Origin of the sequence: Butyricicoccus sp. Marseille-Q5471 (assembly GCF_951230135.1) — a bacterium.
Classification (GTDB): Bacteria; Bacillota; Clostridia; order Oscillospirales; family Butyricicoccaceae; genus Agathobaculum.
Map to the genome: position 1 here is coordinate 1 of NZ_CATNVC010000015.1, position 47025 is coordinate 47025.

General features: G+C 49.4%; 43 protein-coding genes. 7 read left to right on the forward strand and 36 right to left on the reverse strand.

All coding sequences use genetic code 11. The features are described 5' to 3' along the window. The first annotated feature begins 706 nt into the window (after nt 1–706). The 3 genes from QOX26_RS12355 (at nt 707) to QOX26_RS12365 (ending at nt 3131) form a co-directional block, all read left to right on the forward strand. Entirely contained in the window at nt 707–925 is a 219-nt protein-coding gene (locus QOX26_RS12355) for a hypothetical protein (protein ID WP_283675284.1), read from the forward strand. A gap of 25 nt (nt 926–950) precedes the next feature. Further along, entirely contained in the window at nt 951–2399 is a 1449-nt protein-coding gene (locus QOX26_RS12360) for a hypothetical protein (protein WP_283675285.1), read from the forward strand. Nucleotides 2400–2642: 243 nt separating this feature from the next. Further along, nucleotides 2643–3131, forward strand: coding sequence for a hypothetical protein (locus QOX26_RS12365; protein ID WP_283675286.1), 489 nt, complete (start codon nt 2643–2645; stop codon nt 3129–3131). Nucleotides 3132–3198: 67 nt separating this feature from the next. On the opposite strand, the gene QOX26_RS12370 is transcribed toward QOX26_RS12365, so the two are convergent. The 28 genes from QOX26_RS12370 to QOX26_RS12505 form a co-directional block, all read right to left on the reverse strand. Beyond that, nucleotides 3199–4119, reverse strand: coding sequence for an RluA family pseudouridine synthase (locus QOX26_RS12370; RefSeq protein WP_283675287.1), 921 nt, complete (start codon nt 4117–4119; stop codon nt 3199–3201). Beyond that, on the reverse strand, nt 4112–4591 hold the full coding sequence (lspA, locus tag QOX26_RS12375) for a signal peptidase II (RefSeq protein ID WP_283675288.1): 480 nt from the start codon (nt 4589–4591) through the stop codon (nt 4112–4114). Before lspA ends, QOX26_RS12370 begins: the two co-directional genes overlap by 8 nt. Nucleotides 4592–4660: 69 nt before the next feature. Continuing rightward, nucleotides 4661–7450 carry an isoleucine--tRNA ligase gene (ileS, locus tag QOX26_RS12380; RefSeq protein WP_283675289.1) on the reverse strand — a complete coding sequence of 930 codons (2790 nt, stop codon included), beginning with the start codon at nt 7448–7450 and terminating at the stop codon, nt 4661–4663. Nucleotides 7451–7483: 33 nt separating this feature from the next. Continuing rightward, a complete protein-coding gene (locus QOX26_RS12385) occupies nt 7484–8122 on the reverse strand; it encodes a DivIVA domain-containing protein (RefSeq protein ID WP_283675290.1) in 639 nt (212 codons plus the stop codon). A gap of 110 nt (nt 8123–8232) precedes the next feature. Next, nucleotides 8233–8499, reverse strand: coding sequence for a YggT family protein (locus tag QOX26_RS12390; protein WP_283675291.1), 267 nt, complete (start codon nt 8497–8499; stop codon nt 8233–8235). 12 nt (nt 8500–8511) lie between these two features. Further along, a complete protein-coding gene (locus QOX26_RS12395; protein ID WP_283675292.1) occupies nt 8512–8964 on the reverse strand; it encodes a cell division protein SepF in 453 nt (150 codons plus the stop codon). A gap of 26 nt (nt 8965–8990) precedes the next feature. After that, nucleotides 8991–9710, reverse strand: a complete 720-nt coding sequence (locus QOX26_RS12400) for a YggS family pyridoxal phosphate-dependent enzyme (protein WP_283675293.1) — start codon at nt 9708–9710, stop codon at nt 8991–8993. Further along, entirely contained in the window at nt 9707–10978 is a 1272-nt protein-coding gene (locus tag QOX26_RS12405; protein WP_283675294.1) for an HlyD family efflux transporter periplasmic adaptor subunit, read from the reverse strand. The genes QOX26_RS12400 and QOX26_RS12405 overlap by 4 nt, the downstream gene beginning before the upstream one ends. A 19-nt stretch (nt 10979–10997) precedes the next feature. Further along, nucleotides 10998–11252, reverse strand: coding sequence for an RNA chaperone Hfq (gene hfq / locus QOX26_RS12410; protein ID WP_283675325.1), 255 nt, complete (start codon nt 11250–11252; stop codon nt 10998–11000). A gap of 16 nt (nt 11253–11268) precedes the next feature. Beyond that, nucleotides 11269–12225 carry a tRNA (adenosine(37)-N6)-dimethylallyltransferase MiaA gene (gene miaA / locus QOX26_RS12415; protein ID WP_283675295.1) on the reverse strand — a complete coding sequence of 319 codons (957 nt, stop codon included), beginning with the start codon at nt 12223–12225 and terminating at the stop codon, nt 11269–11271. Nucleotides 12226–12234: 9 nt separating this feature from the next. After that, nucleotides 12235–14181, reverse strand: coding sequence for a DNA mismatch repair endonuclease MutL (gene mutL / locus QOX26_RS12420; RefSeq protein ID WP_283675296.1), 1947 nt, complete (start codon nt 14179–14181; stop codon nt 12235–12237). A gap of 21 nt (nt 14182–14202) precedes the next feature. Continuing rightward, the gene (gene mutS / locus QOX26_RS12425; RefSeq protein ID WP_283675297.1) at nt 14203–16791 is read right to left on the reverse strand and encodes a DNA mismatch repair protein MutS; all 2589 of its coding nucleotides are present in this window, start codon (nt 16789–16791) and stop codon (nt 14203–14205) included. A 14-nt stretch (nt 16792–16805) separates the two neighbouring features. Continuing rightward, entirely contained in the window at nt 16806–18212 is a 1407-nt protein-coding gene (miaB, locus tag QOX26_RS12430; RefSeq protein ID WP_283675298.1) for a tRNA (N6-isopentenyl adenosine(37)-C2)-methylthiotransferase MiaB, read from the reverse strand. A gap of 12 nt (nt 18213–18224) precedes the next feature. After that, a complete protein-coding gene (locus tag QOX26_RS12435) occupies nt 18225–18893 on the reverse strand; it encodes a TIGR03936 family radical SAM-associated protein (protein ID WP_283675299.1) in 669 nt (222 codons plus the stop codon). Beyond that, nucleotides 18886–20709, reverse strand: coding sequence for a TIGR03960 family B12-binding radical SAM protein (locus tag QOX26_RS12440; protein WP_283675300.1), 1824 nt, complete (start codon nt 20707–20709; stop codon nt 18886–18888). Before QOX26_RS12440 ends, QOX26_RS12435 begins: the two co-directional genes overlap by 8 nt. Before the next feature lie 101 nt (nt 20710–20810). Next, a complete protein-coding gene (locus tag QOX26_RS12445) occupies nt 20811–23213 on the reverse strand; it encodes a heavy metal translocating P-type ATPase (RefSeq protein WP_283675301.1) in 2403 nt (800 codons plus the stop codon). Nucleotides 23214–23220: 7 nt separating this feature from the next. After that, nucleotides 23221–23586 (reverse strand): ArsR/SmtB family transcription factor, encoded by a 366-nt coding sequence (locus tag QOX26_RS12450; protein WP_442870235.1) that lies wholly within the window; start codon nt 23584–23586, stop codon nt 23221–23223. Nucleotides 23587–23716: 130 nt separating this feature from the next. Next, nucleotides 23717–24625, reverse strand: coding sequence for an SPFH domain-containing protein (locus tag QOX26_RS12455; protein ID WP_283675303.1), 909 nt, complete (start codon nt 24623–24625; stop codon nt 23717–23719). Nucleotides 24626–24650: 25 nt separating this feature from the next. Then, on the reverse strand, nt 24651–25091 hold the full coding sequence (locus QOX26_RS12460; RefSeq protein WP_283675304.1) for an NfeD family protein: 441 nt from the start codon (nt 25089–25091) through the stop codon (nt 24651–24653). Nucleotides 25092–25247: 156 nt separating this feature from the next. Then, entirely contained in the window at nt 25248–26873 is a 1626-nt protein-coding gene (gene groL / locus QOX26_RS12465; RefSeq protein WP_283675305.1) for a chaperonin GroEL, read from the reverse strand. A 19-nt stretch (nt 26874–26892) separates the two neighbouring features. Beyond that, nucleotides 26893–27177: a co-chaperone GroES gene (locus tag QOX26_RS12470; RefSeq protein WP_283675306.1), complete on the reverse strand. Its 285-nt coding sequence runs from the start codon at nt 27175–27177 to the stop codon at nt 26893–26895. Nucleotides 27178–27351: 174 nt separating this feature from the next. Then, nucleotides 27352–28494, reverse strand: coding sequence for a THUMP domain-containing class I SAM-dependent RNA methyltransferase (locus QOX26_RS12475; RefSeq protein ID WP_283675307.1), 1143 nt, complete (start codon nt 28492–28494; stop codon nt 27352–27354). Nucleotides 28495–28596: 102 nt separating this feature from the next. After that, a complete protein-coding gene (locus tag QOX26_RS12480) occupies nt 28597–30159 on the reverse strand; it encodes an oligosaccharide flippase family protein (RefSeq protein ID WP_283675308.1) in 1563 nt (520 codons plus the stop codon). 93 nt (nt 30160–30252) lie between these two features. Further along, nucleotides 30253–31137, reverse strand: coding sequence for a hypothetical protein (locus QOX26_RS12485; protein ID WP_283675309.1), 885 nt, complete (start codon nt 31135–31137; stop codon nt 30253–30255). Nucleotides 31138–31205: 68 nt separating this feature from the next. Next, nucleotides 31206–32408, reverse strand: coding sequence for a class I SAM-dependent methyltransferase (locus QOX26_RS12490; RefSeq protein WP_283675310.1), 1203 nt, complete (start codon nt 32406–32408; stop codon nt 31206–31208). 143 nt (nt 32409–32551) lie between these two features. Then, nucleotides 32552–33115 carry an ABC transporter ATP-binding protein gene (locus QOX26_RS12495; protein ID WP_283675311.1) on the reverse strand — a complete coding sequence of 188 codons (564 nt, stop codon included), beginning with the start codon at nt 33113–33115 and terminating at the stop codon, nt 32552–32554. Then, nucleotides 33108–33875, reverse strand: coding sequence for an ABC transporter permease (locus tag QOX26_RS12500; protein ID WP_283675312.1), 768 nt, complete (start codon nt 33873–33875; stop codon nt 33108–33110). The genes QOX26_RS12495 and QOX26_RS12500 overlap by 8 nt, the downstream gene beginning before the upstream one ends. Beyond that, nucleotides 33850–34896, reverse strand: a complete 1047-nt coding sequence (locus QOX26_RS12505; RefSeq protein ID WP_283675313.1) for an ABC transporter substrate-binding protein — start codon at nt 34894–34896, stop codon at nt 33850–33852. Before QOX26_RS12505 ends, QOX26_RS12500 begins: the two co-directional genes overlap by 26 nt. A 276-nt stretch (nt 34897–35172) precedes the next feature. Between QOX26_RS12505 and QOX26_RS12510 the strand changes: the two genes are divergently transcribed. Beyond that, nucleotides 35173–35343, forward strand: coding sequence for a DUF1540 domain-containing protein (locus tag QOX26_RS12510; RefSeq protein ID WP_283675314.1), 171 nt, complete (start codon nt 35173–35175; stop codon nt 35341–35343). 40 nt (nt 35344–35383) lie between these two features. Here QOX26_RS12510 and QOX26_RS12515 read toward each other — a convergent pair whose 3' ends face one another. The 4 genes from QOX26_RS12515 to pepF form a co-directional block, all read right to left on the reverse strand. Then, on the reverse strand, nt 35384–36277 hold the full coding sequence (locus tag QOX26_RS12515) for a diacylglycerol/lipid kinase family protein (protein WP_283675315.1): 894 nt from the start codon (nt 36275–36277) through the stop codon (nt 35384–35386). A gap of 26 nt (nt 36278–36303) precedes the next feature. Next, nucleotides 36304–38211 carry a molecular chaperone HtpG gene (gene htpG, locus QOX26_RS12520; RefSeq protein ID WP_283675316.1) on the reverse strand — a complete coding sequence of 636 codons (1908 nt, stop codon included), beginning with the start codon at nt 38209–38211 and terminating at the stop codon, nt 36304–36306. Nucleotides 38212–38397: 186 nt separating this feature from the next. Further along, nucleotides 38398–39561 carry an AI-2E family transporter gene (locus QOX26_RS12525; protein WP_283675317.1) on the reverse strand — a complete coding sequence of 388 codons (1164 nt, stop codon included), beginning with the start codon at nt 39559–39561 and terminating at the stop codon, nt 38398–38400. A gap of 96 nt (nt 39562–39657) precedes the next feature. Further along, nucleotides 39658–41460, reverse strand: coding sequence for an oligoendopeptidase F (gene pepF, locus QOX26_RS12530; RefSeq protein WP_283675318.1), 1803 nt, complete (start codon nt 41458–41460; stop codon nt 39658–39660). Between the two features lie 259 nt (nt 41461–41719). Between pepF and QOX26_RS12535 the strand changes: the two genes are divergently transcribed. After that, on the forward strand, nt 41720–41998 hold the full coding sequence (locus tag QOX26_RS12535) for a zinc-ribbon domain containing protein (RefSeq protein WP_283675319.1): 279 nt from the start codon (nt 41720–41722) through the stop codon (nt 41996–41998). A gap of 328 nt (nt 41999–42326) precedes the next feature. On the opposite strand, the gene QOX26_RS12540 is transcribed toward QOX26_RS12535, so the two are convergent. From QOX26_RS12540 to QOX26_RS12550, 3 genes are all read right to left on the reverse strand, one after another. Beyond that, nucleotides 42327–42545 carry a hypothetical protein gene (locus QOX26_RS12540; RefSeq protein ID WP_283675320.1) on the reverse strand — a complete coding sequence of 73 codons (219 nt, stop codon included), beginning with the start codon at nt 42543–42545 and terminating at the stop codon, nt 42327–42329. Nucleotides 42546–42859: 314 nt separating this feature from the next. Continuing rightward, nucleotides 42860–44125: a cation:proton antiporter gene (locus QOX26_RS12545; protein ID WP_283675321.1), complete on the reverse strand. Its 1266-nt coding sequence runs from the start codon at nt 44123–44125 to the stop codon at nt 42860–42862. A gap of 2 nt (nt 44126–44127) precedes the next feature. After that, nucleotides 44128–44748, reverse strand: a complete 621-nt coding sequence (locus QOX26_RS12550; protein WP_283675322.1) for a TetR/AcrR family transcriptional regulator — start codon at nt 44746–44748, stop codon at nt 44128–44130. Between the two features lie 173 nt (nt 44749–44921). Here QOX26_RS12550 and QOX26_RS14405 point away from each other — a divergent pair, with 173 nt between their 5' ends. Both QOX26_RS14405 and QOX26_RS12555 read left to right on the forward strand, forming a co-directional pair. Next, on the forward strand, nt 44922–45236 hold the full coding sequence (locus tag QOX26_RS14405) for a DUF1540 domain-containing protein (RefSeq protein ID WP_442870234.1): 315 nt from the start codon (nt 44922–44924) through the stop codon (nt 45234–45236). A gap of 123 nt (nt 45237–45359) precedes the next feature. Beyond that, the gene (locus QOX26_RS12555; RefSeq protein WP_283675323.1) at nt 45360–45575 is read left to right on the forward strand and encodes a hypothetical protein; all 216 of its coding nucleotides are present in this window, start codon (nt 45360–45362) and stop codon (nt 45573–45575) included. A 492-nt stretch (nt 45576–46067) separates the two neighbouring features. Here the strand turns inward: QOX26_RS12555 and QOX26_RS12560 are convergent. Then, nucleotides 46068–47025 (reverse strand): hypothetical protein (locus tag QOX26_RS12560; RefSeq protein ID WP_283675324.1); only part of this gene is annotated, 958 nt, incomplete at its 5' end.

The following is a 47025-nucleotide window of genomic DNA, read 5'->3' on the forward strand; positions in this document are numbered from 1 at the left end:
CGGCTGGCTTCATTTTACCAACTCCTCGGAGGTTGTGCAGTCTTGGCGAAAAACTGTGCACTTTATGTGTCGAAAAACTGTGCAGTTCTATTGGCTGAAAAGTGTGTACTTTATCTTACCATTTACATCTGGGCGCATTCATGGATTTGTTAGACTATGGTGAAGAAAAGTTTAACTCAAAGCGTCGAGCATTAATCAATGATTACTGGGAGTTGCGTAATGGCACAGCAGTGCGAGAAGTGCAAGTGTCGTAATTGCATAAAGTTGTGCTGTAAAAAGTATGCAATTGCGTATGGTTGCTATCGCTGTGTGAATTGTTTGATAGCTGATTCTCTGATTCTTGAAAAGCTTGAAAAACTAGAGCAGCGTGTTGATCAACCTAAGCGAAATCGGAAGCGTAATTAGACAAAACTATGAGGGGGATGGATAAATGCTGTTTGGACTAGATAAATAGGGATTATACTAATTATACAAAATAAATCAGCGTTTTGTGTTTGACTCGCGATTGCATAGAAAAAGACTAGGGTTGACCTAGTCTTTTTTATTTTGCGATTTTTCTTCTTTTACTATTGTGACACCGTAAAGCCAATTCATGTTTACATTGTAGAATTGCGAAAGTTTACCAAGAGTTTCCACATCTGGTTCAGTTCTTCCTATTTCGTATCCTGCAAAGGGCAAGTATGCGAAGGCTTGTCTGGCGGGTAGTATGGCGATGTGTTCGCTGATGTGTGCGGCGGGTGCTGCCGAGACTGAGGGTGCAACGACGGTGTCGGGTATTATCACTACTGAGGTCGCAAGTCTTAAGGCAGAGGTCCTGGTTGTTATCGCTGCTAGTCTTGTGTTCTTCGGTGCGAAGCTGCTCTGGAGCAAGTTCAAGGGTATGGCAAGATATGGGGCGGGGCATCCCCGCCCTGCTCCCTTTTAAGGGGGTTGTTTTATGAACAAGTACAATGAAGCCAGCAAAACGCATTCTGTGTGTTCTGTTGGCTTTTCTCATGGTCTTTACGGCTTGCTTCATGCCGATGGCAAAGGCGGCTGTTGTCGAGACTATTATAGCAAAGTATGGCGTGGAAATCTTGGCTACTATTCTTATCGGTAGTGGTATAGGTTTTGCATCTAGTGATAATGCACGGTCGGCAGCGGCAGGGTGCTATGAATGGATATCAACGAATGCGCCGGCTGCCTTTCAAGAATTAACGAAGTGGGCGGGTGTTATCACTGGCAATCCTGCAACGTTGTTGTCGACTAGTGTCGGTGTTAAGTTTTCGGAATCTTTTTGGGGTTCGATAGAAGGGGCGTTTTCTTCAATTGTTGATTCTGCCGGAAATATTGTAATGGGTAACGGTCAGGTTCTTAATAAGGCTGATGCAATTACGGCTGTTTTTTGCCCTGGTGCATTTACAACGTCTAGGGGTGATGTTTATACATTTTCGCGGTCGGATGTGCTGATTAATCAATATGGGTATATGTACATGACCATTTCTGCGTACAAGAATGGTGATTTTTTGCAAACATATAATAGTGTTACGCAGACTGCTATTGATAATCAATATAATCCGGTTGATTATGCTACGTGTAGTTTCTATCCATTTTATCGCCATGACGCTAATAATGCATGGCTGTTGTTTGGTTATAGCATATATGCGGACAAGGCTGATGGATTTTTGGGTATTTCTGGTTCTACATCGACTAATAACATGGCAATACCTTTGCAAGCTGAAGATTGGCCTTTGATGCTTGGGGATGCTGTTGCAATACCGCATACAGGTGATTTGCTCTATCCGTCTGACCATTCACTTGTTAAAATGCCTGATATCCCTGATGTGCAGCTAGATGCAGATGGTAAGGAAACTATTGTTTATCCTGATATGGCGTTAGATCAGGCAGCGCACCTTGCAGATATCCCGAAGGCCGATGTAGCAACAGGTGAATTAGTGGACGTTCCTACGGATTCTTTGGTCGATGTTACGACAGGCGAATTAGTCCAAACAGGGGAAGGGGAAGGCACTGGTGAGGGTACTGACACTGGACTTTGGGACTGGCTGAAAAGCTTGCTTAAAAGCATTCTGGATGCTATTAAATCAATTCTGGCGGCGATTGTTGGTTTCTTTGGTACTCCTGCTGATTTTCGCTTGGACTTTGACGGTTTTAAGAATATGCGGCTTCCTACGCGCTTCCCATTCTGTATACCGTTTGATTTCGTCAATGCAATACGTGTTTTCACAAGGAACGCGCAGGATTTTCAATTCCGCATTGATTTGGAAACGTCGTACTTTCAGATTCATCACGTGGTAGATTTAACGCCCTTCATCCTGCCGATTGCGTTCTTCCGGTATACGGCGTGTATCTGGTTTGGCCTTGTTTTAATTAATAAAACGCGAGATTTGATTAAGTGGTAAGGGGGCGGTGTAATGTTTCGAAGTTTGCAAAGTTTTGTCAGCTTTTTATTGACGCGATTGTTGCCGTTGGCAATATAATTTCATACTTGTTCCCGGCTTCGCCTTTTACATTTGCGGCTAATTCGCATTTAATGAACTTATTTCAAGGATTAATTACTTTATCCCGGTTTATGAGTTTGTCGCTATGGCCGAGCTCTGGCTTGTGGCTATTGGCCTGTATTATGTCATATCTATTCCGGCGCGATGGGCGAAGCAGATAGAGTAACACAAATGGTCATGGCAGCCAGCGCGGAGCTTAAGGTGAATTGTGTTACAAATCGAGGTATTAAATTGATTTACTTGTACAGCGGTACACCGGGTAGCGGCAAGAGCTATCATGCTGTTCTTGATATCCGCAATAAGTTACGCCGCAAGAATCGTAATCGTGTGATTGCTAATTTCCCGATATCGCGCCATTATGATAATTTCGAGTATTGGGATAATAGTGATATCTGTATAGCACATTTGTTTGCTTATGCACGTGAGCATCAATTGGTTGAAAACTTTAATAGCCGTTTTATTGGTAGTGCATTGAGCGAGCCGAACAAAACGGCGTGTTTTGTATCTTTACCGTGGCGGCAGGTGGTGTGTCGGCGGTGGAGTGGCCGCCAGGTCGCGGCGAAGGCAAGGCCTGTCAGGGCACGAAATAGCCGACATAGGAAATTATACAAAATAAAGATTTTGTATAATTGAGGGAGTATTTTCAATTAACCCCACTTGCGTAAATAGCATTTCGTTCAAGTGGTATGTGATTACTTCTTTACTGCATGCGTTCCAATTTCGCTAAAATATCTATAAAGTACTGCGGCAACGGCGCTGAAAACTCTAACAGTTCGCCGGTCGATGGATGAACCAGTGTCAACCGAGCAGCATGTAGGCACTGGCCGCCCATATCGCTAAATCGATCCTTTTTCAACCCATAAAGCGGATCTCCAATAATGGGATGCCCAACAGATGCCATATGCACGCGAATCTGATGCGTCCGGCCTGTTTCCAAGCGAAATGCCATGTGCGTATACCCATGATAGCGCTTCAGGACGGTATAGTGAGTAATCGCTTCACGACCTCCCTGTACGATGGCCATCCGTTTCCGATCTGTTTTATGCCGTGCAATGGGTTTATCAATGATACCGCTATCATCTCGCGGAGCTCCGATAACAACGGCCTCGTATCCGCGGTATGCTGTGTGCCTCGCAATCTGTGCCGCCAGACTCTGATGTGCCTTATCATTTTTCGCAACAACTAACAAGCCACTGGTATCCTTATCAATGCGGTGAACAATTCCAGGGCGATGTTCTCCGTTAATGCCGGAAAGACGCTCTCCGCAATGGTACATTAAAGCGTTTACCAATGTACCGCTCCAATTTCCAACCGCCGGATGTACAACCATGCCGCGCGGTTTGTTTACTACAATGATATCATCATCCTCAAAGATAATGTCTATCGTGATATTCTCTGGAATCAAATCGACTTCACGCAGTTCAGGCATTCGAACGCACAATATCTCTCCACCGGTCAGCTTGTAGTTCTTTTTGAGTGGTTGACCAGCAAGTGTTACCGCACCTTCAACTAGTAGATTTTGTGCTGCTGATCGCGTAATCGTATCTAACCGTTCACTCAGGTAGCTATCAATGCGTTTCCCTGCATCAGACGAGTTGGTCTCAAGGTAATGCTCATTCATTCTTTTCAGCGCCCTCCGTTAAAGCATCTGTCTCCTTGTGCTGAAACATAATATAAATAAAAAACAAAACTGCACCTGTGCAAATAAAGATATCCGCAACATTGAATACCGGAAAATGAATCAGACGAAAATCAAAAAGGTCTACAACAAACCCGCGAGCAATACGGTCAATCACATTACCCACTGCACCGGCTGTAATCAAATATAGCGACCACTTACCTGTTTTCGTTTGAATAACACCTTTTTTTAAAGCAATTGCAGCAGCACTGACAACCAACACAGCCAATATAACAAATAGCCAGCGCCGATTCATCAATAAGCTAAACGCCGCGCCACGGTTTTCAACATAGGTTAAATGAAAGATGTTTTCCACAATCGGGATTGTGGTCAAGGGCTGCAGCACAGTAAAAGCCCAATACTTTACAAGCTGATCAAACGCAATCAAGGCCAAAATAAGAAGAAAAATCGGCATTAAATCGTCCTGCTTTCTTATATGAAAAAAGGGGAACAGACCGGGTCTGCCCCCCTTCCCTCTTAAAATTTATTCTACAACGGCGGCACAGCGAGCACAGAGTCCCCGATGCTTGGCATCAAGGCCCACAGACTTAGCCTGTTTCCAACAGCGTAGGCACTTTTCGCCAGAAGCACGCTCAACATGAATTGTATGCGCGAACCCTTCCGTCGGGTAGCCTTCGCCCTGTCCCTTAATGACCTCAAACTCTGATACGATGCACAAATCTGCCAAGTTCTCATTGCAAGAAGCAAGGAAATCAGAAAGCTCTGTCTCGTCATACAGCTTAACCGCGGCTTCCAACGGCTTGCCAATAATCTTTTCAGTGCGCGCGGACTCGAGCGCCTTGTTGACTTGATCGCGTAACTGAATCAAACGGCTCCACTTTGCGGCCTGCTCTTCAGTAAACGCCCAATCAACACGAGCAGACGGCATATCGTTGTATGCAACATTACGCACATCATCCTGAGCAATATGCGGCATTGCCTGCCAAATCTCATCTGCCGTAAAGCAAAGAATCGGCGAAAGCATGCGAACCAGTGCACTCAGAATCTGATACATAGCCGTTTGTGCCGAGCGACGGCTGAATCCAGCAGTCTCGTCGCAATACAGCCGATCCTTGATGACGTCCAGATAAAAATTGGACATATCAACGACACAGAAGTTATGAATTGCATGGAATACCGTGTGGAATTCGTATCCATCATATCCAGCACGTACTTTGTACACCAAATCATTAAGCTTATTGAGTGCCCACTGATCCAGTTCCGGCATATTTGCATACAACACCTGATCGTTAGCGGGGTCAAAATCAAACAGATTGCCCAGAATATATCGAGCTGTATTACGAATCTTCAAATAATTCTGCGACAAATGCTTGAGCATTTCCTTGGAAATGCGCATATCCTGCCGATAATCGGCAGATGCAACCCACAGACGCATCACATCCGCGCCATACTGATTGAGGATATCCTCAGGTGCAATACCGTTTCCAAGCGATTTGGACATCTTCTGGCGCTCTTCATCAACAATCATACCATGGGTGATGACCGTCTTGTATGGCGCCTTACCCTGTGTTGCGATAGAAGTCAGCATCGAGGACTGGAACCAACCACGATACTGATCATTACCTTCGAGATAAATGTCAACCGGTGTGGACTGGCCTTCCCTATTTTCGATTACTGCACGCCAAGAGGAACCGGAATCAAACCAAACATCCATTGTGTCGGTTTCCTTCTCCAACTCGCCGCAGCCGCATTCGCACTTAATATCAGCTGGCAGAATTTCAGCTGCGGACAACTCGAACCAAGCGTTAGAGCCCTTCTCGCGGAAAAGATCGGCTACGATTTGAATTGTCTGCTCGGTTACTAACGGCTTGCCGCAATCCTTGCAGATGAAAATCGGAATCGGTACACCCCAAACACGCTGGCGCGAAATGCACCAATCGGAACGCTCACGAATCATTGAGGTCATGCGTTCCTCGCCCCATGCGGGCAGCCACTGAATATTTTCGCAGGCCTGAATCGCGTCATCCTTAAGCGCGTCAACAGAGCAGAACCACTGCTCCGTCGCACGGAAGATAATGGGATTTTTGCAGCGCCAGCAATGCGGATAGCTATGCTCGATTTCCTCAATTGCCAGCAGAGCGTTGCAGTCCTTCAAATCCTCCAGAATGACAGGCGTAGACTTTTCATAGTACATGCCGGCATACTTGCCTGCATCCTTGGTTGTCATGCCCTTGCCATCCACCGGAACAACAATCGGGATATCGTACTTTTGGCAGACGATGAAATCATCTGCACCAAAGCCGGGAGCTGTGTGCACACAGCCTGTGCCAGCATCCAGCGTAACGTGATCGCCGCAGATTACAATGCTTTCTCGATCCATGATAGGATGCTTGGTGCGCGTCAGTTCCAAATCAGAACCCATTAGCGTGCCAATGACCTCCCAGGAATCGATTTTAGAGGCTTGCATCACAGCGGAAACCAATTCCTTGGCCAATACATAGATTTCACCGCTTGGAATCTTAACAAAATCGTATTCGAACGAAGGATTGACCGAAATGGCCAGATTGCCCGGCAAAGTCCAAGTGGTTGTAGTCCAAATCACGAAATAAACGTGATCAAGAGAGCCGGTTATGGCAGAAATCTTGCCGTCCTTGTCGTTTGTCACGTGGAACTTCACATAAATGGAGGAGCATTTTTCATCCTGGTACTCAATTTCTGCTTCCGCAAGCGCGGTTTCATCATGCGGGCACCAGTAAACGGGCTTTAACCCCTTATAAATATAACCCTTCTTGGCCATTTCGCCAAAAATCTCAATCTGGCTGGCCTCATAGTCATGCGTCAGCGTCAGATAGGGACGATCCCACTCGCCAATGACGCCCAAGCGCTTGAACTGCTCACGTTGCGTGTTGACATGCTTATAGGCAAATTCCTCACACTTAGAGCGGAATTCAGCCGTAGTGACCTTGTCACGATCCATGCCGTACGCTTTGATGGCCTGGCGCTCAATCGGCAAACCATGCGTGTCCCAACCGGGAATATAGGGAGCCTGAAAGCCAGCCATATTCTTATAGCGCACAATGAAATCCTTCAGGATCTTATTGAGCGCATGACCCATGTGCAGATTGCCGTTCGCATACGGCGGGCCATCATGCAGAACGAAAAGCGGCTTGCCCTCGTTCTTCTCCATGAGCGTTTGATAGAGATTGTCATTTTCCCAGCCCTCAAGAAACCCGGGTTCACGCGTGGGAAGCCCCGCACGCATCGGGAACTCAGTCTTGGGCAAATTGATTGTGCTGTTGTAATCCTGCGACATACCGTCGTGTCCGTCCTTTCGTTGGTGGCTTACTTATTTGACATCGGACGGATTGTAATCCGTACCGAATTTAAGTTCTCCAAAATTAAAGTCTTTATCAGCAGCTTTGGCATTTGCTACTTCAGCTGCGGAAAATTTTCGGGTAGCATCCTGTACCGGTGCATCGCTTTCTTCGGCAGAAGCCTGTGCTGACGGAGCCGCCTGCGGTGCTTCCTGTATAAGCTTTTCAGACAATGCAAGGTCAGCAAGCGCCTTCGCCTGTGCCTGATATACGGTGGAGACACGTGCGACAAACTCCAGGGTGTTTTTCTTGGCCGCCGCCAGCTTTTCTTCCTCAAGCGCAATCTGTTCTCTGAAAGCCCTTACCTTTGTTTCCGACTCGCTGCGAGCCGTTGCAACCAATTGATCGGATTCAGCCTTTGCTTTATCAATCGTTTCCTGTGCAATCGACTGCGCACTCATTAAAGCACGGCGCATGCCATCCTCTACGCTGCGATATTCTTCAATTTTATCGACCAGCACCTTCATTTTAGATTTCAGTGCCGCGCTTTCCTTTTGCATCGAAGCAAATTCTTCTGCAACGCGCTCCAGAAAAGTATCAACCGATTTCATATCATAGCCGCCGAAAACCGCTTTTTCAAAGCCGATTTCCTGAATTTCCTGCACCGTCATACGTTCATCCTCCGTTTTTTCTATAAATATCAATATGTTCTGTTTTTATACGCTGCTGATACCGTAAAATGGTCGGGAGCATCATCCCGACCACTTTGGCACCTGTGCAATTACAGGCTGTAAAGCAACGTCAATATAAGCTCAAGTGACAGAAACGCCAGTAAAAAGGCGATATCAATCGGAAAAGAGCGCAACGCGTCGAATTGTTCGGTTAGTTTGCGGAAGGGATGGATCAGCGGTTCGGTAACCAGATAAAAAAACTCAGCAATCTTCGACTCGCGCCCCTGCGGAAACCACGACATAATGGCGCGGGCGAAGAAGAGAAACTCCAGACACCGAATAATCGACGACGCGAAATATATCACAAATGTATTCACAATCGGCCAGCCTTAAAAGTACATGCCGTTGCTTTCCAGCTCGTCAATCAAATCCCCCATAATGTCAACATTGTAGGGCGTAATGATATACGTACTGTTTGCAACCTTCTTGATTTTACCCTCATTGGCGTAGGCAACGCCGCTGAGAAAATCCACCAGCCGACGAGCGACATCCTTGTTGGTCTGCTCAAGATTCAGGACAACGGTACGCTTGTCCTTCAAATGATCAGCAATTTCCGCCGCATTTTCAAATCGGTCAGGTTTGACCAGAACGACGGCCAGCTGCGTAGTCGCATTGATATTGACAACTTTATTGCTGCGGCGGGTTACGGACGGTTCAGGAGTATCAAACGCAGACGGAGAGGATGTGTTGCCCGCCTCTTCATTCTGACGAGCGTGGTCGTCAAATTCGTCTTCAATATCTTCGCCCTTGACCCAATCGATAAAACCCTTGATTGAACCCATAACAAGTTCCTCCTTATGTTTTGCTGTCAGACAGCCGGATAATGGCGTGCGCCAAAGATCGCCGTACCGATGCGAACCATGTTCGAACCGCAGGCAATCGCTGCTTCAAAGTCATTTGTCATACCCATAGACAAATAATCCATATTTACATTATCGTATTTTTTCGTCAAAATGTCAACAAATACTTGGTGCATTTCGTCAAAATAGCGCAAGTTTTTCGTTGTTTGATCCGCTATTGGCGGAATTGCCATCAGCCCTCGAATATGAAGTGCTGGATTTTGGGCAAGAATCTCAAGCGTATCCGGCAAATCCTCAAGTAGAATGCCGCTCTTTGCTGCCTCGCGTCCAATGTTGACTTCCAGTAAGATATCCTGCCGTATCCCTTGTTTTGCGGCTTCTTTCGCAATCGCTTGACCCAGACGAATCGAGCTGACCGACTGGATTAAGGAGACTTTTCCAATCAAAAATTTGACTTTATTGGTCTGCAGTGTCCCAATAAAGTGTAAATCTGTGTCCCGATAGGCATTCTGCTCGTATTTTTCCTGCAGTTCCTGTACGCGGTTTTCGCCGCAAACACGGATGCCGCATTCGATTGCAAATCGAACACGCTCTGCATCATTCATTTTGGTTGCTGCAACCAATGTAATTTCAGCGGGGTTTCGCCCTGCCTTCACCGCGGCCTGTTCGACTTGCGCCCGAACGGCATCAATACGGCTCTTTAGCATTTCCCTTTCTAACTCGGTCATGTTTTCACCACCATGTTATTTTGCAGACCCTTGCCTCGTACGACAATCTGGTCGTTTACTACCAATGCGTTGCTGTCCGTTGCGCTTTGTGTGACCACATAAAAGGTCTCATCTTCATAAATCGGATGGATTGTCTTAAAATAAGTCACAGATCCGCTTAAAATATAAACGCCCAAGGTATGGTTACCGTCTTCGTCGGTCACCATTCTAACGGCTTCTTTGGGAACCTTGAGTCCCTCATAGGTGCCGAGAATGATGTCCACCGGCTGATCCCGCATGGAAACCAGCTCACTGTTGAATTCCGCGCCTTCCAAAATAACGACCACCTGGTTGTTGTCCTTATTGGGGCTGCGGTTTATTGCATTGACCGTGACCGGAACCTCAATGGAGGCCTTGGTAAAGCTGATGCGAAGGCTGCTGCCAATCTTTAGGCGGGCGGCCTGATCTGCGGGAAGATCCACGGCAAGATACCAGGAAAACCCTTGAATGATTTTCCCAAGTGAGCTGTCCTGATCCGGCGCGGTTTGACTTTTAATAAGCTTGTCCAGCGCCTCGGGCGTAAGCGCCTTAAGTTGGTCAAGCGTCAGCACCGATTCATAGCCGTCCAGCACCTCAGAAAAATATCCGGAATAAGGCGCGGTAATTTGATTGGTCTTGCCTGAAAGCTGCTGTGCCAGACTATCTCGCTGCGTAGTAAGCTGTTCACGCTCTGCGGATACCGCAGCTGCATCCAATTGACCGGATGAGCGTCGGAGAGAAAGCGAGCGGAGCGACGAGACGGCGGACGTCAGCGATGTTCCGGATCCGGATTTGACTTGTGTGGAAAGCTGCTGTAGTGCAAGTGCAATTAATTGATCGATTTTAGCGGAGTCTGCGCTATCGCCCGCACTTTGCAGCGCGGTGTCAAACTGCGTAATCTGATTGTCCAGTGCTTCCAACTCGCGACTCAGCGCCAATGCATTTTCATCCGCATAAACCGTGGCCAGTGGGGCATTCTGCTGCACACGCTCGCCGTTGTAGACGATATGGCGCACCGTGTCGCTCGCACTACCGGACACCGGTGTTTCATCTCGGAAAAACCACGCGGTGGCCGCAAAACTGTCGTTCACGGTAACATGTGAGGTGGAAGTGGTTTGTATGCCGCCTGAAAATGCGGAAAAAATCTGCACGCCGACGTAAAGCAGCAAAACCGCTCCGATTATTAAAAAAACCGGGCGGTTGCCGCTATCCTTTTTCTTATTCACTTTTTTTTCGTTATCCTGCTCCATGCGGTACCCTTCTAAGTAATTACTCCGCGCGTGCGCAATCCTCCGTTCGCTTGTTCATGAGGTCGATGCGGTGCTGCGGAATGATGGTAGAGATGGCATGCTTATAAATCATTTGCTGCTTGCCTTCGGTCTCTAATATCACAATAAAACTGTCAAAGCCTCGAATGCTGCCACGCATCTGAAAGCCATTGGTCAGGAAGACAGTCGTCTGCTGCCCCTGCTGGCGCAGTGCATTGAGCATTGCATCCTGTAAATTCATTTCGTTACGCACGATGATTCCTCCAATAATTTTACAAATTATGGTACAATTGTACACCGTGCTTTTGCAGATATTTTGTCGTTTCCTGTAGGACGAGTGGAAGTTCTTCGTTACTATTATAATAAATCCAATGGATTCTGTCATCCCTTTTCAGCCAAGTCATTTGCCTTTTTGCATAATTTCGACTGCGCTGTTTGAGCAGCTCAACGCATTCTGCAAGCGATTGCTCACCGTTTAGAAATCCGAGCAGCTCTTTGTAACCGATTGCCTGCATGGCCGTGCCGGTAAGAGTCCCGTCTTCCAGCAGCGTACGTGTTTCCTCAAGCAACCCCAGTTCAAGCATTTGATCGACTCGTCGGTCGATGCGGTCATAGAGCATTTGCCGATCAGCGGGACATAGCCCTATCATTACAGCGTCATATTTCGGGTCGGGGCGCTTATTCTGCCGGTTGAGTTCACCGATTGTAAGTCCGGTTTGTTCAAATACCTCGAGTGCTCGAATCACGCGCTTGAGGTTATTGGGATGCAGACGGTCTGCACTTTCGGGATCAACTTTCTGCAAGCAGGCATGTACCGCTTCGTTCCCCTGTTCCTCTGCCAGTCGCTTATATTTCTCCCGCACAGCCGTATCGGTATCATTTCCTGAAAAGGTGCTGCATTCAATCAAAGCGTCCATATACAAGCCGGTACCGCCGACTACAATCGGAATTTTACCGTGTGATAGAATCTTCTGTGCGGCCTCATCCGCAAGCTCTACATAGCGCGCGACCGAAAAGCTCTCTCCTGGACTACACACGTCAAACAAGTGGTGCGGGATACCGTCGCGTTCTTCCAAAGACGGCTTTGCGGTTCCGATGTCCATGTTTCGATATACCTGCATGGAGTCAGCTGAAATGATTTCTGTATGCAGTTGGTGTGCCAGAGCGACGGACAGCGCGGTTTTCCCGCTGGCAGTTGGTCCGCAGATGCAAATCAATCGATTTTCCATGGTAATCTCCTATTGATTAACTCGCTTGAAGAGCTTATCGATTTCATATTTAGTCATTCTGACCGTTACCGGTCTGCCGTGCGGGCAGGATCGTACATTTTCGTCCTGCATAACGCGTTCACACAAGTCCTGCAATTCGATCAAGGTAGTGGCTTTACCCGCCTTGATTGCCGCCTTACAAGCGACGGTGTGAATCAAGTCATCCAATCGGTCAGGAACGGTCGCCCGGCTGCTGATTGCCTTTTCTGCAAGTTCACTCATCACGTCCGATACATCCGCACAGTCAAGGTATGCCGGTATGCCCCGCACTGCAAAGCTATTTTCGCCGAAAGAATCAATCGTGAAACCGGCCTGCCGAATTTGATCAATCTGTTCCTGAATAGCAACGGCCTCTTCGGCGGTCAATTCAATGACCACCGGTGTGAGCAACTGCTGCTGCGGAATTTCGTTCTCTGCCCGAAACTTATTAAAAAGAATCCGCTCATGCGCCGCATGCTTATCAATCAAAATCAAACCGTCTTGATCTTCCGCAATTAAATAGGTCTGAAAGCATTCGCCAAGCACGCGAATTCCGCTATCCAGCGGCAGCAGTCCGGTCTTTGCCGCCTCAATTACCTCGACTTCACGCGGCTGAGGCGAAACCACCGGCTCAGCAGGCTGCGGCTCTGCTGCGAGTGAAGGCTTGGGTGCATCACATTTGGGTTCGCGTGAAGGCGTTTCAAGAAATGATGGGGCAGCGGCGATGTTCATAGGCGCTGCCGGACGCAAATTCGGAACCATGACAAAGAAGTCCTCTATCGGCTGCTCCGGCGTCGTAGATGACGCAGGAGCAGCCGGGGCGACCGTCCGCGGCAGAGGTTGTTGCATCTCGATTGGCTTTTGCGGGACGGCAAAGCGCTGTTGTTGGGCAGAGACATTATCCTCCCTCGCGGTTTTCTGCTGATGTGTCAGCATCGGAATGTTGTCTGCCGCCGCCAGCGCATTTTTGCAGGCAATATAGACCGCTTCAAACACCGGCTTTTCCTGGGAAAACTTTACTTCCGTCTTCGCAGGATGAACATTAACGTCGACCGCTCCGAGCGGCATCTCCAGAAAAATCGCGCCCGAGGGGTATTTCCCTGTAATAATGGCGTTGCGATAAGCCTCTTCCATTGCGGCCTGCATCAGGCGGCTTTTGACATATCGCCCGTTGACAAAGAAATGCTGCATCGAACGGTTGGAGCGCCCTGCATGCGGTTTTACGATGTAGCCGTGGACGCACATGCTCTGGTGTTCATTTTTAGAAACGGGAATCAGATTCTCCGTCATCTCCTTGCCAAAAACCGCAAAGACCGGCGCAATCAGTTTGTTTTTTCCGTCTGTTGAAAAGATTTGCTTGCCATCCCGAATCATCGTAAACGCAATTTCCGGATGAGACAGCGCGGCATGCTGCACTACGCCAAGGATATAACCTGCTTCGGTAAAATCCTTCTTGAGGAATTTCATGCGTGCAGGCGTGTTGTAAAATAGGTCACGCACAATAATCGTCGTGCCCTCTGGGCAGCCGGCTTCTTCGTGCGCATCTATAACGCCGGCGGTCAAATGAAGGTGCAACCCTGAAATCGCGCCGGTCTGCCGAGTGAACAAATCAATCCGCGTTACCGATGAGATTGCCGCCAATGCCTCGCCGCGAAAACCGAGCGTGCCGATAGCGGTCAAATCCTCCTCCGTTCGCAGCTTGCTTGTTGCATGCCGACGAAAAGCAACCGGCGCATCCTCCGCCGACATGCCGCAGCCGTTGTCCGCAATGCGCAGATAGGAGATGCCGCCGTTTTCAATTTCAACCGTGACGCGGGTCGCACCGGCATCGATTGCGTTTTCCAAAAGCTCTTTGGCAACGGAAGCAGGACGCTCTACAACTTCGCCTGCCGCAATCAAATCTGCCAGGTGAGACGATAATTCATGTATAATGGCCAAAATGGCGGCTCCTTTCCGAGATTAAATCAGCTTCTTTAATTCAAAGAGGGCGTTGAGCGCCTCAATCGGTGTCATGGTATCAATCTGCATTGCACGCAGACGATCCGCGACCGCGCCGCCCGACAAATCGTTCATCGTAATCTGGGGCACATCCTCATCCTCAACAACGCGAAGCTCAACACGCGGCGTGTTAGCTTCCAAATCAGCCAGCACACTCTTCGCACGCTTGATGACGGCAGCCGGTATTCCGGCTAATTTCGCAACTTCGATACCGAAGCTGTCATCCGCGCCGCCGCGCACAATTTTACGCAGAAAAGTGATGTCATCCCCGCGTTTTTTTACCGCAATATTATAGTTTTTCACACCGGAAACCATGTCTTCCAGCACCGTGAGTTCGTGATAATGCGTAGCAAACAGCGCCCGCGCACCAACCTTCTTGGGGTCGGCCACATATTCAATCACTGCTCGCGCGATGGACATGCCGTCGTAGGTTGAGGTGCCTCTGCCGATTTCGTCTAAAATCAGCAGGCTGGATTTGGTTGCGTTCTTTAAGATTTCGGCGACCTCACTCATCTCAACCATAAAGGTGGATTGTCCACTCGCCAAGTCATCCGATGCGCCAACACGAGTAAATACGCGGTCAGCTACACCGATGTGTGCGGAGGCGGCAGGCACGAACGACCCGATTTGCGCCATGATGGTAATCAGCGCAACCTGGCGCATATAGGTTGATTTACCTGCCATGTTAGGACCGGTGATGATTGATACGCGGTTTTCCCCGTTATCGAGCACCGTATCATTCGGAATAAAGAGGTTGTCTTTCAGGATCCGTTCAACAACCGGATGGCGACCATCGCGAATATCGATGCGGCCGGAAAAATCAACAGTCGGGCAAACATAGTGGTAATCTGATGCAACCTGTGCGAGTGCGCAGAGCACATCGAGCCCTGCCAGTGCTTGTGCGGTACGCTGCACTCGATGAACTTCAGCCGCCACACGGTCACGAATTGCAACAAACACCTCATATTCAAGCGTGGTCAGACGCTCCTGCGCACCCAACACCGTGCTTTCCAGCTTTTTCAGCTCTTCTGTGATGTAGCGTTCACAATTAGCAAGGGTCTGTTTTCGGATATAATGCTCGGGTACAAGATCGGCATTGGATTTACTGACCTCAATATAGTAACCAAACACGCGGTTATAACTGATTTTCAGTTTTGAAATACCGGTTTTCTCGCGCTCCTGCTGCTCAATCGCAGCAATTTCGCCTTTGCCGCCGCTTGCGAGGTCGCGTAGATGATCAATCTCATTGTGATAACCTCTTTGAATCAAGCCGCCTTCCCGGAGGGTAATCGGCGGCTCTTCAACAATTGCGAGCTCAATCAGCGCTCGTACGTCCTCAAGCAGGTCGATTTGGCCGGTCAACTCGCGCAGCTGCTGTGCGCCAAACAGTGATGCCTGTGCGCGAACTTCCGGTAAACAGCAAATCGCAGCGTGCAGCGCGCGCAAATCGCGGCAGTTGGCTGTTCCATATACAACGCGGCCAATCAGGCGCTCCATGTCAAACACTTTTTTGAGCGCGTCTGCAAGTGCAGATCGCGCCACAACATCGTCACACAGAGCGCCGACAGCCTGCTGTCGGCGGTTGATATGCAGCGGATTATGCAGCGGTTTTTCAATCCATTGCCGCATCAGACGCGCTCCCATCGCGGTCTTGGTGCGGTCAAGCACCCAGAGAAGCGTGCCCTTTTTCTCCTTAGTGCGCATGGTTTCGCAAAGCTCCAGATTGCGCCGTGCAATCAAATCGAGCTCCATGTACTGACCCTGAAGATATACCTGCAGATGATTCAAATTTGCAAGACTGGACTGTTGTGTCTGCTCCAAATACGACAGCAACCCGCCCAGACATGCCGTCGTCAGCGGCAAATCATCGAGACCGGCCGCTACCAAATCGGTCACGCCAAAACGTGCTTCAATCCGTGCAGCCGCGCCCTGCATGTCAAATGCATCCTCTGGCATGGGTTCCACCAAAGCCTCAAGCCGGTCGGTCAGAAAATGCTGTAACGCATCATTTACGGCAGCTTCTCCGCCGATTAAAACCTCGCGCGGGGCGAAGCGTCCCAGTTCGCTTGCAATATCATTCCAGTCGGAAGAGCCGGTAGCGTACACCTCACCCGTCGTAATATCGGCAAAGCAAACGCCAACCTGCCCTTGCGCCGCATACACGCAGCCAAGAAAATTGTTTCGTTGCTCGTCCAGCATAGAGGCGTCGACGACCGTGCCGGGTGTTACGCGCCGGACAATCTCGCGTCGTACCAGACCCTTTGCGGTCTTTGGGTCTTCCACCTGCTCGCAAATGGCCACTTTAAAGCCTTTGCGCACGAGCTTTGCAATATAACCCTCCGCGCTATGGAACGGCACACCACACATGGGCGCGCGTTCTTCCTGCCCGCAATCGCGTCCTGTTAAGGTCAGCTCCAATTCGCGGGAGGCGGTTTTTGCATCGTCGAAGAACATTTCGTAGAAGTCGCCCAGTCGATAGAAAAGGATAAAATCACGGTTCTTGTTTTTGATTTCAAAATATTGTTTCATCATGGGTGTGAGTTCAGCCATGGTCATACCTCTTTCTATCTTTTGCGAGCAAACAGGCAGCGCAGCGATGTTTTTTCTATCTCAGCCTCGATAAATGTTCCAATCCGGATATCATCCCCGCGAACGCAGACAAGAAGATTTCCCTCGGTTCGCGCAGTGTAGGGATATTCCGTCCCCCGGGCACCTCCGTCGACCAGCAGCCGCATACACTTGCCTTGATAGGCATCCTGTCGCTTGGCAACAATTTCATCCTGTGCCCGAAGCAGACGCTCAAAGCGATTTTGCTTTTCGGCAGGCGTAGCATTGTCTTCATATTCTGCCGCAGGTGTGCCGCTGCGCTTGGAATACAAGAAGGTAAAGAGTAAATCAAATTGAATTTCCTGCACCAACGCAAGCGTCTGTTGAAAATCTGCTTCCGTTTCACCCGGAAACCCTACAATGATGTCGCTGGACAGTGTGAGATTTGGCATTTTACCACGCGCATACGTAATCAACTTACGGTAGTCTGCTGCCGTGTAGCGTCTATTCATTCGCTCAAGAATCTCATCACTGCCCGACTGAAACGGCAGATGCAGCTGCTTTGCTACCTTGGAGCAATCAGCCATCGCATCAAACAGCCGAGGGCCAGCATCTTTCGGATGGCTTGTCATAAAGCGGATTAGGAAATCCCCTTCCACAGCGTTCAGTCGGCGCAGCAAGTCGGCAAAATCAATATCAAGCTCCAGATCCTTGCCATAGGAATTGACATTCTGACCGAGCAGCGTGATATCCTTATAGCCCGCAGAAATTAAGTCGCGGAGTTCGCTTTCAATCTCCTCCGGTCTGCGAGAGCGTTCACGCCCGCGCACATACGGCACGATGCAGTAGGTGCAGAAATTATTGCATCCGTACATAATAGACAGCCACGCCTTTGCACCATTCTCGCGCATGACAGGCAGGCCCTCGGCGATTTCTCCATTTTCGTCGCCGCCGATGTCGAATATCCGCTTTTTTTCGGTCATTGTCCGATACAAAAGCGATGGAAAGCGCCACAATGCATGCGTGCCGAATAAAAGGGTGACCTGCGGATAGCTTTTTTTGATTTTCTGAACGTTTTTGTCCTGCTGCGCCATGCAGCCGCACAATGCGATAATCAGGTCGGGACGACGCTTTTTCAGATGACTCAGCGCACCGATATTGCCAAAGGCACGTTCCTCCGCATGCTCCCGCACCGCGCAGGTATTAAAAAGGATAAAATCCGCATCCTCTGCAGAGTCGGTCATTTCGTAACCCATTTCATGCAGCATGCCGCGAATACGCTCGGTATCCGCCTCGTTTTGCTGACAGCCAAAGGTATGTGTATAAGCTCGCAGCTGTTTGCCACGAATCAGTTCTGCAACACCGTCGATATAGGTGTATTGGTTCTGTATTTGTTCTTTTGATACAATATTGGGGAGACTCATTTGTTTTTCCTCTTAACGGAATGGTGTGCCGTCTTCCGCAAAAACGTTCAGACGGTGATAGGCGCAAAACGGAATATCATAATCGGGCAGATACTGGCGAATTGCGCGCGTCAAATATTCCGGACTCATGTTGTTATTACCCGCGGCAGTGGTGACAACTGCGCAAACCTCATTGCCTTTTTCTTGCAGTGAGAAATCACGCATCAATTCACACATGTTCACCATTTTTTCGCCGCGTTTGGATCTTTTCAGGATTTCAACGACAGGCTGTGCAAACAGCTTGACCACATCGTTTGTAAAATTCTCAGGAACGCCGCCCTCAAATCCCCAAGTGATGCGGTATTGTGACCATGCAATACGTGCTACCTTCATGCCGCCGTCCTCGAGCGGATAAATTTCAATCGCACGAAGGCCTTCGGGAAATACATCATTGAGTGCTTCCACCGCATTAATCGGGACGCGCTCTGACGTAATATTAAAATCCAGAAACTCACATTCACCGGAGAACCCGGTCGACAGCGGAAGTGCAACGGAAACATAAGCGTGCTGATTAAAGCCCTCTGTAAACCACAGTGGCATTTGACACCGTGCCATGGAGCGCTGCATCGCATGCATCAGATCGAGGTGAGAGATATATTTGGCTCTTCCCTCTTTGGCGAATTTCATTCTCGCCTTAAACATGGCACTTCCCTCCTTCCAGCAACGCATTGGCGCCGCATCCGGCACACTTTTGCATGCAGTCAAGGGTCGGCGCAGCTTCGCGGGATTTTTCCCACTCCTGCATCAGATGTGCCTTGCGCGTGCCGCAACCGATGTGATCCCACGGGAACACCTCATCCATCGGCCGCTGGCGCGAGGCATAGAACGCCGGATCCAGACCGCAGTCTGCAAAGGCCTGCATCCATTTGTCAAAGTCGAAGAGCTGATCCCAACCGTCAAACTTGCAACCGCGCTGCCAAGCCAAATAGATGGCCTTGCCCTGACGGCGATCGCCGCGGGCAATAACGCCTTCTAAGACCGAGGTCTTGGCATCATGCCAGTTGAAAGTCACGTTCTTGGTCTTCATGATGGAGCGCAGATACTCCTGCTTTTCACGCAGTGTTTCCAGCGTGTCTTGCGCATCCCACTGAAACGGGGTCTGCGGCTTGGGCACGAAACATGATGCGGAGGCAGTAATGCGCACGCCGCGGGCACGGTTTTGCGTGTTTTCACGCCAACAAAATGCGACCTTTCGGCAAATATCGAGAATACCGTCCAGATCGTCATTGGTTTCCGTCGGCAAACCCATCATAAAGTACAGCTTCACATTGCTCCAGCCGCCCTTAAACGCAATTGCGCAGGCATTCAGCAAATCCTCTTCCTCAAGGTTTTTGTTGATAACGTCGCGTAGTCGCTTGGAACCTGCTTCGGGTGCAAAGGTCAGGCCGCTCTTGCGCACCTTCTGCACGCGCTCCATCAGTTCTACGTTAAAGCTGTCTGCACGCAGGCTGGGCAGCGATAAACTGATGTGGCGTGGCTCACAATAATCGAGCATACACTCGGTCAGCTCGGACAGTTCATTATAGTCACTCGTAGAAAGAGATGAAAGCGAAATTTCCTCATATCCAGAGTTCTTGAGCACATTCTCCGCCTGACGACGAAGTGTTTCAGGCGACTTGGTTCGCAGGGGACGATAGGTGTGACCCGCCTGACAGAAACGGCAGCCGCGCGGGCAGCCGCGGAACAGCTCAACCATTGCACGGTCAAACACGATATCTGTCGAGGGCACAACAAAGGATTCGGGATAATACATTGTATCCAAATCCTTAACGATACGTTTTTGCACCAGAGCCGGCGCACCATTTTGGGGTGTTACGCAGTCAATCGTACCATCCTCATGATAGGATACAAGGTACTGCGATGGCACATACATACCCGGAATTTGCGCCGCGCGGACGAGAAAATCGCCCTTGCTCCATCCCTCACGCACCGCTTGACGGTAAAGATCAGTGAGGTCAAGCATGATTTCCTCACCATCGCCAATCATGAAGAGATCAATAAAATCACAAAGAGGCTCCGGGTTGTATGCACACGGCCCACCTGCAACCACTAAATTTTTAAGGTTCCGACGTTCTTCCGCAAGTACCGGCACGCCGCCCAATTCCAGCATGTTAAGAATGTTGGTGAACGATAGTTCATATTGCAGCGTAAAACCGATGATGTCAAACTCGGACAGCGCATCTCCACTCTCCAGACCGTACAGCGGAATATTGGCATTGCGCATTTCCGCTTCCATGTCAACCCAGGGTGCGCAGACGCGTTCGCACCAAATTCCCTTTTGATCGTTGAGCAGGCCATACAGGATACGTGAACCAAGGTGAGACATGCCCACCTCATATACGTCCGGAAAACAAAAAGCGAACCGTAGATCCACTTCTTCCGGTTTCTTGCTGATAGATCCCCACTCGCCGCCGACATAACGCGCCGGCTTCTGCACGCGGGGTAAAATGGATTCCAATTTCTTGTGCAAGGCACTTTCCTCCAAAACAAAATACAGTAATAGTGTACCACAAAAACCGACAAAAGACCATACCGCAAATAACGGCATGGTCTTTCTTTTTACTTGGTTTTGAGCAAGCGGGCTGCGTTCAGTACGGTCAGCACCGTCATCAAAACATCAAACGAAACAGCCTGCCACATGGTCGTGATTCCAAATACAGTCAACAAAGTTAAAATTGCTTTCACACCGAGCACCAAAAGCATATTTTGCATTGCCACGCTGTGGGTCTGTCGGGAAATTCGAACCGCTTCGACAAAACGACCCAGATGGTGGCTCATAATCAGCACATCCGCAACATCAGCAGATTTGCGCGAGCCTGCGACCCCCATCGCGACGCCGACATCGGCCAGCTTTAGTTCCGCCAAATCATTAATACCGTCGCCCACATAGGCAGCCGTGCCATCTGTCGGAATAGTGCGAAGCAGAAATTCCATTTTGGAGGCTTTTTCCTCAGGAAGCAGCCCGCTATGCACCGTATCAATTCCAATCGCATCCGCGACTTGCTGCGCCGGCAGTTCGGTATCGCCGGTCAGAATTACAGTTCGCAATACGCCTAGCGTCTTCAAATCAGATATCATTAATTCGGCTTCCGGCCGCACGGTATCTTCCAGCTCAATTGCGCCAGCGTAATCCCCTTCATACGCCACATACAGCACCGTACCACGAATTTCGGGAACACCCTTGACCCCGCGGGCAATCATCAGCTTGCGATTGCCTACAAACAGATTCCGGTTGCCTACGCGTGCACGCACCCCTCGGCCGGGAAATTCTTCAAATTCGCTGATTTTCGGCGGTACGCTCGGATACGCAGCGACAACGGCACGCGCCACCGGATGCTGTGAAAACTGCTCTGCTGTAGCGGCAAGTGCAATCAGGCTTTTTGCGTTAAAGTCCTGCGTTGTATGCACTTCTTTGACGCGCAGGTTGCCCTCGGTTAATGTGCCCGTTTTATCAAAAACGACCATTCGCAGTTCGGCCAGCTTTTCAATCGCCGCGCTGCCCTTCACCTGAATTCCCTTTTGAGACATGCGGCCGCTTCCACCCATAAAGCTGAGCGGGACGGACAGCATGATTGCTGTCGGGCAGCATACAACAAGCACGGTCAGCGCGCGGTAAATCCAGGTAGCCGGTGCACCGAAATTAAACAGCGGCGGTAATGCTGCGAGCAAAATCGCCAGCACGATGATAACGGGCATGTAACGAACAACGCCCTGCACAGCGCTTTGCTCTACTGTTGCACGGCGGTCAATCGATTCCTCACGAATGCGGCTCATCTGGCTGATGCCACAGTCGGCAAAAGAAGAGGTTGCGCGAATCAGCATCAGCGTACCCTCATAAAGGCTGCCTGCAAAGACAGTTGCACCCTTTGTCACCTCGACCGGCTCGCTATCTCCGGTCAGCACGGTATCATCTACCGTTCCTTCACCGCGCAGCACAACACCATCAATCGGCACTCGTTCGCCCGAACGCACCATGATAAAATCGCCAATCTGCACATCACTGGGCTGCACGCGGCGTTCCTCTCCCTGCATGTTGACAACGGCTGCATAATCCGGGACAAAATCCGTCAGTTTCGAAAGGGATTTCCGCGCATTGCCCAGTACCAGGTCGCTGATGAGTTTACCCAACTCATGCAGCATCAGCACAAAGCTCGCCTCCGGGTATCTTTTAAGCAGAAAAGCACCTAATGATGCAATCAGAATCAGAAGGTTTTCGTTAAAATACTTGCCGCGGGTGAAGCCGCGTGCCACGGCAATAACCGTGGGAAACACGACGGCAATGTAAGCCAGAATAAACAGCGCGAACGACGCTGTCTTTTGCTGCCGGAGCAGCAGGCCGATGACAAGGAACAGCGCCGTTACACCAAGGCGAAGCAACGTCACGCGCATATCGAGCATAGATGTTTGATATTCCGGCTCTCCTTCGGTTACGCCCTTGCGTGCGTTTTCACGGCGCAGCCGCGTCTGTTCTCGGCGACGCATGCGCGCGTGGTATTGAACTCGCTCCAGAATAGGCATATCATCAACCGGTTCTTCCGCCATATCATGCGGGTCGATTGAATGCGCTATCTCGGTAAGTGGAGGCAATGCATCTTCTTCGCTTTCGAGAGCATGCGCTTCGGCCACTTTCTCTTGAGCGACCTCTGCCGAATGCGTCACGCCTTCCTCGGGCGAGGTGTCTGCTTCCGCAGGAGCAGCATCCGCTTCCAAAACGTCTCCGGCGACCTCCAACGGTTTGCTTGCGGCTGTATCGTCTGCCAGAGGCTCCGATGGCGCAGGCTCTGCCTGAGCATGCTCAGCTTCGGACGGCATGACCACTTCAGTCTTAAACGGTTGGCTTTCCAGATCGGAAAGAAGCTCGTCCACCAACTGCGTTGGAAATTCTACCTTTGGCACGGGCGCGCCGGAAAGGGTTTCTTCTGCAGTGTTCTTCCCTTCATTTGATTTATTATCAGTACTCATCTCTATACTACCTCTCTTGCACGTGCTCCATCCCTTGTGCAAGGATAGTCTTGATATGGCTGTCGCACAGTGCATAATACACGGTTTTTCCGCTCTTTCGGCTTTTGACCAGACGCACTTGTTTCAAAAAGCGAAGCTGATGTGAAATGGCCGACTGTGTCATGCCAAGGAGCGTTGCAATATCGCATACGCACAGTTCCTGCTCCGCAAGCGCAGTCAAGATGCGCAGTCTCGTCTTGTCCGAAAAGGCCTTGAAGAAATCCGATGCCGCTGAAGTGATTTCATCACTGGGCATGACGATGCGAGCCTGCTGCACAGCCTGCACGTGGACACAGTATTCTTCGCAGCACTCGGCCCCGCTATTTTGTTTAATTCGAGCCAATCGGGACCCTCCAAACGCATGAGTATTTATTCATTTATGCTATCATTAAAACTAGGTTTTGTCAACAATTGCGATAAAAACGACCCGCCGGAAGCATGTTCCGGCGGGGTTCTTGATTCGCTTACTCGGACTTAGGCTCTGTGATGACTTCCTTAAAAGAAGTTGCCAAACCGGCCAGATTCTGAATCTCACTCGGGATAATAATCTTGGTTGCCTTACCGTCCGCTGCGGCAGCGAACGCCTCCAACGACTTAAGCTTAATAATCTGTTCTGTCGGCGCCGCCTTATTGAGCATTTCGATTGAATCTGCCAGTGCCTTTTGCACAGTCAGCAGCGCTTCAGCTTCGCCTTCTGCTTCTTTAATCTTCGCAAGACGCGTTGCTTCTGCACGCAAAACAGTAGATTCCTTTTCGCCCTCCGCAACCAGAATCGCAGACTGCTTCTTGCCCTCTGCCACGAGGATGGACTCGCGGCGCTCGCGCTCAGCCTTCATCTGCTTTTCCATCGATTCCTGAATTGCAGCAGGCGGAATAATGTTTTTCAGTTCTACGCGGTTTACTTTGATGCCCCATGCATCGGTCGCCTCGTCCAGAATGGCGCGCATCTTCGTGTTGATGATGTCGCGGCTGGTCAGAGTCTGATCCAGTTCCAGATCACCAATGATATTACGAAGCGTGGTAGCCGTCAAATTTTCAATCGCGGCCATCGGGCTTTCAATACCGTAGGTGAACAGCTTGGGATCGGTGATTTGAAAATAGACAACAGTATCAATCTGCATGGTAACGTTATCCTTCGTGATAACAGGCTGCGGCGGGAAATCCACGACCTGTTCTTTGAGCGTTACCTTGCGGACAATACGCTCAAACAGCGGGATTTTAAAGTGCAGACCCGTGCTCCAAGTGCCCTGATATGTGCCCAAGCGCTCGATAATGAATGCACGAGCCTGCGGCACAATAACGATGTTGCTTGCCAAAAATGCAATTAAAATAATTGCAAGGATGATCCAAATCAGCGGTACGATAAACGGCATGATATTCTCCTTTACACTCTATCCATTAAACCTTTTCAACCAACGCCTTGACGCCGCGAATTGCGGTCACGCGCACGGTTGAACCCTTTGGAATTGTACTGTCGTCTGCGCTGCGCGCAGTCCACAGCTGTCCAAAAATTTTGATTTCGCCGGTCTCTTCTACGTTGTTGATGTCCTGCACCACAATCGCAGGTTCGCCAATAATGCGGTCTGCATTGGTCGGTTCGTTCTTGGTCTTGAGAAATTTGCGGCAGAACGGACGCACCATAATCAGCAATGCGGCGGAAAACAGCACAAAAATAATCAGCTGCTTCGATAGTGACATGCCAAAGCTGGCTGCAATCAACGACATTACAGCACCAATCGCAAACCAAATTGCGGAAAGGTTTAGTGTAAACGCCTCTACAGCAACGCCGATGATGATGACGGCAACCCAAACATAAAGGCTGTCAATTCCAAAAAACACGCAATCGCCTCCTTTGCTATAGCCTAAGTTTACCATAGTATTTCCAAAAAGTACAGAGAAAAACACTGCATCGGTAAATCTACGGCAGCGAGCCGCACAATTAAAAAAACCGACGCGCCAAACAGCGCGCCGGTCATTATATGCCTTGAGTTTAACTTAGTACATGCCGCCCATGTCGGGAGCCGCCGGCATCGGAGCCGCGGGCTCCTTCTTGTCAGCCACCAGAGATTCCGTAGTCAGAACCATAGCAGCGACAGAAGCAGCGTTCTGCAGCGCAGAACGGTTCACCTTAGTCGGGTCTACAATACCGTTGGAAATCATATCGCCGTAGGTCTCGGTCGCAGCATCAAAGCCGTAGCCAATCTTGCCGGAATTCTTGACCTTGTCAACGACAACAGCACCTTCGATGCCTGCATTTGCAGCAATCTGCTTCATCGGTGCTTCCAGACCGCGAGCAACGATGCTCATGCCTGTCTTCTCATCGCCCGTTGCGCTTTCAATCAGCTTTTCAACCGCGAGGATTGCATTGACATAGGCAACACCGCCGCCGGCTACAATGCCTTCTTCTACAGCAGCGCGAGTTGCGTTAAGAGCATCCTCAATGCGGAGCTTCTGCTCCTTCATTTCAGTCTCAGTCGCAGCGCCAACCTTGATTACTGCAACACCGCCGGCAAGCTTTGCCAGACGCTCCTGCAGCTTTTCACGGTCAAAATCAGAAGTGGTACGCTCAATCGCGGCACGAATTTCACCAACGCGAGCCTGAATTGCAGACTTCTCGCCGGCACCGTCAACGATTGTGGTATTTTCCTTGGTAATTTTAATCTGGCGCGCAGTACCCAGCATCTCAATGGTAGCATCCTTCAGTTCAATGCCAACCTCTTCAGAAATTACAGTACCACCGGTCAGAATCGCGATATCGCGGAGCATTTCCTTACGGCGGTCGCCAAAGCCGGGAGCCTTAACCGCAACGCAGGTGAAGGTGCCGCGCAGACGGTTGACGATGAGGGTAGACAGCGCCTCGCCCTCGATGTCCTCTGCAACGATCAGCAGCTTACGGCCAGACTTGACAATCTGTTCGAGAATCGGCAGCAAATCCTGAATGCTGGAGATTTTCTTATCGGTAATCAAAATGAAGGCGTCATCGAGGACGGCTTCCATCTTATCGGTATCGGTTACCATATAGGGCGTAACATAGCCGCGGTCGAACTGCATGCCCTCAACGACTTCGGAATAGGTCTCAGCAGTCTTGGACTCCTCAACGGTGATAACGCCGTCGGTAGAAACCTTCTCCATTGCCTCTGCAATCAGCTTGCCGATTTCGTCGTCACCCGAAGAAATCGCGCCAACGCGAGCGATATCGTTTGTGCCGTCAACTGCCTTGGAATTATCAACAATCGAAGCAACTGCTGCGGTAACAGCCTTGGAAATACCGCGGCGCATGACCATCGGATTTGCACCGGCCGCTACGTTCTTCAAACCCTCGCGAACAAAGGCCTGCGCCAGTACAGTCGCGGTGGTGGTGCCGTCGCCGGCGATATCGTTGGTCTTGGTGGCGACTTCCTTAACAAGCTGCGCACCCATGTTCTCGTAAGCGTCTTCCAGCTCAATCTCCTTGGCAATGGTGACGCCGTCATTGGTAATCAGCGGAGCGCCAAACTTCTTGTCAAGCACAACGTTGCGGCCCTTGGGGCCGATGGTTACCTTTACCGTATCGGCGAGCTGATCGATGCCGCGCTGCAGTGCCTTGCGTGCATCCTCACCGTAAATAAGCTGCTTAGCCATGATACATTACCTCCTAAAATTACTCAACAACCGCGAGAATATCGCTCTGACGAACGATGATGTATTCTACGCCGTCCAGTTTGATTTCAGTGCCCGAGTACTTGCTGGTGATGACCTTCTGGCCTTTTTCCACCTGCATAACGACTTCCTTGCCGTCTACCATACCGCCGGGGCCAACTTCAATAATCTCAGCTACCTGCGGCTTTTCCTGCGCCGCAGCGGTCAGAATGATGCCGCTCGCCGTGGTTTCCTCGGCTTCGCACATTTTGACGACAACACGATCAGACAAAGGCTTGAGTTTCATAATGCGATTCCTCCTATGATGAATAAATATAGACGATATTCATTCGTTAGCACTCATTTAGCAAGAGTGCTAACATGAGTATTATATTACATCACTTGTCCTGAATGCGCAAGAGGTTTTTCAGAAATTCTCCCAAATAATTTATGAATTTTCTGTTAAGGCCTGCTCTGGTGCTCATGGCTTCTTAGCAATCGAAGGAGCAGAGTGCTTGAAATACATATACAGGTCACATTTGATCATACCATTGTACAGTTTTCGACGCTTGTCCGCCTTGCGTCCATAGCAGCGTTCGAATTCAGCGTCGGAGCTCAGAACATATTGCTTCATCGGCGACTTTCCGATGGCACGCCCCCAGTTCGTGTACAGCGCCTGCGCACTTTGGATATCCAGCAAACGCTCGCCATACGGCGGGTTTGCAAACAAAACGCCCTGACGATTGTAATCCAGCTTTGCAGCATCCGCCTGCGAAAAGAACACTGTGCCTGCAACGCCTGCTTTGCGTGCGTTCTCAATCGAAAGCTCTACGCAGGAGCGATCAACATCGCTGCCCGTAATGTCAAACTTAGCGTTACGATCCACCAGATCCAAGGCAGCCTCCCGCGCTTGACGCCAAACACCACCATCGATGCAGGACCATTTCTCTGCGTCAAACGAACGCATCAGACCGGGCGCACGCCGCTGTGCGATCATCGCGGCTTCGATTGTAATCGTACCCGAGCCGCAAAACGGATCGAGCAGCGGCTCCCTGCCGCGCCAGCGGGCCAGTTTTACCATCGCCGCGGCAAGCGTTTCACGCAGCGGTGCGGCATTGGCATTTGCACGATATCCGCGCTTGTGCAGCCCTGAGCCTGAACTGTCCAGAAAAAGTTCGGCAACGTCGTTCATCAGAGAAAACTGAATTTGATATTTCGCACCGGTTTCTTCAAACCACGAAACGCCGTAAGCGTCACTCAGACGGGACACCGCCGCTTTTTTGATGATACGCTGACAATCCGGAACCGAATGAAGCGCCGAACCCAGTGAATACCCCTTGACCGGAAAAGCACCGTCTCGCGGGACAAACTGCTCCCACGGCAGTGCGCGAACGCCTTCAAACAGCTGATCGAAGGTTTTCGCTGGAAACGCACCCAACCGAATCAGCACGCGCTCTGCACAACGCAGGTGCAAATTAGCCCAAGCCAGTGTGTCGGCGTCTCCCGTAAACAGTACCCTGCCATTTTCCGCACGCACGTCAGTCAGTTTACCGCCAAAACGCAGCTCATCCGCTACGATTCCCTCTAATCCGAATAACGTCGGACAGCACATTGTTAATTCCATAATCGCCCTCATTTCCAAGAAAAAAGGCTCTTGCCGCGCCCGCGGACAAGAGCCGTATCAATTATTATTAGCATACCCGCTTTTCGCAGTTTTGTCAAGCGATCACCACATACACACCGTAGGAAGCGCACCTTTTTCGACTCGCTTCTGTAAATATGCAATCAGCCGCACACCAAGCAGCCGAAGCACAAACACGTAAAGCACGATTGCACCGGACACCGTCAGCAGCAGGGCCGCCCAATCGGTCGCACAGACAGATTGAAAAACGGTATAAAATACTCGTGTCCATGCAAACAGCGTTACGCCGCAAAAAGCCGGCACACCAAACCGTCGCACCGGTCGCAATGCAAATCCCGTTTTGTAATGCAGAAAATGCAGATTTACCGCAAATGCTAATAAGGCGGACAGCAGCATCGCATACAGATACCCATAGATACCGAGTGTCGGGCGTGCCGCCCAGTGATACATGAGCACAAGCTGCAGCAGTTCGCTGCCCACCGCGGTTATGACATTGATGTGCTGCAGACCGAGCGCATTGAGCAGGCTGCCCGTAGACATCTGATAATACGTTACAACCGCGACCGCACCCAGCGCGATGACATATTTCATGGAAAGCGGCTGATGAAAGAAAAACGCAGAAAGCTGCGGGGACAGCGGCACAAGAACAGCGGTTGCAGGTAATGCAATCAGGCCAACTGTCGAAATAGAACGTCCCACCAGAGCCTGCACGCGGGCATCGTTACCAACTGCCTGCGCGGCTGTGATGGCAGGGAGCAGCGCGGTGCACACCGAACTGACCAGTGCAATAGGCAGCAGAATCAGCGGCATCGCCATGCCCGAGATTACGCCCAGTGCGGAAAGTGCCTGCTCATACGTCAGTCCGGCGTCCATCAGGCGCTGCGGCAGCAAAACGGCCCCAGCCGAGCTGATGAGATTTCCGGCAAGTGCAGAACCGGAAAGCGGAAGTGCGATAAAAAAGAACTGGCGCAGTAAAACACGATCAATTTGCATGCGTGATTTTGGAAAATGGATGTATTTACGGAACATTCTTGTCAGAAACAGTGAACTGAAAATCTCGCTGAATACCATGCCGGCAAAAATCAGCATGGCTATGATGCCATAATCATCCCCGTTATACCAATACAGCAGACAAAAAACCGCAATGATGCGAATCAGCTGTTCGCCGACCTCGGAGTATGCGGTGAATTGCATTCGTTCCAACCCGATAAACAGCGATTTGAAGACGTTTTCGATGCCTGTCAGTGCAAGGCAAAGCAAAACAAACGGAAAGGCCTTTGCGCAGCGTGAATCGCCTAACAGTTCTGTGGCAATATACTCGCGGGACAGCAGTACAATAGCAGTGCAGCCTACGCACAAGCTGAAAAAAACCGTAAACGCAAGGCGCAGAATGACGGGGAGCTGATCCTTCCGCCCACGTGCTTCATAAGCCGCGCTCAAGCGAGAACACGCCATGGTAACACCCGACAGACACCCCGCATTGAGCACCAGATATGCGGAATTTACCAGACGGTAAACCCCCAGACCCTCCGCTCCCGCAAAATGACTGAGCAGAATGCGATACACAAAACCAAGTGCCTGCAGTGCCAGATTGCCTGCAGCCAACACGCTGGCTGCATATAAAATTGTCTTTTTTCGAATTCGCACAGCAGTACCCCTTTTCAGTCAAGGGTATGCTTGGCAAAAAAATTTTATGACAAAAAAGGAGCGCCGCAGTGCAGCGCTCTTTTCTGGGATCAATTATTTGCAGCAGCCGCAACCACCCGAATTGCCGGGCAGAGTCGGCGGGCAACCACAATTCTCACCCTTTACCGCTTGAGGCGGGAAGAACTCGTCAACCGGGAACTCAAAGTGCGAGAACACTTCGCAGGGATCCTGAGACTCGCCAGTGCCACTGTTCGAGCAGTCGCGACGCGGCATGCAGATGTCGAACGCCGGCATCAGCAACTGGATGTCGCGCTCCAGGCGGATGATCGAGAACTGACCCAGGGTAACGAACAGCTTGTAGTTGTCGTCATCCAGCACCAGATCGTCATCGCCGAAGCAGCGGCCCAGTGCAGTCGGAACTTCACGCAGGCAGCAGCAGCAGCAGTTACAGTTGGTTTCAGGCGGCACGATGCGAGCATCGAGCAAAATCGGGTCAACAACTTCGACAACAGCGATAGGCATGTTGCTGCGCTGGCACATCTGGATATCCATGCCATCGTCAACGAAGCGGGACGAGAAGATGCGTGCACCGCCATCGCTGCCAAACAGGATTACACGCTTGTCAAACACAGCCAGACCGTCAATGATGCGCGGACGACCTACCGGGCAGCTGATCTCGATTTCCACCTTGTAGAAGAAACGGATGTCAACAGTGTAGAACCCTCTGTTAAATTGTACGCGCTCAACGTCAATCTTGACGCAAAGCAACTCGGCGGAACGAGGCTTAACAGCGACAACGCTGCCACTGTTCAGCAGTTCCTGGCCTTCGCGGCACAAATAAACGCGCAGGTCGCGCAGGCACTCCTTGCTCTTGCAAGAATCGTAAACCTTATTTGTGTGAACGCAAACAGCCTCTCGGTAGCCGCCTGCGGATTGATTACTTCCACAAACAGGGCCGGGGCAAAGCTTTTCAGCCATGTGTACTTACCTCCATATAGTATTGAAGACACTCTTCAATATCAAGCTATGCCGGAGGTAAAAATGCGTTACTCGATCAAGTCCTCATCCGTTATAAAAAAGTTATTTTCAATCGCCGCACATCGGCGATCCAGCTCGGATGTTGTCCCTAAGGTTTTTCGCACCGCGTCATATTCGGCGCGGGCACGCCGACCGCCCTTTTCCGTACGCACTGCGCGGATTAAAAGATTCTTCGGGGTATCCAGCGGCGAAATATACTCTATGACCGACACTTTATATCCCTCGGCCTCCAGACGCAGCGCGCGCATACTGTCGGTCAAGACGTCGTTGAACCTCGCCTTGAATACGCCATATTTGAGCAGCGGCTCCAAGCCCGGTATCGTGTACTGATTGAGCAGTTCCTTGTGGCAGCAAGGCACACAGGCAACATACTTCGCTCGTGCCTTAATCGCCGTACCCAAGGCCAAATCGGTTGCAATATCACAGGCGTGCAGCGAAATAACTGCCGTCACTCCCTTGGGCGGCTCATATTCCCGCAGATCTGCCTGTTGAAATTTCATATTATGATATCCCAAACGTGACGCCATCGCCCTGCTCTCTTCGATGACGTGTTCATTAATATCAACTCCGATGATACGGCAGCGACGATGCAGCACATCGCGCAGATAGTAATTCATGACAAAGCTCAGATACGACTTTCCGCAGGCACAGTCGAGCAGCAGGATCTCCTCGCTGTCATCCTGTTCGAACATGGGCGCAACCAGCTCTACATAATGATCGATTTGATTGTATTTGCGAATCATGTCGTTGCGCAGCTTGCCTTCTGCGGTTAAAATACCGATTTCCCGTAAAAGCGGCGCTGCCTGATCGACGCGAATCAGATATTGTCTGCCGCTGTCAAGCAAGGGATTGGCCGCCGCAGACTGTTCCTCCGCACTTCCTTGTCGCTCTGCCTGCTTCATCTGCACACCGCGGGGAGTCACGCTCAGCGTTACCTCTGTGCCCCGTTCCGTATACACCATTGTTGACTGCTCATATCGTTCGGCCTGCTCGGTAAAAAACGCGCAAACCTCGTTTGCATTCAACACTTTGGAGATGCCTTGAAATGTCAGCGTGTATCCATCCTCCGCACGTGTCAGCTTGCCCGTAAACTGCTTGCTGCCGGAGTGGAAAACGAAATCTGCTCCCACAAAATAATCACGGTTTTTTGTCAGCCGCGCAGAAATACCAACGAGCAGCAGCTGTAGCTTGGCGAGATCGCCTTTTTGCATAAAATCACAACCTTTATCATCACTATGCGTATTATACCACAACGGCCGAAAATTTTTAAGTACGAATCATGCGCCAAACACCGCTGATGGTATTACATTTTAAAATACCGGTCTAATAAACGCTTTTGAACCGTTATACCGTGTCACGCATCAAGGCGCAAGTTCTTCCAATCATGAAGCAGGGTTTCTGTGCCGTGCGAAACCAAAACAACTGTCCGTTCTTGGCGGTAATCGTAAATAGCCTTTACGGTATTCTTGATGTTCTCAATATCCAGTCCTGTAAAGGGTTCGTCGAGCACAAGAACGTCCGACGGCGCCAAAAGTGCACGAACCAACGCCACCCGGCGTCGCATCCCACCCGATAATGTACGCACCGGCTGTTCCAGCGCCGTTTCCGGAAGCAGTCGGCAAAGTAAGGTGTGGATTTCCTTTCGGTCGTCACAGACCAGCGCAGCATTTTCACCGGCATTCATTGTCTCAATCAACCGATCCTCTTGAAAAACGGGTGCGAACCGCACTGCGGCAATGCCGATAATACGCCCGCAATCCGGTTTTTCCAGTCCCATCAGCAGACGCAGCAGTGTCGTTTTGCCGATGCCGGATGCGCCGGTCACGTGCCAACACTCCCCTGCTTCTATGCGCCAATTTAGCTCCGTTAGAATTTGTTTGCCGCCGAACGCCTTGCTGACCTGTTGAAATTCAATCACATGACACCTCCATGCCGGTTTGTAGCGCATTGAGCATTCGCACCAACAGCTTTTCGAGCAGAATACTGATACCAATGATAATAATCGACCATGCGAACAAATCGCCCACCTCTAAGTACAGCTTGGATAAATAAAGCTGCTCGCCAATGGAGCTTGTTGGCAGGCCGATAATCTCTCCTGCAATGCCGCCTTTAAGCGCCATCCCTACCGTCACTTTACAGCAGGAGATGACATAAGGCGCAAGGGCCGGAAGGTAGATTGCCCGCAGGCGTTTTCGCGCCGAGAATTGAAAGACCGCCGCCATTTCCAATAGCTTTTCATCCGTTTGGGACAGACCCTGCAAAACATTGATGTACGTAACAGGAAATACCACAAAAAATGCGGTTAAGACAGAAATATGTGCTGAACGCAGCCAAATCAGCGCCACTACGACAAAACATGCAACCGGAACGCTTTTCATGACCTGAACCACAGGCTCTAACAGCATACGTACAAAGGAGAATCGATGACACAGCGCCGCCAGTGCGCAGCCGAGCACAAATGCTGCGAGAAATCCAACAGTGATTTTAAGCAGCGTGTGGCCGATTGCAAGCCATGCCGCGGAGGTTTGCAGTATAGAAAGCAGGCTCTGCACCGTTGGTGCAGGGCCTGCAAATAATACTTTTGGAAAAAACAGGGACGCGATTTGCCATGCTACTAGCCAGAAACCGGCGACTAACAGCGCAGAAACCGCTTTACGGGATAAAATAGAACGCCTCATCGGGCAAAGTGCCTCCTACAAGCTTGGCATCGAATTCGGATAGTGTCTGTAAATACGCAGACAGAGTTGCCTTCATCTCGTTGCCGGTGATGCAAACCAAATTACAGCGCGGAATGGCCTTCTGTGCAATCGGTGCTTTTACAATCCCCAGCTGCTCAATCCAAGCAGACGATTCTTCTGCGTGATTGTTTACATAATCCACCGAGTCAGCCGCGTCAAGCAAAAACTGCCGCACCGCTGCCGGATGCTGCTCGGCAAATTCCTTGCGCACCAGTGTAACGCCGGTAAGCAGCTGGCTGTCATCCTCTGCAAACTGATTCCATGCATCCGTCAAGCTAAATTTAATTTCCAATTTGTCGTTCTGCGTCACAGCAACAGTAGCAAAGGGCTGAGGGAGAATCGCAATCGCTGTCGAATTGGCCGACAGCGCCGCAACGACACCGGTTGCCTCCGGGTTGCTGAAGTCCAACGTCAAACCATCTGCACCGATCCCGCTCTTTTCGGCTAAGAAGCGCGCTGCAGCTTCCGGCGTGGCACCCTTACCCGATCCGGGCAGGAATACGGTCTTGCCTACTAAATCTGCATAGGAGGTCAATGTCTCTTCTTTGGACGCGACCACATCGAGCACCCCGAGCGTATTGATATAAGCCGCCTGTACACCGCCGTCGGTCTTTTGGTACAGCGTAGAGGCAAGGTTTGCCGGAACCAGAGCCACATCGACCTCGCCCTTTACGATAAGGGGTACGATTTCATCCGCCGAGGTATAGGGTTCATTAAATACATAATGCTCCGCCGCTGCTTCGTTACCTTTCATCAGCTGAGCAAGTCCCATGGTGGTCGGCCCGCTCAACGAGGCAATTCGAACGGCAACGCCGTCCTCATATCCGGTCGTTTGCACTTGCTCTGTCAGATTCTTTTCCGATACCCCGGCATTTTGCTGTTGTCCTGACGTAGTGCCGCAGCCAGCCAGCAGGCTGATGGACAGCATCGCAGCAGTGAATACGGATAAAATACGTTTCATTTTTCGTTTTCTCCTTACTATTTTTCTTTCATAAAAAACGTCCCGCATCGAAAAAACGATACAGGACGCGGCTGATTCAGGTTTTCGCCTCTTTTATCGCAGATCCTGTCTTTGATAGCAGTAATCAATATGATTTGACGCTCACCTGTCAGTTATACTTTCAGGAAAGAATATCTATCGAAAGAAGTATACCGTTCTTTAACAAAATTGTCAACGTATAAAGCGAGCTCAATCGTGAAACAATAGTTACGAAATCAAATAAAGGAGGTCTTTCTCATGGATCGTTCTCATTCTAACAAGGCCATTCGCTGCACTGTTCAGCAATGCACAAACCACTGTGACTGCGCCGACTATTGCGCTCTTGATTGCATCACCGTGGGTACGCACGAGGCCAATCCGACCGTTGACCAGTGCACCGACTGTATGTCTTTCCAGAAGAAGTGCTAATGAAAAAGGCTGCTGTTATCAAACAGCAGCCTTTTTCATATCATACCGGCTCACCTGTGGCAAAAGTGATGGCACGGCTATTGTTTTCGATTTTGGCACAGGTCGTTGCGCCGCCAAATTCCCCATCCAGTGTCCAAGGCACTTCGTTTTCAGATAAAAACTCAATGTGTGAAGTGCGAAAATAAGTGAATCTTGTTGAATCCACATTATGCGTCAGCAAGTCATTGACTAGCCACTGCAGTTCCATCGGAGATTCAAAGGGATAGACCAGCAGCACCTCATACAGCCCATCGTCCAACGCAACATTATCCGGGGTCAGCGCTTTAAAGCCTCCAACGGAAACGGAATTGGAGACCATGCCGTAAATAAAATCATCTTCCAGAACTTCCCCATCACTTGTAATTTCAATATGATGCGTTTTGATATTCGTAAGCGATTTTACGCCTTCCATAATATATGCAGCGCGTCCAAAAATATTTTTTGTTACTTGAGGCGTTGCGTAAGATGCCTCGGTAAATATGCCGAAAGCCGCAATATAGCTAAAAAAGCGATCGTTAAATCGTCCCACATCGAGCGCCTGCAAATGATCTCCCGCGGCGATCAGCGCAGCGTCGACAGGCGTTCTGGGAATGGACAGACTGGCCGCGAAGTCGTTTGTCGTCCCCGCGGGTACATAACCAAGAATGGGGCGAATCTCATTTTGCATCAGACCTGTCACTGTTTCATTGAGCGTACCGTCTCCGCCTGCGCAGACAATCCGGTCAAACTCCCCTGCTCGTTCGCATGCAATGCGCGTCGCATCCTGTGCGCCCTGTGTAATATATACTGTTACGTCATAGCCTGCGTTTTGAAAAATCTCAATACACTCAATCGCTTTAGAGGCAATCTCTCCCCGACCGGCATGAGGATTGACGATCCAGAGCAGCTTTGGCATCGGCGCACTTCCTTTCTGTCGCCTGTTTAAGAAATCAGTTCGCAGACTGCGTTGGCATATGCAACCGGATCATCAATCGGCATGCCTTCAATCAGCATTGCCTGCGTGTACAGAATATCTGCATAGGTTGCCACCTGATCCGAGTTTTCGGCCTGCAGCGCGCACAGCTTGCGGAAAACCGGATGCTCGGCATTCAGCTCGAGTACGCGTTCCGCGCGCACACGCTGGCTCTCGTCCATTGCCTGCTGATTGAGGACCTTTTCCATCTCCAACGTGACAGGGCCCTCGGCTCGCAGGCAGCACGGATGGCTCTTGAGCCGCCCGGTCAGCTCTACTTTGCTTACCTTACCGGTAAGTGCTTCGCCGAGCTTGCCAAGCAGACCTGCATTTTCTTCGGAAAGCTTCTTGATTTCTTCCTTTTCATCTTCGCTTTCCAGGCCGAGATCGGCATCGGTAATGGACTTGAATTCTTTTTCATTGTACTTCGCCAGCATCTTGACGCAGAATTCATCAATATTATCGTCCAAGCAGAGCACTTCGTAACCCTTATCACAAAGTGTTTCCATCGCCGGAAGCAGCTTGATTTTCTCAACTGTCTCGCCGCAGGCGTAATAGATATACTTCTGTTCTTCCTTCATGCGGGAAACATATTCCGACAGGGTGACGAGTTTATCTTCACTCGTCGAATGGTACATCAGCAAATCCTGCAGCAATTCCTTATGCGCGCCGTACTCCGCGTAAGCACCATACTTGAGTTGACGGCCAAATGCCCTCCAGAACTGTTCGTAATTGTCTCGCTCGTCCTTCTGCATTTTGAGCAGTTCAGACTTGATTTTCTTTTCAATGCTCTGCGCAATCGCTTTCAGGTGACGATCGTGCTGCAGCATCTCGCGCGAAATATTCAGCGACAGATCCGCCGTGTCCACCATACCACGGACAAAGCTGAAATGATCCGGCAGCAAATCAGCACACTTATCCATAATCAACACACCGTTTGAATAGAGCTGCAAGCCCTTCTCATAGTCCTTTGTGTAGTAATCCATCGAAGCGTGCGACGGGATAAACAGCATTGCCGTATAAGTTACCGCGCCCTCAGTGCTTGTATGAATGTGCCGCAGCGGCGCCTGATAATCATAGAACTTAGTGCGGTAAAACGCATTGTAATCCTCATCCGAAAGCTCGCTTTTAGACTTCTTCCAAATCGGAACCATGGAATTGAGTGTGGAGTTCTCGGTATACTCCTCCCACTCAGGCTGATAGTCCTCGCCAGCATCAGCCGGTTTATCCTTCATGCGGCTTTTGATCATATCCATTTTGATTGGATAGCGAATGTAATCCGAGTACTTCTTGACCAGAGACTGGATGTGATACGACTCCAGAAACTCATCATAGTTCTCATTTTCTGTATTTTCCTTGATAGTCAGCGTAATACGCGTGCCATTGTCAGATTTTTCGCAGGGGGTAATGACATATCCCGCCGCACCGTCCGACTCCCAACGGTTGGCTTCTTCACTTCCGATTGCGCGGGACACCACCTCAACATGGCTGGCGACCATAAACGCTGCGTAAAATCCAACACCAAACTGACCGATAATATCAATATCGTCCTGCTTTCCGTTCTCCTGCTTAAATGCCAGCGACCCAGAGCGTGCAATGGTACCCAGATTGCTTTCCATTTCGTCTGCCGTCATGCCACAACCGTGATCCTCAATAACAAACTTACGATTCTCTTTGTCCAGCGTCAGCTCAATCGGCAGGCTGTCGCGTGTGATGCCGGTTTTTCCCTCTTGCATTGCGTTATAGTAAAGCTTGTCGGTAGCGTCTGACGCATTGGAAATCAGTTCACGCAGAAAAATTTCCTTATGCGTATAAATCGAATTAATCATCAAATCCAGCAGGCGCTTGGATTCCGCCTTAAACTGCTTCTTTGCCATCGCTTTTACACCTCTATGTTATTTTAGATTAGCACTCCATCTCATCGAGTGCCAATATTGATATGATAATCCGAAATTGCTGAAAAATCAAGACCGGAACGCAAAATTCACCTTTTGTTCAAATTCTACGCAAGAAACGACCGCCCCTCGCTTGCAGAGGGGCGGTCGTTTCGATACCCAATTCGGTTACTTAATTTTATCTTCGTCAACGCGGCGCTGCTCGATGCGCTTGCGTACCGCTTCACGCATCAGTGTGTAGACGACCGAAAAAATAGGAATGGCAAAAATCATGCCTACAATACCGGCCATGCTCGCGCCCAACGTTACAGCGGCAAGCACCCAAATCGACGGCAGGCCGACGGAGCCACCTACCACGCGCGGGTAAATGAAGTTGCCCTCAATCTGCTGCAGCACCAAAAAGAGCACAAGAAACCAAAGTGCCTGCATAGGATTGATGATAAAAATCAGCAGCGCACCTACAATGCAGCCGATAAACGCACCGAATATAGGAATCAACGCGGTAACCGCAATGAGTACCGCCACCATCAGCGCGTACGGCATGTTCAAAATCGACATGCTGATGAAAAACATCATGCCAAGAATAAACGCCTCGAGACACTGGCCGGACAGGAAACTATTAAACGAGGACGAAGTAAGGCGGCAGACCTCAAGCATCCAGTCGACAGGCTTTTCGGGAAAAAAGGAATAGCACAACCTACGGAACTGCCGGCTTAGCGTATCCTTCTGAGTCAGGATATAAATTGCGAAAATCAGTCCAATAAATGCATTGGCGACGCCGCTGATTGCACTACTTGCGAAGTTAAATGTGTTGCTCAGGAAATTCGTGTTCTGCAGGAAATTTACGATGCCCTCTCCAATGTCACGCCAGTTGATATTGAGCCAGCTTTCTTTCAGAGAAGCTACCTCATTTGCAAACATCGGAAGCGACTCACCGATTTGATCCAGCCACTCCGGCACACGAACGCGAGCAACCGCCAACTCTGAGCCGATTGCCGAAATGGAATTATACAGTTCAGGCACGACCATAAACAGAACCACAACGATCACGCCAAAAACAACAGTCAGCGTAAGAATCAAGCTCAAAACACGCTTCATTTTGCGTAGTTTCCGGCTGATCTTTTGTCCCGAAAACAGCTTCTTTTCAAAAAAGCGCATCGGCACATTTAAAATAAATGCCAGACAAGCACCAATTAGGAAGGGTGCCAACAGGCGCAGGAAATACCGCAGTACCGCTAATACCATGCTGATATTTTGCAAACACACATAGAATAAGACAGTAAATGCAATCAGCAGCATAATTTGTTTGATGTTTTCTTTATTAAAGTTCAACGTCGTAGCCTCTTTACAAATTAGTAATCTTATCTAATCATGTTTTTTGTGCCCAGTCAAGCGAACACTTTGTAATATTTTTGTAAAGGCGGTCGATTAAGCAAGCAGCGACTCCATCTCATCAAGCAACTGATTAAACAGCATAATGGCATCGGAAATCGGTGTAGGGGTTGACATATCGACCCCCGCCCCGCGCAGCAGGGTAATCGGGTCAGTCGAACAGCCACCGGATAGGAAGTGCAGATAATCCTTAACGCCGCTTTCGTCCTCCTGTAAAATGCGTGTCGATAGCGCTATCGCCGCCGCATAGCCCGTTGCATATTGGTAGACATAATAATTGTAGTAGAAATGCGGGATTCTGGCCCACTCCACCGCAATCTGCTCATCCACGATCATGTCCGGACCGTAATACTGTACATTTAATTTTCGGTAAAGCGCACACAGCGCATCTGCGGTTATGCCCTCTCCGCGCTGCGCCATTTCATTAACGGCAAGCTCAAATTCCGCAAACATGGTCTGACGATACAGCGTTCCGCGGAATTGCTCCAAAAAATGATTGATAAGGTAGGCGCGCGTCCGCTGATCCTTTGTCACAGAAAGCAGGTGCTGCATCAGCAACGCTTCATTGCAGGTAGAGGCTACCTCCGCTACAAAAATCACATAGTCCGAATAAACGGTCGGCTGTGTTTTGTTCGACAGATAAGAATGGATTGCATGTCCCATCTCATGCACCAGCGTGAAAACATCATCCAGCGTACCGTTAAAGTTCAGCAGGACAAAGGGATGCACCCGTGCGCCGGACGAATAAGCGCCCGAACGCTTCCCTTGGTTTTCGTACACATCAATCCAGCCCTTGTTAAAGCCTTCACGCAGAATCGCGCCATATTCCTTGCCGAGCGGTGCCAACGCTTTGAGCGCCAGTTCCTTTGCCTGCTCGAAAGTAAAGGTCATCTCTACATCTTTGACGACAGGGACAAATAAATCATACATGTGCAGTCCATCCAGCCCCAACAAGCGGCGACGCAGACCAACATATCGATGCATAGGCGCCATGTTTTGATGCACTGTCTCAATTAAATTATGATAAATTTCAACAGGCACTTCCGTTCCGTCAAGTGCTGCATCGAGTGTTGTTGCATAGTGCCTAGTCTGCGCAAAAAACAACAGCTGCTTCATTTGCGATGCGAGCACCGCAGCCGAAGTATTGCGAAACTGCTCATACTCCCGATAGAGCGACTCGAAAGCCGCCTTTCGCAGCACGCGGTCTGCCGATTGCATCAGCGGAATATACGTGCCATGTGTGACCGGATGCTGCTTTCCCTCTGCATCTGTCGCGTCGTCAAACCGCATATCCGCATCATTGAGCATAGAGAATATCTCATCAGGAGATTGTGCCATCTCGCCTGCTGCCGCGAGCAGTGCCTCCTCTTTGTCCGACAGAACATGCGCCCGACGGCGGCGGATACGGTTTAAGCTCAGCCGGTATCGCTCCAACTCCGGCACTTCCTGATAGAATTGTTCTAAAACACCCTCATCGATTGCCATCAGCTCCGGTGTTTCAAACGCGGTTGCGCTTTGCAATTCAACGACAAAACGTGTTACCTGCGCCGTCATCTCCTGATAGGCTGCCACGCGGGTATCCTCATCACTGCGTCGTTGCGCATAGTTTGCCAGTGCATCCACCGCCAAGCTGATTTCATCATCCAGCTCCAAAAATTCAAGCAAGGTTTTTCCGCTCTCTGACAGCCGTCCACGGTAGCAAGCTGCCTGCTGCGTATAGGATTTTGCACGAGCGAGCTCCGCGCGCCACGCATCATCCGTTGCAAAAATATCATTAATCGCCCACTTATCCTGCGAATCCACTTCGCTGCGAGCCCGAATGGTATGATTTTGTTGCATCTGTTTTCCCTTTCTGTTCTAATCTGTAATGTAATCATCATACTACCAAAGGCGCGTACATACAACCGTTAGCATTTATATGGTGCTTCGCTGTTAGATAAGATTGTATGCACAGAAATATTTTGCCCAATCCTTTAAATGATACATCAGAAAAATTTTAACTTTATAATATTTTCACGTTCTTATTGACTTTAGGCTAAAATAACGATATACTTTAAACAATCGCACGGGTTGCGAACTAATTTTAAAGAGGTATCTCATGTTCCAAGACAAAACAATCGTCTGCAAAGACTGCGGTCAGGAGTTCATTTTCACCGCAAAAGAGCAGGAATTCTACGCAGAGAAGGGTTTCGATAACGAGCCCCAGCGCTGCAAGCCCTGCCGTGACGCTCGCAAGGCAAACTCCAATCGCGGTGGCCGCAGCAGCGAACGCCAGATGTTTGATGCTGTGTGTTCCGAATGCGGCAAACCCTGCAAGGTTCCCTTCCAGCCCCGCAACGACCGTCCTATCTACTGCAGCGATTGCTTCCGCAGATAAATAAAGTCGAAATCAGTACGTCCCTTTCGGGGCGTACTTTTTTTCATTTTTATAGAAAACGCCACTAAAATGCCACAAAAATGCCACAAAAAAAGACGGAACCGCTACAGTTCCGTCCAAAGTTTCCGCATGCGGCTCGCCAATTTAGAATATCGTTACTCCCGTGATTGAAGGCAGAGAATATCCCATAATCGCAGAACGCCGGCTAACAGCACCATTCCGCTAGCGAGCAAGTTCACCTGTTTGGACATGCATTTTTGTGCAGTATCTGCCGGAGTCTTAGCTGCCTTTGCTGTGGCCTGATAAAAATATACCAGCGAGTTTAGAATTAGCAGACTCGCAAACAGTTTGAGTGCAAACACATTTGATGCAGCACTTGACTTGACTTGCCTTGGGCGGCGCACTGAATTTGATGCCCCTGCTCTGTTATCACACCATAGGAAATCAACACTCCGGTAACAATCAGCAGAATATGCCACTGCGCTTCTGAAATCTGCTGCATCTGCAAATTTGCCTGGTTTGCAGCCTCGGTCGAATCCAAAGACATAACCACTCCTCCCCTCTCACCAGTAGCATATTCTTGCCGCTCGCGATTATGCTGGCAAAACGCGCTGCGGCTTCATATACTATACTATCATCTTTCAGAAAGAGAGGTGATATATATGTTATGCTGTATTCGCTGTCCCAGCTTCTTATGCTGCCATCCATGCCGATTTGGCTGTTGTCTATGCAACGGAAGATATTGCTGCAGACGCTGCAGACGCTGCAGACATCGATAATGATCACGTAACACAAGGCCGAGGAGGAATCCTCGGCCTATTTTAATATATTGCGATATTCCTTAGTTTGCGGATGATATCTCTATTCAGGTGAAGATAGATGACAGTCGGCAGGATTGCTTCCCTCACTCTTTTGGAATTCACCCGCCCATTCAAACGCTTTCTTCGACAGAATGACTGCAATCACCTCATTGATGACAGCAGCTGCGGCAATCGTTCCCTGGATGATTTGCGCACATTCCGGCGCTGGGCCGCTCAGCACCGATACGGCAATCCCGGTAAAAACCAAAGAAACGCCAGAATGCGGCAGCAAAGTGAGGCCCAGATATTTTCTGACCGTATCCGGCGCATGTGTGACGCGTGCGCCCAAATATGCGCCGCCATACTTGCCGGCCGCTCGCGCCAAGATATAAACAGCAGTAAAGAGACCCGCGCCGAGAATCAAATGATAATCCAACGGCGCGCCGAGGTTCAGAATAACCACGACCATTGAAAAGCCTAGAATGGGCTGAAAATATGACATGATTTCTTCCAACCGTTCCGGTGATATCATGTTAGCAAAAGCAGTAGAAAAAGCCATACCAATCAGCATGAAATTCAGCACCGACTTTTGAAATAACAGTGCATTGACCATGAGTCCAATGCCGGCTGAAAGCAGCAGCGTTCCTATCAGGCAAAGCAGCGTTACCCGTTTGGATGTTTTTTTCTTGAGGAGAACGCCTGCCAGCAATCCAACAACAGCTCCGATAGCCAGCGGAAGCACTATCACAAGCGCAATCATGTAGACCGGCAGTTTTTTTGTTGGTACCGTTGCAGAAACGACGGAAATAACAGAAAAGAATACCGCAACTCCCACCATATCATCCAATGCTGCCATAGGAATGAGCGTACGTGTAACCGGTCCATCCGTTTGAAATTCATTGACGATTGACAATGCAGGTGCCGGAGCCGTGGCAAGGGCAATACCACCGAAAATCGCTGCAAGATAGAGCGGTATGTCAGAAAGCCAAAACACTACGCCAAATACGAGTGTGACCACTAGGAACGTTCCAAGCGACTGTGTGAGCGTCGTTATTATAATCTGGGCACCGGATCTTTTAATCTTCTTCCAAACCAGTTCCGTGCCGATCATCAAGCCGACAGCACACTCTAACACGTGTACGGACGTTTGATACCACGCTGTTTCTAAAACAGCATTATCAAGCAAACCCAGTGCATGTGGTCCGAGCAGCATTCCTGCAAGCAGCCATCCCAAAATAGCCGGCAATTTGATTTTGGAAACCAGTTTGCCTACCAGAAAGGCGATGCCAATCGCTGCTGCAAGTCGCAAAATCAACAAAATATTCATCGCTATCCTTCCTTCGCCAGTCCGTAGAGCATTAGATTAAGTAGATTGGACAACTGTACCTCGTGTGCCTGCATCAGATTCTCCAGCGCTGCACTGCTATCCATATGCTGTCGGAAGCATCCATGAAACACTTCCTGAAAGAGGACAAAATATTGTAGCGCTGTTTCTTCTGTGATCCCTTCTCTTAATACCACATGCGCCAGTGCTGTTTTATAATAAGCAAGGCTTTGTGCATCGAACGCCGCGCGAAGCTCCTGTATCTTCCCCGCAAGGTGTAGCGGCGGTTGTAATACGGTATGAAAAAAGAGATGTCCCTCCCGGGGATAGGTTTGGAAAAATAAAAATCGGCGTGCAAGATATTGGTTCATTCCACGCTGGAAATCAGTAAAATCATAGCTTTCTTCCGCCAGAAACGCCGTTAAGTGCTCAAAGCATGTTTTGACGCAGAGCAAATACAAATCATCTTTATTTCCAAAATAGTGATAAACGAGGCCCTTTGAGATATTATTTGCGCTGCAAATGATGTTGAGCGACGCTGCATCATAACTTTTGCATCCGAATTCATCCATGGCGGCACAGAGAATTTTCTCTCTGCTGCATTCCGCCTTTATCTCACGCTTCATAATATAAACACCCCTTGCAAAATTGACTATGCGGTCAATTTTTATGGTATCACAAACAGACCTATCAGTCAATTATAAAATCAAGTTTTTCTTATTTGATATGTTCGATTTGACATAACGGATGCAAACTATATATCAGATATGGGTTTGGAATCATGTAAGGAGTGTTTATTATGACCAAATTGTCTTGTTATGTTGTCTCGTGCAGTACCAACAAGGACGGGTGTTGCTGTCGTCCCAAAATTATCGTCAATGGTGACCACGCACAAACCTGCACAGATACCTGCTGCAGTTCTTACTCGTATGAATCGGAGGCTGTAGTAAATGCAATTAGTTTTCCGGAGCCGAACATCTCTGTAGAAATCGATTGCGATGCCTGTGATTGCCTTCACAACAAAAGCCATCGATGTACCGCACGCAGCATCGAGATCAACTGTCATAATTGCGGCGGGACAGAATGTGCCGCGTTTAAGAAGGCAAGGAATTGACGACTTTGCTATCAAACAAATACTGCGAAATCATTGCAGTTTCTTTGCTGTACACACAACCTGATTCGCGTTTATTTTTACTCCGTTGTAGCTATACTGTCCTTAACAAAAGGAGTGATTAATATGCCACGCGGAGTAAGAAGAGTTGCCGATTACACGCACGAACAGGAAGAACTCAATGCAAAAATTAAAAAACACGAAGATGCGATTGCCACATTAAACGATCGAAAGCAGCACGTCGTTGATCTTCAAAAGCAGGAGGAATTGGGAAAGCTCGCTACCTTTCTCGATCATTCCGGCATGACAGTGGATCAAGCCATCGCTCAGCTTCAAGGATAATATAAATAGCAATCAGCCCAAAAAAACGCCGCAAACCCGTATCAACAACGGTGTTTGCGGCGTTTTTAGTTTCTTAGCTTATTCCCACTCTGTTCCAGCCTCGTTTTCACAGCTATTTTCAATGCTTTTTGGTGCTATGATTCGTAAAATTCCCACTCAATTTCGGAGATTTTTTGATTTGCAGAGGATCCGTGTACTTTTCGTGTACTGCGGTTTCAGACGTACTTTGAGTATCACTAATGCCATTTTTGAACCTTATTTTCGGATTTTATCACAGCGTGCCCATTATCGCAACTATTCCCAACGGGAGCAATGAACAGCTTTCCTAAGATCAAAAACAAATAATAAAATTATGCTACCACATAAAAGGCATGGGTTTTCAGCATGAGGCTCCATGCCTTTACCTATGGGAACTTCACGTATTATGGATAATGTGAAATAAATGTGTTAACTACATCTTTCACATTTCTCCTACAGCTCATTCAATTCGCATCACCGAGTTGTACTATCTTTACTGAGCAAAATCGGTTGAGTTTCCCACATATCATCGCGATAGAAAGCAATATGGCAATTATCTTTTTCAGCATAAAATTCGCCAAACTTCTCTCCCGACTTTCCACCTTCTCTACGATATTCGCGAACTACCCATAATAACGTATTTCCACGTTCTTTCAAAATGCTAAAAAGTTCTTCCTTGTCAACCAGAAGATAGTCTTGATATGTTCTCCACTTCTCGCCCGCAATACAATATTCTGCTTTTATATGTTTCTTGTCATTATAGAACAAATACCCATCTGAATTGCTAATGCCCAACATTTCTCTTATCGGGGAAGACGGCAAATCATAATATACGTCCCCATATTCTTGGTAATTATAGCAGCACCTGTCAACAGCGGGCTGGATGTTTACCCCCGGGAACTCTTCAACAAATCTGCTGTTATATCGCTGTTTCCATGGGAACCAACAAACCTCTTTGGGAGTAATATAACAGGATGTATGTATGCCTCCCATCCAGTCTGTAGGATTCGCAACACTCTTTGCCAATTGGGTATCATTACTCAACTCATTAAGGAACATGTCCCATTGTTCCTCTGAAATGATAATAGAGCTAATAAACAAGCAGGTTTCTACTCCTGAAGGGCTGTAAAAACACGAAAACCCTCCAAGCGCCATTAAGTCGTTGCTCTTAATCTTATATTTATAATCGCTATTGCTAATAAACAACCATTTTTCCCAATCGATGTCTGGAGACTCAAGGACCAAGTTAATCACATTTTCCTTTGTACTGCAATCACCGGATAATATGACCACATCCTTTTCAGGGATAAAGTACACACTTTTCAGCCAATAGAACTGCACAGTTTTTCGACACATAAAGTGCACAGTTTTTCGCCAAGACTGCACAACCTCCGAGGAGTTGGTAAAATGAAGCCAGCCGAAACGGAGGTGG

What these genes read in the sequence shown, in the direction of transcription:
- QOX26_RS12355 (WP_283675284.1), top strand. Translation starts at nt 707, where the DNA reads ATGGCGATGTGTTCGCTGATGTGTGCGGCGGGTGCTGCCGAGACTGAG.
- QOX26_RS12360 (WP_283675285.1), top strand. Translation starts at nt 951, where the DNA reads ATGAAGCCAGCAAAACGCATTCTGTGTGTTCTGTTGGCTTTTCTCATG.
- QOX26_RS12365 (WP_283675286.1), top strand. Translation starts at nt 2,643, where the DNA reads ATGGGCGAAGCAGATAGAGTAACACAAATGGTCATGGCAGCCAGCGCG.
- QOX26_RS12370 (WP_283675287.1), bottom strand. Translation starts at nt 4,119, where the DNA reads ATGAATGAGCATTACCTTGAGACCAACTCGTCTGATGCAGGGAAACGC.
- lspA (WP_283675288.1), bottom strand. Translation starts at nt 4,591, where the DNA reads ATGCCGATTTTTCTTCTTATTTTGGCCTTGATTGCGTTTGATCAGCTT.
- ileS (WP_283675289.1), bottom strand. Translation starts at nt 7,450, where the DNA reads ATGTCGCAGGATTACAACAGCACAATCAATTTGCCCAAGACTGAGTTC.
- QOX26_RS12385 (WP_283675290.1), bottom strand. Translation starts at nt 8,122, where the DNA reads ATGACGGTGCAGGAAATTCAGGAAATCGGCTTTGAAAAAGCGGTTTTC.
- QOX26_RS12395 (WP_283675292.1), bottom strand. Translation starts at nt 8,964, where the DNA reads ATGGGTTCAATCAAGGGTTTTATCGATTGGGTCAAGGGCGAAGATATT.
- QOX26_RS12400 (WP_283675293.1), bottom strand. Translation starts at nt 9,710, where the DNA reads ATGACCGAGTTAGAAAGGGAAATGCTAAAGAGCCGTATTGATGCCGTT.
- QOX26_RS12405 (WP_283675294.1), bottom strand. Translation starts at nt 10,978, where the DNA reads ATGGAGCAGGATAACGAAAAAAAAGTGAATAAGAAAAAGGATAGCGGC.
- miaA (WP_283675295.1), bottom strand. Translation starts at nt 12,225, where the DNA reads ATGGAAAATCGATTGATTTGCATCTGCGGACCAACTGCCAGCGGGAAA.
- mutS (WP_283675297.1), bottom strand. Translation starts at nt 16,791, where the DNA reads ATGGCTGAACTCACACCCATGATGAAACAATATTTTGAAATCAAAAAC.
- miaB (WP_283675298.1), bottom strand. Translation starts at nt 18,212, where the DNA reads ATGAGTCTCCCCAATATTGTATCAAAAGAACAAATACAGAACCAATAC.
- QOX26_RS12435 (WP_283675299.1), bottom strand. Translation starts at nt 18,893, where the DNA reads ATGTTTAAGGCGAGAATGAAATTCGCCAAAGAGGGAAGAGCCAAATAT.
- QOX26_RS12445 (WP_283675301.1), bottom strand. Translation starts at nt 23,213, where the DNA reads ATGAGTACTGATAATAAATCAAATGAAGGGAAGAACACTGCAGAAGAA.
- QOX26_RS12455 (WP_283675303.1), bottom strand. Translation starts at nt 24,625, where the DNA reads ATGCCGTTTATCGTACCGCTGATTTGGATCATCCTTGCAATTATTTTA.
- groL (WP_283675305.1), bottom strand. Translation starts at nt 26,873, where the DNA reads ATGGCTAAGCAGCTTATTTACGGTGAGGATGCACGCAAGGCACTGCAG.
- QOX26_RS12470 (WP_283675306.1), bottom strand. Translation starts at nt 27,177, where the DNA reads ATGAAACTCAAGCCTTTGTCTGATCGTGTTGTCGTCAAAATGTGCGAA.
- QOX26_RS12475 (WP_283675307.1), bottom strand. Translation starts at nt 28,494, where the DNA reads ATGGAATTAACAATGTGCTGTCCGACGTTATTCGGATTAGAGGGAATC.
- QOX26_RS12485 (WP_283675309.1), bottom strand. Translation starts at nt 31,137, where the DNA reads ATGGCTGAAAAGCTTTGCCCCGGCCCTGTTTGTGGAAGTAATCAATCC.
- QOX26_RS12490 (WP_283675310.1), bottom strand. Translation starts at nt 32,408, where the DNA reads ATGCAAAAAGGCGATCTCGCCAAGCTACAGCTGCTGCTCGTTGGTATT.
- QOX26_RS12500 (WP_283675312.1), bottom strand. Translation starts at nt 33,875, where the DNA reads ATGAGGCGTTCTATTTTATCCCGTAAAGCGGTTTCTGCGCTGTTAGTC.
- QOX26_RS12505 (WP_283675313.1), bottom strand. Translation starts at nt 34,896, where the DNA reads ATGAAACGTATTTTATCCGTATTCACTGCTGCGATGCTGTCCATCAGC.
- QOX26_RS12510 (WP_283675314.1), top strand. Translation starts at nt 35,173, where the DNA reads ATGGATCGTTCTCATTCTAACAAGGCCATTCGCTGCACTGTTCAGCAA.
- QOX26_RS12515 (WP_283675315.1), bottom strand. Translation starts at nt 36,277, where the DNA reads ATGCCAAAGCTGCTCTGGATCGTCAATCCTCATGCCGGTCGGGGAGAG.
- htpG (WP_283675316.1), bottom strand. Translation starts at nt 38,211, where the DNA reads ATGGCAAAGAAGCAGTTTAAGGCGGAATCCAAGCGCCTGCTGGATTTG.
- pepF (WP_283675318.1), bottom strand. Translation starts at nt 41,460, where the DNA reads ATGCAACAAAATCATACCATTCGGGCTCGCAGCGAAGTGGATTCGCAG.
- QOX26_RS12535 (WP_283675319.1), top strand. Translation starts at nt 41,720, where the DNA reads ATGTTCCAAGACAAAACAATCGTCTGCAAAGACTGCGGTCAGGAGTTC.
- QOX26_RS12540 (WP_283675320.1), bottom strand. Translation starts at nt 42,545, where the DNA reads ATGTCTTTGGATTCGACCGAGGCTGCAAACCAGGCAAATTTGCAGATG.
- QOX26_RS12545 (WP_283675321.1), bottom strand. Translation starts at nt 44,125, where the DNA reads ATGAATATTTTGTTGATTTTGCGACTTGCAGCAGCGATTGGCATCGCC.
- QOX26_RS12550 (WP_283675322.1), bottom strand. Translation starts at nt 44,748, where the DNA reads ATGAAGCGTGAGATAAAGGCGGAATGCAGCAGAGAGAAAATTCTCTGT.
- QOX26_RS14405 (WP_442870234.1), top strand. Translation starts at nt 44,922, where the DNA reads ATGACCAAATTGTCTTGTTATGTTGTCTCGTGCAGTACCAACAAGGAC.
- QOX26_RS12555 (WP_283675323.1), top strand. Translation starts at nt 45,360, where the DNA reads ATGCCACGCGGAGTAAGAAGAGTTGCCGATTACACGCACGAACAGGAA.